Origin of the sequence: Sporosarcina sp. NCCP-2222, from assembly GCF_023168145.1 — a bacterium.
GTDB lineage: Bacteria > Bacillota > Bacilli > Bacillales_A > Planococcaceae > Sporosarcina.
Map to the genome: position 1 here is coordinate 1 of NZ_BQYK01000003.1, position 51,351 is coordinate 51,351.

At 43.9% G+C, this 51,351-nt stretch carries 51 protein-coding genes, 1 other RNA gene and 1 pseudogene; 8 read left to right on the plus strand and 45 right to left on the minus strand.

Translation table 11 applies throughout. From position 1 onward, the window contains the following. Positions 1-143 precede the first annotated feature (143 nt). The 14 genes and pseudogenes from NCCP2222_RS06760 to NCCP2222_RS06825 all read right to left on the minus strand — a co-directional run bounded on the left by NCCP2222_RS06760 (position 144) and on the right by NCCP2222_RS06825 (position 12,251). Positions 144-518 carry a hypothetical protein gene (locus NCCP2222_RS06760; RefSeq protein ID WP_248510873.1) on the minus strand — a complete coding sequence of 125 codons (375 nt, stop codon included), beginning with the start codon at positions 516-518 and terminating at the stop codon, positions 144-146. A gap of 99 nt (positions 519-617) precedes the next feature. After that, positions 618-1,349, minus strand: a complete 732-nt coding sequence (locus NCCP2222_RS06765; RefSeq protein ID WP_248510874.1) for a hypothetical protein — start codon at positions 1,347-1,349, stop codon at positions 618-620. 76 nt (positions 1,350-1,425) lie between these two features. Next, positions 1,426-1,623, minus strand: coding sequence for a hypothetical protein (locus tag NCCP2222_RS06770; protein WP_248510875.1), 198 nt, complete (start codon positions 1,621-1,623; stop codon positions 1,426-1,428). Between the two features lie 101 nt (positions 1,624-1,724). Then, positions 1,725-2,999 (minus strand): ABC transporter permease, encoded by a 1,275-nt coding sequence (locus tag NCCP2222_RS06775; RefSeq protein ID WP_248510877.1) that lies wholly within the window; start codon positions 2,997-2,999, stop codon positions 1,725-1,727. A gap of 31 nt (positions 3,000-3,030) precedes the next feature. Beyond that, the gene (locus NCCP2222_RS06780; RefSeq protein ID WP_248510879.1) at positions 3,031-4,131 is read right to left on the minus strand and encodes an ABC transporter permease subunit; all 1,101 of its coding nucleotides are present in this window, start codon (positions 4,129-4,131) and stop codon (positions 3,031-3,033) included. Beyond that, positions 4,112-5,014: an ABC transporter ATP-binding protein gene (locus NCCP2222_RS06785; RefSeq protein ID WP_248510881.1), complete on the minus strand. Its 903-nt coding sequence runs from the start codon at positions 5,012-5,014 to the stop codon at positions 4,112-4,114. The genes NCCP2222_RS06780 and NCCP2222_RS06785 overlap by 20 nt, the downstream gene beginning before the upstream one ends. Positions 5,015-5,392: 378 nt before the next feature. Continuing rightward, on the minus strand, positions 5,393-5,539 hold the full coding sequence (locus NCCP2222_RS06790; RefSeq protein ID WP_248510883.1) for a hypothetical protein: 147 nt from the start codon (positions 5,537-5,539) through the stop codon (positions 5,393-5,395). Between the two features lie 144 nt (positions 5,540-5,683). Next, complete coding sequence (locus tag NCCP2222_RS06795; RefSeq protein WP_248510886.1) at positions 5,684-6,601, minus strand: NUDIX hydrolase; 918 nt, start codon at positions 6,599-6,601, stop codon at positions 5,684-5,686. Between the two features lie 51 nt (positions 6,602-6,652). Beyond that, positions 6,653-7,114 (minus strand): annotated as a pseudogene (locus NCCP2222_RS06800) (SRPBCC family protein). Positions 7,115-7,173: 59 nt separating this feature from the next. Further along, entirely contained in the window at positions 7,174-7,659 is a 486-nt protein-coding gene (locus NCCP2222_RS06805) for a CDI toxin immunity protein (RefSeq protein WP_248510888.1), read from the minus strand. A gap of 127 nt (positions 7,660-7,786) precedes the next feature. Next, the gene (gene nadR, locus NCCP2222_RS06810; protein ID WP_248510890.1) at positions 7,787-8,845 is read right to left on the minus strand and encodes a multifunctional transcriptional regulator/nicotinamide-nucleotide adenylyltransferase/ribosylnicotinamide kinase NadR; all 1,059 of its coding nucleotides are present in this window, start codon (positions 8,843-8,845) and stop codon (positions 7,787-7,789) included. 24 nt (positions 8,846-8,869) lie between these two features. Continuing rightward, positions 8,870-9,589 (minus strand): nicotinamide riboside transporter PnuC, encoded by a 720-nt coding sequence (pnuC, locus tag NCCP2222_RS06815; protein ID WP_248510892.1) that lies wholly within the window; start codon positions 9,587-9,589, stop codon positions 8,870-8,872. A 146-nt stretch (positions 9,590-9,735) separates the two neighbouring features. After that, the gene (locus NCCP2222_RS06820) at positions 9,736-10,845 is read right to left on the minus strand and encodes a flavin monoamine oxidase family protein (protein WP_248510903.1); all 1,110 of its coding nucleotides are present in this window, start codon (positions 10,843-10,845) and stop codon (positions 9,736-9,738) included. 77 nt (positions 10,846-10,922) lie between these two features. Beyond that, positions 10,923-12,251 (minus strand): MFS transporter, encoded by a 1,329-nt coding sequence (locus NCCP2222_RS06825; protein ID WP_248510906.1) that lies wholly within the window; start codon positions 12,249-12,251, stop codon positions 10,923-10,925. A 224-nt stretch (positions 12,252-12,475) separates the two neighbouring features. On the opposite strand from NCCP2222_RS06825, the gene NCCP2222_RS06830 reads away from it, so the two are divergent. The 3 genes from NCCP2222_RS06830 (at position 12,476) to NCCP2222_RS06840 (ending at position 13,956) form a co-directional block, all read left to right on the plus strand. Beyond that, entirely contained in the window at positions 12,476-12,922 is a 447-nt protein-coding gene (locus NCCP2222_RS06830; protein ID WP_248510908.1) for a DUF4385 domain-containing protein, read from the plus strand. 85 nt (positions 12,923-13,007) lie between these two features. Continuing rightward, a complete protein-coding gene (locus NCCP2222_RS06835; RefSeq protein ID WP_248510910.1) occupies positions 13,008-13,547 on the plus strand; it encodes a transcription repressor NadR in 540 nt (179 codons plus the stop codon). 67 nt (positions 13,548-13,614) lie between these two features. Beyond that, positions 13,615-13,956 (plus strand): hypothetical protein, encoded by a 342-nt coding sequence (locus NCCP2222_RS06840; RefSeq protein WP_248510912.1) that lies wholly within the window; start codon positions 13,615-13,617, stop codon positions 13,954-13,956. Positions 13,957-13,963: 7 nt separating this feature from the next. On the opposite strand, the gene NCCP2222_RS06845 is transcribed toward NCCP2222_RS06840, so the two are convergent. From NCCP2222_RS06845 to NCCP2222_RS06870, 6 genes are all read right to left on the minus strand, one after another. Beyond that, entirely contained in the window at positions 13,964-14,173 is a 210-nt protein-coding gene (locus NCCP2222_RS06845; RefSeq protein ID WP_248510915.1) for a DUF4083 family protein, read from the minus strand. Positions 14,174-14,201: 28 nt separating this feature from the next. Beyond that, positions 14,202-14,834: an HD domain-containing protein gene (locus NCCP2222_RS06850; protein WP_248510916.1), complete on the minus strand. Its 633-nt coding sequence runs from the start codon at positions 14,832-14,834 to the stop codon at positions 14,202-14,204. Positions 14,835-14,870: 36 nt separating this feature from the next. Next, the gene (locus tag NCCP2222_RS06855; RefSeq protein WP_248510917.1) at positions 14,871-15,266 is read right to left on the minus strand and encodes a hypothetical protein; all 396 of its coding nucleotides are present in this window, start codon (positions 15,264-15,266) and stop codon (positions 14,871-14,873) included. A gap of 41 nt (positions 15,267-15,307) precedes the next feature. After that, complete coding sequence (locus tag NCCP2222_RS06860; protein WP_248510918.1) at positions 15,308-16,267, minus strand: hypothetical protein; 960 nt, start codon at positions 16,265-16,267, stop codon at positions 15,308-15,310. 88 nt (positions 16,268-16,355) lie between these two features. After that, positions 16,356-16,952, minus strand: a complete 597-nt coding sequence (locus tag NCCP2222_RS06865) for a hypothetical protein (RefSeq protein WP_248510919.1) — start codon at positions 16,950-16,952, stop codon at positions 16,356-16,358. Positions 16,953-17,323: 371 nt separating this feature from the next. Beyond that, positions 17,324-17,533, minus strand: a complete 210-nt coding sequence (locus NCCP2222_RS06870) for a hypothetical protein (RefSeq protein WP_248510920.1) — start codon at positions 17,531-17,533, stop codon at positions 17,324-17,326. A gap of 229 nt (positions 17,534-17,762) precedes the next feature. Here NCCP2222_RS06870 and NCCP2222_RS06875 point away from each other — a divergent pair, with 229 nt between their 5' ends. Continuing rightward, entirely contained in the window at positions 17,763-17,969 is a 207-nt protein-coding gene (locus tag NCCP2222_RS06875) for a cold-shock protein (RefSeq protein WP_184206376.1), read from the plus strand. A gap of 35 nt (positions 17,970-18,004) precedes the next feature. Here NCCP2222_RS06875 and NCCP2222_RS06880 read toward each other — a convergent pair whose 3' ends face one another. Beyond that, positions 18,005-18,193, minus strand: a complete 189-nt coding sequence (locus NCCP2222_RS06880; protein ID WP_207961760.1) for a zinc-finger domain-containing protein — start codon at positions 18,191-18,193, stop codon at positions 18,005-18,007. A 130-nt stretch (positions 18,194-18,323) separates the two neighbouring features. On the opposite strand from NCCP2222_RS06880, the gene NCCP2222_RS06885 reads away from it, so the two are divergent. Beyond that, the gene (locus tag NCCP2222_RS06885; protein ID WP_248510921.1) at positions 18,324-18,707 is read left to right on the plus strand and encodes a reverse transcriptase-like protein; all 384 of its coding nucleotides are present in this window, start codon (positions 18,324-18,326) and stop codon (positions 18,705-18,707) included. Positions 18,708-18,781: 74 nt separating this feature from the next. Here the strand turns inward: NCCP2222_RS06885 and NCCP2222_RS06890 are convergent, their stop codons facing one another. From NCCP2222_RS06890 to NCCP2222_RS06900, 3 genes are read right to left on the minus strand one after another with little or no spacing between them, the layout of a single operon-like run. Beyond that, on the minus strand, positions 18,782-19,366 hold the full coding sequence (locus NCCP2222_RS06890) for a metallophosphoesterase family protein (protein WP_248510924.1): 585 nt from the start codon (positions 19,364-19,366) through the stop codon (positions 18,782-18,784). 3 nt (positions 19,367-19,369) lie between these two features. After that, positions 19,370-20,191 carry a sulfurtransferase gene (locus NCCP2222_RS06895; RefSeq protein WP_248510926.1) on the minus strand — a complete coding sequence of 274 codons (822 nt, stop codon included), beginning with the start codon at positions 20,189-20,191 and terminating at the stop codon, positions 19,370-19,372. Between the two features lie 14 nt (positions 20,192-20,205). Beyond that, positions 20,206-23,787 (minus strand): dynamin family protein, encoded by a 3,582-nt coding sequence (locus NCCP2222_RS06900; protein ID WP_248510928.1) that lies wholly within the window; start codon positions 23,785-23,787, stop codon positions 20,206-20,208. A 214-nt stretch (positions 23,788-24,001) separates the two neighbouring features. Here NCCP2222_RS06900 and NCCP2222_RS06905 point away from each other — a divergent pair, with 214 nt between their 5' ends. Then, on the plus strand, positions 24,002-24,457 hold the full coding sequence (locus NCCP2222_RS06905; protein WP_248510931.1) for a chemotaxis protein CheX: 456 nt from the start codon (positions 24,002-24,004) through the stop codon (positions 24,455-24,457). Positions 24,458-24,508: 51 nt separating this feature from the next. On the opposite strand, the gene NCCP2222_RS06910 is transcribed toward NCCP2222_RS06905, so the two are convergent. The 9 genes from NCCP2222_RS06910 to NCCP2222_RS06950 all read right to left on the minus strand — a co-directional run bounded on the left by NCCP2222_RS06910 (position 24,509) and on the right by NCCP2222_RS06950 (position 34,768). Continuing rightward, positions 24,509-26,419, minus strand: coding sequence for an ATP-dependent DNA helicase (locus NCCP2222_RS06910; protein ID WP_248510940.1), 1,911 nt, complete (start codon positions 26,417-26,419; stop codon positions 24,509-24,511). A 63-nt stretch (positions 26,420-26,482) separates the two neighbouring features. After that, on the minus strand, positions 26,483-27,610 hold the full coding sequence (locus NCCP2222_RS06915; RefSeq protein WP_248510942.1) for a THUMP domain-containing class I SAM-dependent RNA methyltransferase: 1,128 nt from the start codon (positions 27,608-27,610) through the stop codon (positions 26,483-26,485). A 233-nt stretch (positions 27,611-27,843) separates the two neighbouring features. Next, an RNA gene (gene rnpB / locus NCCP2222_RS06920) (RNase P RNA component class B) lies at positions 27,844-28,225 on the minus strand. A 60-nt stretch (positions 28,226-28,285) separates the two neighbouring features. Continuing rightward, on the minus strand, positions 28,286-28,582 hold the full coding sequence (gene gpsB / locus NCCP2222_RS06925; RefSeq protein WP_248510944.1) for a cell division regulator GpsB: 297 nt from the start codon (positions 28,580-28,582) through the stop codon (positions 28,286-28,288). Positions 28,583-28,681: 99 nt separating this feature from the next. Further along, positions 28,682-29,947 carry a ribonuclease H-like domain-containing protein gene (locus NCCP2222_RS06930; RefSeq protein ID WP_248510946.1) on the minus strand — a complete coding sequence of 422 codons (1,266 nt, stop codon included), beginning with the start codon at positions 29,945-29,947 and terminating at the stop codon, positions 28,682-28,684. A gap of 409 nt (positions 29,948-30,356) precedes the next feature. Then, on the minus strand, positions 30,357-31,172 hold the full coding sequence (locus tag NCCP2222_RS06935) for a lipid II flippase Amj family protein (RefSeq protein ID WP_248510948.1): 816 nt from the start codon (positions 31,170-31,172) through the stop codon (positions 30,357-30,359). 312 nt (positions 31,173-31,484) lie between these two features. Then, positions 31,485-32,057, minus strand: a complete 573-nt coding sequence (locus tag NCCP2222_RS06940; protein WP_248510950.1) for a hypothetical protein — start codon at positions 32,055-32,057, stop codon at positions 31,485-31,487. Positions 32,058-32,096: 39 nt separating this feature from the next. Next, the gene (locus NCCP2222_RS06945; RefSeq protein WP_248510952.1) at positions 32,097-34,400 is read right to left on the minus strand and encodes a DEAD/DEAH box helicase; all 2,304 of its coding nucleotides are present in this window, start codon (positions 34,398-34,400) and stop codon (positions 32,097-32,099) included. Then, positions 34,397-34,768 (minus strand): YppE family protein, encoded by a 372-nt coding sequence (locus NCCP2222_RS06950; RefSeq protein WP_248510954.1) that lies wholly within the window; start codon positions 34,766-34,768, stop codon positions 34,397-34,399. Before NCCP2222_RS06950 ends, NCCP2222_RS06945 begins: the two co-directional genes overlap by 4 nt. Positions 34,769-34,940: 172 nt before the next feature. On the opposite strand from NCCP2222_RS06950, the gene recU reads away from it, so the two are divergent. After that, positions 34,941-35,579 (plus strand): Holliday junction resolvase RecU, encoded by a 639-nt coding sequence (gene recU, locus NCCP2222_RS06955; protein WP_248510956.1) that lies wholly within the window; start codon positions 34,941-34,943, stop codon positions 35,577-35,579. Beyond that, complete coding sequence (locus NCCP2222_RS06960; RefSeq protein ID WP_248510958.1) at positions 35,576-38,287, plus strand: penicillin-binding protein 1A; 2,712 nt, start codon at positions 35,576-35,578, stop codon at positions 38,285-38,287. The genes recU and NCCP2222_RS06960 overlap by 4 nt, the downstream gene beginning before the upstream one ends. A 585-nt stretch (positions 38,288-38,872) precedes the next feature. On the opposite strand, the gene NCCP2222_RS06965 is transcribed toward NCCP2222_RS06960, so the two are convergent. From NCCP2222_RS06965 to NCCP2222_RS07020, 12 genes are all read right to left on the minus strand, one after another. Then, positions 38,873-39,223 carry a YpoC family protein gene (locus tag NCCP2222_RS06965; protein ID WP_248510961.1) on the minus strand — a complete coding sequence of 117 codons (351 nt, stop codon included), beginning with the start codon at positions 39,221-39,223 and terminating at the stop codon, positions 38,873-38,875. Further along, positions 39,216-39,866 carry an endonuclease III gene (nth, locus tag NCCP2222_RS06970; RefSeq protein ID WP_248510962.1) on the minus strand — a complete coding sequence of 217 codons (651 nt, stop codon included), beginning with the start codon at positions 39,864-39,866 and terminating at the stop codon, positions 39,216-39,218. The genes NCCP2222_RS06965 and nth overlap by 8 nt, the downstream gene beginning before the upstream one ends. A 12-nt stretch (positions 39,867-39,878) precedes the next feature. Next, positions 39,879-40,586: a DnaD domain-containing protein gene (locus tag NCCP2222_RS06975; RefSeq protein WP_248510964.1), complete on the minus strand. Its 708-nt coding sequence runs from the start codon at positions 40,584-40,586 to the stop codon at positions 39,879-39,881. Positions 40,587-40,606: 20 nt separating this feature from the next. Next, positions 40,607-41,902 carry an asparagine--tRNA ligase gene (gene asnS / locus NCCP2222_RS06980; protein ID WP_248510971.1) on the minus strand — a complete coding sequence of 432 codons (1,296 nt, stop codon included), beginning with the start codon at positions 41,900-41,902 and terminating at the stop codon, positions 40,607-40,609. Between the two features lie 38 nt (positions 41,903-41,940). After that, positions 41,941-43,137: a pyridoxal phosphate-dependent aminotransferase gene (locus NCCP2222_RS06985; protein WP_248510974.1), complete on the minus strand. Its 1,197-nt coding sequence runs from the start codon at positions 43,135-43,137 to the stop codon at positions 41,941-41,943. A gap of 15 nt (positions 43,138-43,152) precedes the next feature. Continuing rightward, positions 43,153-43,632, minus strand: coding sequence for a cell wall elongation regulator TseB-like domain-containing protein (locus tag NCCP2222_RS06990; RefSeq protein WP_248510976.1), 480 nt, complete (start codon positions 43,630-43,632; stop codon positions 43,153-43,155). 67 nt (positions 43,633-43,699) lie between these two features. After that, positions 43,700-46,483, minus strand: coding sequence for an ATP-dependent DNA helicase DinG (dinG, locus tag NCCP2222_RS06995; protein ID WP_248510979.1), 2,784 nt, complete (start codon positions 46,481-46,483; stop codon positions 43,700-43,702). 181 nt (positions 46,484-46,664) lie between these two features. Then, positions 46,665-47,045 carry an aspartate 1-decarboxylase gene (panD, locus tag NCCP2222_RS07000; RefSeq protein WP_248510983.1) on the minus strand — a complete coding sequence of 127 codons (381 nt, stop codon included), beginning with the start codon at positions 47,043-47,045 and terminating at the stop codon, positions 46,665-46,667. Continuing rightward, the gene (gene panC / locus NCCP2222_RS07005; protein WP_248511790.1) at positions 47,033-47,896 is read right to left on the minus strand and encodes a pantoate--beta-alanine ligase; all 864 of its coding nucleotides are present in this window, start codon (positions 47,894-47,896) and stop codon (positions 47,033-47,035) included. The genes panD and panC overlap by 13 nt, the downstream gene beginning before the upstream one ends. Before the next feature lie 20 nt (positions 47,897-47,916). Further along, the gene (gene panB, locus NCCP2222_RS07010; RefSeq protein ID WP_248510986.1) at positions 47,917-48,750 is read right to left on the minus strand and encodes a 3-methyl-2-oxobutanoate hydroxymethyltransferase; all 834 of its coding nucleotides are present in this window, start codon (positions 48,748-48,750) and stop codon (positions 47,917-47,919) included. A gap of 300 nt (positions 48,751-49,050) precedes the next feature. Beyond that, the gene (locus NCCP2222_RS07015; protein ID WP_248510988.1) at positions 49,051-50,034 is read right to left on the minus strand and encodes a biotin--[acetyl-CoA-carboxylase] ligase; all 984 of its coding nucleotides are present in this window, start codon (positions 50,032-50,034) and stop codon (positions 49,051-49,053) included. Further along, the gene (locus NCCP2222_RS07020) at positions 50,012-51,205 is read right to left on the minus strand and encodes a CCA tRNA nucleotidyltransferase (protein WP_248510991.1); all 1,194 of its coding nucleotides are present in this window, start codon (positions 51,203-51,205) and stop codon (positions 50,012-50,014) included. The genes NCCP2222_RS07015 and NCCP2222_RS07020 overlap by 23 nt, the downstream gene beginning before the upstream one ends. Positions 51,206-51,351: the final 146 nt, after the last annotated feature.

Genomic DNA, 51,351 nt, shown 5'->3' on the forward strand with positions numbered 1-51,351 from the left:
GTACAATACCGAACTCATTTTACCCAAGCTGCCTGAAGCAATATCGTGTCTAACTTTTAGGGGTCACTTCACCTATTGCTTAAAAAGGATTGGGCTTTTTGAATGTAAAGAATAGATAGACTTAAGATAATCCTGGCGGTTGCTTACATAACAGATTGATCCGCCATCCCCTTTTTATAACTTTTCCTTATATCCAGAGCACTTATTAATAAAACAACCCAAAGAATAGGATTGGAGAAAGAAATGCCTGATTGAGAGTTCCCTCCAAGTAGAGTAAAGATAACAATGAGAATAAGTAAATATAACGGGAACACGGCTTGCCAAAGTACATCAAATTTTTGCTCCTTCTGAAAAGGCAGCAGAAAGATACCGGCACAATAGACAACGAGAAGGCTGCCAACTAGAATTGGTTTTGGAACTAATACGATTTCGCTGATGCCTGGAAAAAAATCGAATAGTAATAATATGGTCATGAGGCTCAGCAAAAGCAGTAAGACAACCTTATCCCGTTGAATCATTACAAGTCTCCTCTCTTATAAAAATGAAGGTCATAAACATATCGAGTCATCATAAACGTACTCCTATACAATCTTCAAAAGAAATACTGCGAATCATATTTATTCAGAAATTGCTAAAATATACTCCCGGACCAAGTTGAGCATCTTTTCTTGCATGTCACTGTCATTCTTTTCTCTATCAATCGAATAGCCAATATGATAAATGTATCCATCATAATAAGCATAAAACTCATTTGCTTGTGTACCGACAATTCTAATCTGATTCTTCGTTTCATCAAGGTCATAATATCTGTATAACAATGCACTATTCGTCGTGAGAATTTGCTGGTACACCGGCACACCCGTCAAGAGTTCCATTTTTTTAAGCTCGTTTCCTACAGTATCAAGGTTGTCGTCTATCGTTTTTCCTTCCAAAGGATTCCGATCACTTTCGGTTGCAGAGATGATAAAAAAATCTCCTGGTCTTGCATCATCCTGATTAAAAAAACCAATTTGAACTTGGCTTAACCGCTCTCCTTTTTTAGCAGACGAGGTAACAAGATACGCCGTTTCCCTGGCGGTTTCAAAAGGCAGTCGATCCGTACCTATTTGATTGATGGCCCTCTTCATTTGCTCATATAAAGGAGATGTTACCTCATCGCTTGCAGCAAGGTCATAGTAGCGAACGTGTTCTCTTTCATTGAGAACATCGTACGTATGAAAATACTCGCTAAAAGTGAGCCCGTCGCCCTTAATCGTCTGTGCCTTTGTCTTAATGAAAAACACTCCTGCCAACAGGCAACAAATAAGAAAAACTGGAAGTATCCTCTTTATTATCTTTGCAGGATTCACTTTTCTATCACCTCCAGAATTTCGTCACAGGTTGTGTAACCCTTTTTTGGTGCGGACCTACAGATCGTCAATTTTGTTATAAATCCCAAACCATACTGCACGAGATATTTAGTTTGTGCCAAATCCACATCTCCAAAAGACGCTGCAGCTCCGCCTCTATTTCTTTTTTATCCAAATTCAAGTCAATTCCTAACTGATCTAACGTAAAGGTTTCCGTCTCTGCTTCACCTATATAATTGGGACTATTGAATGAAAAAGTTACTGTTTTAACCAAATCACTATCCCCCGTAGAATTTTCCATTTTTCACCAGCGAGACCTTCTTTTTATTCGCATGCCAACCGCAAGATGAATTCCTTCGAATCCGTCTCCACAGCTTACTCCACAACATAACGTCTGAATTGTACATAACTTAAAACAGTCAATACAAGTCCAAAAGCCCCTACTAACAGCAGCCCATTCGTCACATTGATCATCTCATTAAATTGGGCGACGGCAAATTCACCGGTAATGACTCGATGTAAGTCTACATAGGTAAACGGATTGAACGGTGATTTTGGCAACACAGTTATGCCAAAAAAAGTGGCAATGAGCAGCAGTGCAGCGTTCACACTCGGGTTTTTGAAAAAGAGCGACAGCAGAAAATAGACGGAATACATCAGGAATACCAGAGCCGCTGTCAACAGGAGAACAATTCCCAAGTAGTTCCCGAGCGTAGTAAAATGAAATTCATCGGTCCATTCGTTCAATATATTTGCCTTTTTTAATCCTAGCAGGCTTTCGCCCGGACCATCGTACATCAAAACAGGAAACTGCAAGCTGCCTACACCAACTGTGAAAAGGCTTGAAAGGAGTGGCACGCATAAAATCAAGAAAACGAATAGAAGAGTAAATAACAATCCGCTGCCAAACTTAGCAAAAAACAATTTGGGTCGATTAACTGGCAGGACGGCATACATGTTCAGCCCTTTTTTCTTTTTCGTTGCTTCAGAAGAAACAGTGTTTCCGAAAACAAAGCAGCCGATCAAAATGATATATGGAATTACAAATGCAGGAATAATCTGATACAAGAAATAAAAACCAGGCATTCCATAGCGTTTCGTTGAACTTTCCCAAATTTCCAACGTCTTCCCTATAAATCGATCATAAAATGTTGGATGGAAAGATGTTATTGTATTTATTTGTACAAGTGGTTCCACTCCTGTTTCGGCCAACATCCGCTTTTCCTCAGCAGAGGCCCTCACAGTGAACATGGAAACTTGCTGTTCCATCATAGAATGCACTGGATAGTTCTGACTCTTTGAAATGGCAACATCGCGATTCAGTTCTTCGTACTGCTTTTGGGCAACGGCTGCCCAATTACCCGCTTCAATATGATTCAAATCAAACTTTTTGTCTGCAAGCATATTTTCATAGCTATTAATACTTATCTCTAAATCAAGAGCCTTCGCGCTATCTCCGGCCTTTTTTGCGGCTTCCAACTCAAGACGGTCTTGCGCAATCTTTTTAGGAAATTCGATTTGGCTATTCTTTAAGTCAAACATGCGATTCGTGTTCAGGCGTTCCGCAACGGAATAATTAAAGAAGTAGTAGCCGGACATCGCCACAACCGAAAGAATCAAGGCAATCCAAATAGATCTCTTTTTGATCATTTTTCTACATTCAAAGAGAAAGTGCTTCATCTCACATTCCTCGCTTTCGGTTGAGCATCAATGTAGCTGCCAGCATAAGTGTTAGTGCCACGCACAGCACAGCAACGCCGCCAGGGAAAAACTGGGGTGTCCTTAAAATAGCCTGGTCCACCATTTGATATGTGAATGGATTAAAGAGATTTTGAAACCCATAGCTATCAATGAGCCAGCCCCCCGCAATGATAAAAAGCAGTGCAGAGAACGTAACGATTGTATTTTGAAATAGATACGCTAGCAACAGAAACATGCCAACTGAAAATACCATAAAACTGAAGCTATACAAGGCTGCTTCTACTAAATACTCGCCTGAACTAATAAAGGTATCTTGGCTCGTAAAAATAGGATATTGAAAGATATTTCCTTTAGCCCGGCCAAGCAGTTCACCTAACCCATAGGAAGTGGCAAAAATGATAGCAAGCCAAAGAATTCCGCCACTAACAATGGTTATAAATTTGATGAACATATATTGGATTCTTGTCATGGGCAAGGTTAATACTTGACGTATGCTATTATCATCAAATTCTCTCGTTACAATGAGACCCAACACAAACAGCAGCATGACGAAACCGACAGGATTCATTACTAACGAAATGACTTTTTTCATAAAGATCGAAGTTTGAATCGAAAAATTAAAGTCTTCCTTCGGCAGGTTCCTCTTCAGGAGCTCCTCATTCAATTTCATCGTATTCTCCATATCGATCACGCTGACTCCAAAATACGAGCCATCAAACTTAGTATATTCCATAGCCGATTCATAAACTAAAATCTCTTTCTCTAATTCGCTTTTCCAATCTTGGCTAATTATTGCACTAATTAATTCTTGCAGTTTCGTAGAAAGATCCGTCCCAAAATGCAATTGTGCTTTAAGACTCTTTGACTTGCCCTTCTTCATCTCTTGCTCTATGTTAAGAAGTTGCTGGTTCACATCGTTTTGCAGCTCTGTAAAATACTCGATCTTCTTAATTTCAATTTGCCCCTGCGACATATGGTTATAAAAAAACAATCCAAAAACAAAGACGAAAGTCAGCTGTAAAAATACAGGAAACACCTCGAGCCGAGAGATTTTTTTCCATTCAAACAAGATTTTTTTCATACGGTGCTCCTGAAAAAATCTCTTTGTATAATTTCTCTGATCCTGTTTTTTCTTTTTGGATGTCAAGAATTTGCAGCCCTTCCGACTTGATTAAATCAATCACATTATCAAGCTGTTCACTACTCGAATGAAGGCGGATGCCACCCGATTCGTTTGCTACATTAACTTGATATCCATTATCCAGTAGCACCCTCTTGGCACGCTCCTGATCCGAAACCAAAATGTCATAGTATGTATCCTCAAATTGATGCATATCGACTTGTGTCAGTTTTCCATCCTTCAGAAATAGTATTTGCTTAGTAACACGATCGATTTCAGCTAAATTGTGAGAAGACAAAAGAATGGTAGTGCCACTGCCGGCAAGCTCCAAGAGGATTTTCCTCATTAATATGGCACTAGTCGGGTCCAAGCCATTCAGCGGCTCATCCAGAAGCAGGAGCTTTGGTTGGTTGATAAGCGACATTGCCAACAGCAAATGCTGTTTCATCCCAAGTGAATAATTGCCGACGGTCTTCTTCAAATAGCCTTCCATGCCCACATATTCCGCCACTTCTTTCACTCGGTCTTTAGGCATTTTTTGTACATCACTAATATATTTCAAGTGGTCATACCCTGTTAAGTAATCGAACAATACCGTATTATCCTGAAGAAAAGCAACTTCCTTAAAGACCGCTGAGTCTTTATTGCTCTTTCCCATCAGTTCAACCGTTCCAGAATTCGCTGGAAGAATATTTGTGACAACGTTTAAAAAAGTCGTCTTTCCCACTCCGTTTGGCCCGACAAGAGCCCAGATGCCAGGCGCATCAATGGTCAAGTCAATGTTATCGAGCACTTTGTGACCCTTATAAACTTTCGTCACACCCTTTACTGAAAGTATCCCCATTTGTCTATCCCCTCTTTCTGTAAAAAATGTATATCTATTAAACTATCGTACCATAGATTCTGAGGATTTTTTCAAATATTTTATTTTTACTGTCAAAGGAATGTTGTCTCCGTCGAAGCTCGTATCTGCTGGCTGACCGCTCGTATATCTCTACAACCTCTCGTATGTGCTGGCTGACCGCTCGTATCTTTTTCTAACCTCTCATATCTCCCGGCTTACCACTCGAATATTTTTCCAACCTCTCGTATCCGCTGGCTTACCGCTCGTATCTTTTTCTAACCTCTCGTATCCGCTGGCTGACCGCTCGTTTATTTCTGCGACCTCTTGTATCTCCCGGCTTACCGCTCGTATATTTTTCCAACCTCTCGTATCTCCCGGCTAACCGCTCGTATCTTTTTCCAACCTCTCGTATGTGCTGGCTAACCGCTCGTATCTTTTTCTAACCTCTCGTATCTGCTGGCTTACCGCTCGTATATCTCTCGAACCTCTCGTATCTCCAGGCTGACCGCTCGTATCTTTCTCCAACCTCTCGTATCTCCCGGCTTACCGCTCGAATATTTCCATTTACCACCCCATGAATCCCAAAAAAAAAGCGCAGCAAGTTAATTAACTCGCCACGCCTTTTCTATTACTTCTATCTGATCCATGCAAATCCGAAATCTTTTCCCTCTATTTCCACTGATCATACACCCAGCCAACATTGTACCGATACAGCTTGGATGGACGGTAGGCACCTGTCTTGATTTCCTTGCCTGTATCCACGACCATATCTTCCACATGCCGGCGGAATTGCACTTTGTTTAGCTCCCTGCCTAAGATTACCTCATACACTTGCTGCAAATCCGGCAGTGTAAATTCATCCCCCACCAAATTGAATGCGATATTTGTATAATTCACTTTGCCGCGCAGCCTCTCGAGTGAGTAGAGGATAATTTCTGCATGGTCAAAGGCAATGCCGTGCCGTTCGATAATGGTAGTAGTCGTTTTCGTGTTCGCTTGATCCGTCTCTGTAACTTTCTCCACTATTGCCGAAACAGTAACAGTACCAGAAAGCAACTCCAGTTTTATCGTTTCGGTCCGCCTCATGACCTCCCCATCCAGCTCGTCGTGGCTATCAACTATTTGATCCCTGACGGTAAACCATCGTACATCCTCCGCATCATCGCCAGCCTGCAGAGGTGGCAGCTTTTCCTGATCGACAAGTGCCAAATAACTAACGCTGACAATGCGCATTCTCGGATCCCGATCTACTGCACTCCAGGTGTAAAGTTGTTCCGCATAGACACCGTCTACGCCCGTTTCCTCCTTCAGTTCCCGCTGCACCGCTGTATCCAGATCTTCGTCGATCCCCATGAAGCCACCTGCCAACGCCCAGTCTCCCTTATATGGATGCCCTCCCCGCCGGATGAGCAGCAACTGCAATTCTTTCTCCGCCTTTTTCCTTTTATCTGATGCCTTTTCCGTTGCTATCGTGAATATGGCCATATCCGTTGTAACGGATGGTTTCTCATACTTGTCCTTCTCCGTCTTTCGATACTGCTCGATAAAGTCCCGTTCACTTAAATTCTGTAAGTCCCGCTCTTTCATTGACGTCTACCCCTTCCCGAAACATAACTTAGTTGCATCTTAATACTATCTTTATTTAATTTCAACTTTTTCAGCTATTCGTTTTAATTCTTTCGCGCGATTTTCAATAAAGTTCCTCATATATTTTTCCAAAAACAATTTATCAGCCAAGACACCAAGAATACCAAGAGGAGATTTGTAAGAGAAGGTATCTCTCATAATAGTTCCTGCCCCTCTTTCGATAAATTCATGTGTATGTGTAAATGAATGAAAGGCTCACTTCACCATCACATCCGTAAATTGATATGGTTTGTTCATCTCGATAATTTTAGCAGTTAATTGTTGTCTTACTCCTAGGTGGGTGGCTTCCCAAGTAACGGTATCTCCTTGTTCCATCAATCCAGATGTCACACCAGCAATTGCTCTTTCCTTTGTTTTACTTGTTGTTTCCATGTGGATCTCCACGTTTCTTGAAAGATCAAAACAGACATGGATAGGTGCATTAACAAAAATATCGTATTTAATGATCGGCATAGTTTATGTACCTTTCTTACAAATAATTTTTCAACCAATATAACATGTAACAAAGAAAGTTATAGCCATCCCATAGTAATCACATCATCGTGGAAGAACTCAATCACATAATTTGATAAGGGGCAGTAAATATACTGGTCTGGCCCCATATACATAATCTCTTCAATACTTTCCATTGTTGTCGTTAATGAAGTTTTCACTAGAGGGTATCCGTGTAATCCGACAATAACATAGACTGGTAACGTATGATCCAAACCTTTCCACGAGAGAATATCCGTAATATGTTGCAGTTCTTCATAAGCTAAGACACTTTTATTACTCATTTTGTCCCAATCAATTCTTCCATACCAAGCAATCGGAAATTTGTCGGTCATCTCAATTTCAACCTGTTCACTTTCATAAGCATTTAAAATTTCCACTGCTCTTCCAGTCGAAAACAGTTCTCGCATTTCCGCTATACGCCGTTCGTTTTCCAATTTGTCTTCGTTCATTTTTCTAGCACGTACCAATTCTTCTAAACGTTTTTTTCTTTCTTCTCTATTCATTAGCTATTTCCTCCCTAACCAATACAACACATTTATTTCCTATAAATAAAAAAGGCTATTTTAATTATACTTATCTTTTAAGACAATATTTATATTAAATAAAGAAGGGTCCCAGAGAACCCTTCTCCTACTTCTTCGTTATAAGTTTAGTTATATGCTCAATCGCCCGATCAAGCCGTTCCTCATAATTCCCACTAACCGTCACGTACTTAATTCCTCGGGCATCAAACATTTGCTTCAGCACCTCATTCGTCTTTCTTCTTACTTCAGGATCGCAGAATGTCCGGTATCCATCTGCTACCCACTTCACGTCAGGCTCCAGGAATAAATACAAATCATAATCCTGCGACTGGATGACCCCTTCGATGAACTCCAGTTCCTCTCCCAAGTACATCTTCGCGTAGTATTGGGAAACAACTGCCTCGCTATCGATAAACAATAGTTTATTTGCCTTCTTGATTTTCTGGTATTCCATATGTTTATGGCCAAAGACGATTTCCTTGTAATGTTCTTCCGTGAGCAATGAACTGCCGTCACCAATCTCCTCACTCACTGTACGGCCATATTCCTCTACATATTCAGTGCCGAACAGCTGCGCCAAATTCCGTGTTAATGTGGATTTCCCGCATGATTCTACTCCGACTATGGCAACCTTCTTCGTATAATAGGGCTTCGCCGCCTCCGGAATCATATCCCAGTTAGCAAAGACTCCCTCATTCCGGATCTTTGTTGCGCTTATCGGAAAAATCTCCCGCGCCTCATCAATGACCACATGATGAATATCCTCCCCATAGATTTGCCTGAACCAGTAATCATACTCGCTTTCCGAACTGAAAATATGGGTGATCTTCTCAGGAATCATTTCAATCATTCGCCGTCCACCCTCAAGCCACATGTATTCCATGTCCTCTGTATAAGGATCTTCTACTGCCAAAACGGTTACATTCGGCATATTTTTCACAGATGTCATAATCCATTGCTGCCGCCTGCGAAAATCAATATAGTCGAGTCCCGCATCCTCGCATAATTTTCTGTCCCTTTCTTCGTGATAACTGACGAGCACATAAAGGTGATCTACTTGTGCAGCTGCTTTTGTGATGGCATATAAATGTCCTTTATGAAATGGAATGAATTTCCCACCATAATGTCCTATTTTTCGATCTTCTGTTTTATTTACATTTGTCATCGTCTTCTTCTCCCTTTGCCATAATTATTTGTCTACCACAACTTGCATCTTCGCTAATTTCAGCCAGTTCATATAGCCATAGACGGAGTTGACTAGAAATGCCGTCCACATAATGACCATGTTCCAATCGTTGCCTCCCGTCTGGACCATCGTGATCACCCACAACGAGATGGTGAGGAGATTCACTAAAATCCAGATCACCCATTGTTCCGCATATCGCTGAACCATTAGTATTTGAGCGATGACTGAAAGGACGACTGCCATGCTGTCAATCCGGACTTGCTGTGCCACGAGCAACGTTAACACTTCAGCGTAGACAAATGCTCCGATTGCGAAAGCTCCGATAACAATCATCCAACCTTTTAGGTTCAATCTCTTCACATATACGTTCTCACCTTGCTCGGACTCTTCTTTTTTCTTATAATGCTTCATCCAAAGCCAGATCCCGATAAATTGCATCGGAAAGTAAAACAGCCAATTTAACATCGATTCACCGTATAATCCATATCCATAAGCGATATAGCCGTATGTTACCGTCTGGATGATTCCAAAAACATAGTTTGATACCTTCCCTTTTGCCACTAGTACGACGCACAACATACCAGCTATCGAACTGATCAATCCAAGTAATGTATCCTCAAAAGCAAAATATAAATAGATTGTAATGCCTGTAAAAATGACTATCCATGCTTTTTCGAAGATAGACCATTCCGCCAAATACCCCTTCATTCTCTCTGCCATCATTCTCCCTCTCCTTTACTTAGTTTTATTTTGTTACTATCTATACTTAGTATATTATTGTATCTATGTATTGTCAACTGGTTTTTAAAAATAAAAAAACTCTCATCGTTGCAGCTGGAAACTGCTTGATGAGAGCTTGGTCAAATGGATTACTTCAGTTGATCAGTTAAATTCATTATTGTAGCGACTGCCTTCTCAGCTGCCTGCAATGCCCCTTCTAAATGTCCACCAAACTGTTGATCCGTTTCGGTTCCTGCAAAAATAAGGTTCTTTCCCCAAATCCCTGTATCGGGCGGATACCCATATTGAGGGAAATCATGGAGACGATCCAAGTCTTCCTCAACCGCTGTGTTGGCGTCTGTTGACCAATCTTTATAGAGCATGGCTTTCATATTGTGAGCTTCTGGTCCAAAAAGTCTTTCTAGCTGACTGGTTACCACTTTGAGAAGTTCCTCCTGACCGAGCTCTCGGCGTTGTTTTGACGGCCAGCCAAAGAAGCCAAATAATGCACCTGAACCTGTTTCAGGAGACGCATCATGTATTTCCTGTAATGGACCAACCCAGCTGGTAGCATTTCCAGAGAGGCCGACTTCTCTCCAAAAAGGACGTTCATACACGGCAACTACTTTCGCATGGCTAGCCATCCATGTCGGTTTGCTTGCAAGGTCTGAAAGCAGGTTCGGTGGAAGAGGTGGTAAAAATTCAATATGACGAGCAACCATTCGAGGTGGCAACGCCAGGATGGTAGCACTCGCCATAAATTCTTTACTTGTTCCATTACTAAGGACAGTCTGAATTGAGAATTCGCTCGCTGATTCTTGCCGGATTGCCGACACTGTTGTACTAAGCTCAATAATTTCCGGAGGGATTGTGTCCGATATGGCTTCAATGAGAGTCTGCACGCCACCTCGAATACGGATTGACCTTGCATTCGTGTTTTCTGGTAATGTATAGCGTTTTGGGACTTCATTCAGAGACTGTTCAACCAATAAAGCACCTTTCGTATATTGATCGAACGTTGCAACATTCAATTCCTTCACGAGGCTACTGATCTTCTGCTCGTATTGCGGCCAAAACCAAGTGGGGCCGAGATCGAATCTGCCAAGGTCTGGTCTGTCCGCATCTGAAATACTTAGCACCCTGCCGCCGATCCGGTCTCTCGCTTCCAGCAGCCTGCATGCAATGCCTTGTTTGGTCAGCAACGCGGCCGTCCAAAGTCCGCTTACACCTGCTCCAATTATAATAATCGGATGTTTCATATACCTTCCTCTTTCTAACTTTAGATGACCGAACTTGAATACCTATACCATCTCTGTAGCTTAACCAACTCTGCGGATTAAATGGTTTTTTTGGACGTGTCCAATTGACTGGATGTCTTTTTTCTATCGATGCTTGCCCTAATTACAATAGGAATTAGCAATAAAGCTAATAACCCGCCAAAAATTGAAAGTGCAGCATAGCTTGATTGGGCTACAATGACTCCAGACAATCCTCCACCAAGCGCACCAGATAATGCAATTCCTACATCTACTGAGCCCTGCGTCTTTGCCCGATTGGACGGTGAAGTAGCATCCACAATCATGGCTGTACCACTTATTAAACCGAAATTCCATCCAAGACCCAGCAAAATGAGTGAGATTACAAGCATTGCCATTGATTCGCCTGAGCCGCTTGCAGCTAAAATACCTGTAACAAGTAACGTTACAGCAGATCCGATGGCCATTTTTACGCGCCCAATTTTATCAACAAGATAGCCGGTGACTAATGAAGGTAAAAACATGGCTCCTATATGAAATCCAATCACGAGTCCGACTGCTTGCAAACTATGTCCATGATGCCCCATATGGATGGGAGTCATCGTCATAATCGCTGTCATAACAAATTGAGTCAATATCATAACGGCGGCTCCGGCAAAAACACCCCTTTTGTTTAGCGTTAAACGAGTGGATTGTCTCTCTTTGTTGGATTGGCTGGCAGCTTTTTGCTCATTGATCGCTTTCGCAATTAGCAAAGGATCCGGCCGAAGGAAAGCCAATAATATCAAGCCAGCAAGTATGTAAGCCGCAGCAGCCAGCAAAAAGGGGCCAGCTAGAGAAGGTATGCCGATCGATTCAGCTACCCCACCCATGACTCCCACCAGATTAGGTCCAGCAACTGCACCCAATGTGGTCGACACCATGGCCACGCTAATCGCCTTGGCCCTTTGTTTGTTAGTCGCCAAGTCTGCCCCGGCATAGCGTGCCTGTAAATTTGTCGCTGAACCAGCTCCATAAATTAAGAGGGAGACAAATAATAAGTAGATATTATTCGTTAATGCCGAGAGAACGACTCCAATTGCACCGGCGCCTCCAATCAAAAAGCCGGCTGCCAGTCCTGACCGGCGTCCATAATGCTGTGAAAGTCGCCCGACAAGCAGTGCTGCGCCTGCAGATCCTAATGTAAATAATGCGGTCGGAAGGCCCGTCACACTATCTGTACCTAGCATGTTCTGGGCTATAAGTGCTCCTACTGTGATGCCGGCAGCAAGGCCAGCACCTCCAAAGATTTGGGAAAGAACTACAACTATTAAAGTACGCTTATATAACTGCTGTTGTTTTTCTAACGAACTTACGTAGCTTTGTACCAATGCAGAATGTGTATCCGCTCTTTTTGTACGATTTTTCACTATATGCCACTCCCCTTTCTTACCTAAATAAATTTTTGTTTACGTTACAACTTGAAGAAACTCTTATCAACAATAAATATGCCGGTCAATCTATTCATAAGAAAACACTTTCGAGGGCTCTGTACTTTACTATGTCATGCTTCTCTTAGATTGACAATATTACATCGCGTTTTAACTAGTAGCAAAGGGGTAAATTCCTTTTACAAAGAGGAGGTGGCCCTGTAATGCCGTTTGATTATAATCTTGACTACGACAATCTCGATTTACGAAAGCATCCTGAGTTGTACCGGGTAGGAAAAGGCGAACAAGGGGTTTTATTAGTAGAACCATATAAAAGTGAAATATTGCCCTATTGGCGCTTTAAAACACCTGCAATTGCCAAAGAATCGGCTGAGAAGATTATGGATCTGTTTGAAGTATACCGTCAAGATGACGATTTTGTCGGTATGGATATGGCGCGGAAATTCATTCAAATGGGCTATACACGGGCACGGCGGTATACAAATTATAAAGGGGGGCGCAAATATAATGAGGATGGTTCAATAAAAGAGCGACAGATCGATCCGGAAAAAGCAAAATCGGCTGAAATATTCAAAGTCTACTGGGATAAAATCCGGGAAGACGAAGACTATTTAAAGAGAAAGAAAGCCCATCAACAGGAGTATGGATAAAGCATGCCAAAACATCCATATAAGGAGGTTCCCAGTGATGAATTCATCCCTTTTGTGCTACACTATGGGGCAAGGAGGGAAATCAATGAATCAAAATGATAAAATGACCGGGGATGAAAGGCGGCAATTTCTACTTGAGACTCTGCAAAACTCTAAAAAGCCATTGACGGGCAAAGAGCTCGGCGAATTGACAAATGTCAGCCGCCAAGTCATCGTAGGCGACATGACATTGCTGAAAGCAAAAAACGAGCCTATTGTAGCAACGAGCCAAGGATACATATACATGCAGGAATCGCCTGAAGGACAAAGAATCGAGCAAGTGCTCGTATGCCGACATACACCTGAACAAACAGAAGAAGAATTATACATCCTTGTTGACCACGGCATTACAGTGAAAGATGTAAAAGTGGAACACCCTGTCTACGGTGACTTGAGTGCATCCATCATGGTAAGCAACCGGCGGGACGTAAAGGAATTTCTTCTGCGGATTGAAGAATCAAATGCCTCTTACTTATCCAATCTTTCGGAGGACGGCATCCATCTGCATACTGTCATAGCAGACCGAAAAGAACAAATTACGGATGCTTTGGCGGAGTTGAAAAAAGCGGGAATCCTGGTGGAATGAAGGATTCCCGCTTTTTTACGTTGAATATATCTACAAAGACTTTTCATTACAAAGGAGGAGAAATGGGTTGTTCCGCCTAAAAAACCTCGTACTATTAATTTTCCTAGTAAGCGTTTTAACCGGTTGCCAATTGGCAGAAGTTAAAAATGAGGTTCCAATTGAAATGGTGGCCTTTGGTAGCCTAACAGATGAAGAACAAAAGCTGTTCCCTGCCAGCCCGAAGGATTCGACCATCCGAAAAGTTTCGGTAACAGAAGAAATTGAGCCATTTCTTGAAAAAGACTATGAGCAGGATGAAGTTTATATGGTAACATTTCACAATACAGAAACGGATTTAGGTGAACTCTCCGTATTTGTTGGCGCAGATAAAAAGACGGTGATTGGAAAAGGATTCATTTCCAAACCATAATACATTACTATTTTAGCTTCTCATTTTGTTCCAGCAAATCGATGATTCGATCCAATTTTTGTTCAATCAATTCGGTCTGCACAATTTGCTTTTTTTGATTTCTGGATCGTGTCCTGATGAAGAGTACCAGCGATACAAAAAACAGAAGAACTAACAATAGTATGAGTACTGTAAAAAAGATATCTCCAAAATGAACAACGGTATTTGTTGAAGTCACTTTATCCTCTCCTTACTGCAAGTCAAAATTACCGTAGTCCCACTTCTCGATCAAGTTGGGCTAAAAACTCTACCATAAAGGCATGTCTCTCTTCTGCCAGCCGCTTTCCTTCTTCTGTCACCATCAGATCTTTCAACAAGAGTAACTTTTCATAGAAGTGTGTGACGGATGAGGTGCTTTTTGTTCTGTACTCCTCTTCCGTCATGGAAAGGCGTGCTGATTCTGCTTTGTCATACAGCTTGCGCCCCTTCGCTCCACCGTAGGCAAATGTCCGGGCAATGCCGACGGCTCCAATCGCATCAAGGCGGTCAGCATCGCGGACGATGGCCCCCTCAATTGACTTTAAATCTTTTGACTGGCCTCCGCTGAAGGACACACTTTCAATCGTTTCGACGACTCGGTGTATGCTATCTGGACTTGCGCCGATGCTTGTCAAAACATCCTTTGGCGTGCGAGATTCAGCAGTCCGATATTTCGGGTCATCAATATCGTGCAAAAGGACGGCGAGCTGAACAATCATCGTGTCCGCCTCAGGGATCGTTATACAGATCGCTTCCGCATTTCTCCTCACTCGTTCGATATGATCAAAATCGTGGCTTGCATCAAATTCCTCGTAGATTGATCGTACTTGCTGTTCACATTGTAGTAGTAACTGTTCCATGGATTATCACCTTTCATTTCTAAGATGCAGGTTTTATTATTCCTTAGCATTATCTTTGAATATGTCGATAGTTGAGTCAAGATGAATTTCTTTCATTACCTCTAACGAAAGTTCGATTGCTTTTATTCTTCGTTCTAACAGAGTTTTTTGGGGACTGCCCGTTTTTGACTTCGTATACATGCTTTGAAGTGATGGCATTAAACCATTCAACACTTGCCGGGCTGCCAGTATTTCTTCTCGCGCACAATTATAAGGTTTGGAGCTCCACTTGTACTCAAGCAAGGCGAGACCGATTTCGACCGCTTGAAGTCTTTTTGAAACCAACGTAGTGCTGGCTCCTTTTTGCATCATTTGCTTCTTCGAATTTTCTAGTTTACGAAGTGTAGATTGCATCGATTCTACAGACTGCATCATTTCATGGACGGCTACCATCCTCGTGCTCTCCTCTCTTTCAGCTGAATTTTCATGACAGACTACGAAAGAGAAACGACGCTGCTTAAATCAGGGGCGTATTGAAATAGATCATCAAATGCTGTACCGTCTGATGAATAGGTATGAAATAAGTCAATCACCTCTCGACTTGTTCCTCCAGCTTTCCAGATGGATGAGAGGAATAATGCCAAACCGTAGTTTGTAACTGAAGAGTTGTGATCGAAGGCAGTCCGAAACATTTCAATACTTTCTTCATACTTGCAAATTGTATGGTACGTGCATCCCAAATTGTACAGAAGGACAGTCATAGAGTCTTTCGCCTGCCTGGAGGTATTCAAATCCCCCCAACTTCCTAAAGCAAAGTAGCTTTGGTTATCCATTGTACTTGAACTTAGAATCGCTTTCACTTCTTTTTCTAGCAACTCTCTTATCTTTATTGACACATCATATAGCAGGTCGTCTTCATTTGCCAAAAAAGCTTTCTCTAACAATAGTGTGTAATAACTGAATGTAGCAAAGGTTTGATTCTCCCAGTCGTGATCCTCTTGTAACAATTGGTCCATATGGCTGAAAGGAATTTCAATGGGAGAGAGCTTTTTCAGTTTTAAAAGAGATCCGATGGCAGCCCGATGACTTTCAAACCGAACTTCCCTGTTTTCTGCCGTTCGAGTAGCATGCTGACAGGCATATAAATACCAATTAAACCATTCCTCGAAATAGTCTCCTAAGGAAAGAGTCAAAGCTTGCGTTGTATCTGAAACGAACCAATGGAGCCGATCAGGAAATAGCTCCTCTTTCCCCCATTTGACGAATTGAATATGATTGTCATAAACCATCTGTGGTTTTCTCTGAACAGCATAGGCATCAGAAATATTCCAATACACCCATCCCATTTCATCTTTCGTTAACCTTCTGGAATTCTTAAAATCATAAAGTAATGCAACTATCTCTTCTAATTTATCATCTTGCAGCAAGCGGTTAAATTGCTTGTATATAACCAATCCAACTGATTCCCCTTTTTGAATGAACGTGACATTTAATAAGAAGCTGTATATCCATTAACTTAACAGATCAATATACCTTAGTTATTCATTCCTTTTCATCATTCGTCCATACCATTTTATACAAAAAGGCGAGTTCTTTATCTTCCATCCCCTTAGGAAAACTGCCATTCCAGCTGCCGATTACCTCAAATTCATTTTTTGTCGTTCCAGCCCACGCAGACAAATAAATAGGCTTACCTAATTCCAATTGCACTTTTTCCTTAATGAGGCTAGTGGAAGTGGTGGCTGTCATCGTATTATCGTAATTCGTTGTAACTTTGCCCGAAGGAATGCCAGCAATGAGCTTTAGGACACGCTGTTCTTCTTCTTCAAGTCTTTCAATGGCAAATGAAATGAGCGTATCGTCAAATTCAGTTTTGATTTCACTGTGAGTACGTAACAATTCACCTGCCAGTTCCCCATTTTTATATACCTCTACTGAAAATTGAATATCCTGATCCTTCCCCAAACTGCCATTCAAATGAAAGAAATCAATTTTCTCCACATCTGTTTTACTCATGAGTTCAAGTTCTTTTTCACTCATGGTATAAGGTGTAATCGTTAATTTCGCTTTGTTCTCCGCACAGCCTGTCAGCAGCAAGGCTATAATTAGTAACAAGCCACCGTTTAATAATTTTCGCAACGTTTTCCTCCTGAGTCGAATATTTTTCACATAATCACCATAAATATCTTCCTTTACAATCTTTATAAGTTGAACTTATTATTTTACCAATTCATTTTAGTTGATTGGAGTATAGAGCGGCGACTCTAGCGAACGTCGTTACGAAGAACGGCGTTTGCGAGTAAAAGCGTAGCGTTACGAGCAGGAAGTGAAGGCTGCCTTAATTTCTGAAAAACCCAGAAATACGGCAAATCGAACCCTTCGTTGTTCGATTGGCTGAAGCCGTGCACGCGGAAAGCGTCCGCTCGAAAATCAATGGTTGATGTTATGTATTTCAACTTATAAAGTAATGTTTTCTTAGTTATTATTGGCTTTTATTCACCCAATCTGTATTAGTGTTCGTCTTTAGTAGAATCCACTAATTCAGACTCAATCTCTTCGTCCGAAAGAAATTCATGTTTCTGTTCTTTTCGCTCTCCGCCGAACACTACTAATAATAAGCCGATTAGGAAAACAATGAGCAGTAACCAATCCAGTCCGAACATAATGGCAGCCGTCAGCAGTGTTAAACAAATTAATAATATCCCCATTAACCGATCCATTCAAATCCCCTTTTCGAATGATTTTTACAAGCCGACATAATTTCTGGGCAATTTGTTCTTTCCAATGAATGCCAACCTGCTTTTAATCATAACATGGGAAAGGGTTGGACAGCCAAAGAGTTTTCAATGGTGTCAGACAATTCATTGACGTTGTCTGTCGAATCATGTATAGTTAGGTCATCCATGTATATAATGGTAAAGACATCGAAACGCCTAGGGAGGAAAAATCATGTACCAAGGTAAAGTAAAATGGTTCAGCAATGAAAAAGGGTATGGTTTTATCGAAACGGATTCTGGAGAAGACGTGTTTGTCCACTATACAGGTATAGTTGCGGAAGGTTTTAAAACCTTGGACGAAGGACAATCTGTTTCTTTCGAGATCATTGAAGGAAACCGAGGGCCTCAAGCGGCGAATGTCTTAAAAATCGAAGAATAAAAACAATCATCCCGCTGAGGTGCTTTCAGCGGGATTTATTCTGTGTATTTATTCATTTCGTTTCCTAGAAACCTCAGTTGTTCACCAATTGTGCAGGTTTGGATGCAAAATTGATGGGCACCTGTCTTGCCGCAATCTTTGGCGAGCTGTTTCTTGATGAAGCAGCCTTCGCAATACGTATCCAGCATTTCATTTATTTCAGTCATGACTGTTAATTTATTCATAAAGAACCTCCAGCTTTATTGCGACAAATAGCCAGTCGCCTGCCCATACGATATTCATCTAAAACAGAATGGGTTCCTATATTTTAGTACGCTTCAAAAGCAATTGCAACTATTGTAAAGAGGTGATCCGATGATTGAATTATACGTGGATGGAGCGAGTGCCGGGAATCCCGGTAAGAGTGGAATTGGAATTTATATTAAAGGGGAAGGTCACGCTCTCAAGATTTCTGAGCCAATCGACCCGACAAATAATCATACAGCTGAATTTTTGGCGCTTCTCCGTGGTATGGAGGAAGCAGCTAAGCTGACAACAGGTATCGTCTCAGCCCGTTCCGACTCGAAAATTGTCGTGACTGCAGTTGAAAATCAATTCGTGAAAAACGAACTCCATAAAGGCTACTTAGCACAAGTATTGAAAATCGCAGAGACGTTTGATTACTTTTTCATCAAGTGGATACCAGATAGTGAAAATCGCGCGGCAGATGAACTGGCCCGGCAGGCTATCCAACGGTAGTATGCCACCCTTCAATTTTTTGATGTGACGAAAAAAGAGCTGTCCGATAGGTTGTTAGCCATCCGGACAGCCTTTTATGCTTTCATGAAACGTATAACCCCATTATCCTCGTCGTATAGAACCCATTCCCTGTTTTCTATAACCGATCCAACATTGACGATAACGCGCTCTTTTCCTACTTCATACTCCTCACCAAACCGAATGCATTCCGGCTGTCCGTTTCGGAAGATTTCAGAACGGTGGGTATGGCCGAAAAAGACGAGCTTCCAATCTGGCGAAAGCTTCTGCCATGGATTGTCCCCGTAGTGCCATTGGTGCCCATGAATGACAAACGCCTCCCCGATTTGCATCGTTTCCGGCAGCCTCTCCAGCTCCGTGCGCAGCGGGTCTTTCGTTTTTGTAATAAACACAATCCGTTCTTCCTGGTTACCACGGATAGACGGGAATGTTAACATTTCACGGAATCCTTCGGGCAACAGCATGACGTCTTCCAAATTTTCATATTTAAAATCGGTTATATTTTTCTTGCTGATTGTACATTCGAATAAATCACCCGTACCGACCAATTTGGCGTCAGGGGCAATTTCCTCCACTTGTTTCAGCACAGCTGCTAAGTCGTTTGTGGAGGAATGGATATCACCAATGATTGCAAAACGCAAAACTTACTTCACCTCTTTGTCTACCACTTCTGTCGTAATCCAGTCGCTATAGCTGCCGACATAAAGCCGGGCATTTGCATAGCCGTTATGTTTCAGCATAGCGAACAGCGGGGCTGCCGTTACGCCGCTTCCGCAATAGGCAATGACAGGCTGGCCAGCTTCAGCTACAACATTAAGCTGATCTTTCACGTCTGCTTGCATATTGAATATGCCGTTCTGCTTTAATTTCTCCCAATCAAAATTCAAAGCGCCTGGGATATGTCCCGCAACGGGATCAATCGGTTCCATTTCTCCCCTATATCGTTCAGCAGAACGGGCATCCAGCAATGTATAGCCTGTACTTCCATCGACTGTCTTTTTCACAAAATCCTTGGATGCATATAAATGCTCTTGCCAAGTCGGCTCCACGTCTGTCCGATCTGGTTCGGGAACTACCAGATCGACCGGGAATCCATCTTCCTTCAATTTGTTGAATCCATCCAAACAGATCGAGGCATTCGTAAAGCCTGCATATTGAAGAATCCACCAAGCACGCGCAGCAAACGGGCTGCCGCCATCATCATAAATGATAATGTGATCGTCCAGCGCAAGACCTGACCTGCGGAACAACTCCGTCAGGTTAAGTTGATCCGGCAATGGATGTCTTCCTGATGGCTTGGACATGTCGGAGAGATCCTTCTCCAAATCCCAATAGATGGCTCCGCAAATATGTTCTGCTTCGTAATCCCCGCGTCCTTTGTTAGGATCTTGCAAGGAAGATCGTGTATCAATCCACTTGACAGATTGGCCTTTCAAGCTTTCGCCTGTCACAAAAACAGCTGTCATTACTCCGTCACCCCTTATTCGATTTCCGCGTAGATGGCACGCCATTCATCCAATTGTTCCGTGTCATCCAGCAAGGAACGTTCTGAACGGATTTGTTCCAAGCTTCCGGATAATAGATGCTGACGCAATCCTTCCGCCTCCGATTCGATCCACCGTTCTGCCCATTGATCCAGCCTTTCCTTTTCATTCCCCAAGTAATCGGATGCATCGGCTTTGAGCAGTTCTTCCAGAGCCGCCCGCAATTTATCGCGATCTCCTTTTTCAAAGAAGGCTTTTTGATTTTTAAAGTATTTGTTTACCGCTTTATATTTCTCAGACGTTTCAAATGGAGCTGTGAAAGTAAGCATGTCCGCTTCACTCGACTCATAAGGAGACAAGCTGAGTGCAGCGTCTTTTTCCGTCAGCTTCCGTTTCTCAACCCGTTCCCGATCCATCAATTGCTTTTTCAAGAAGTTTAGCATTCTTAAGTTGGTTACCTTCAGCTCTTGCGTAATATCAAAGCCGAGCATTTGAACCGTTTCATCCAGAGCGAGCTTCAAAGCTCGATCGGTTGGATGTTTGGCGAAGGTCGATGGGCTGTACCCTTCTTTAAAGAAATCACCAAATCGCAAAAATACACGTTGCAATAAATAATAGATCAATTCATTTAATTCATTGCGGGATGCACGCTCGATCACTTCAGTAAAGCCATCCGCAAATTGAATCCGTACTTCCTGCTCCAGCTTATCCAATTCCTGCATCCGTTCCGCTTTTCGTGTACGGTTCGACTCGACGCGTTCAATCAGGCTGGCAACGCGCTGAACTGTTTTGGAAGTTTCTTCCTGCAACGCTTGGATGGCGATGCCTCGCAAATCATGCTGAAGGAAATGATGGAAATTGGACTCGAATTCAGCCATCTCTTCATCCGCCTGTCCAGCTAGTTTAGATTCTAGCGCACGCAAGCTTGAAATGCCATGCACCCTCGGATGACGGATGCCGAACGTCGTAAGCTGCTCGGCAACGTATGTTTTGACAGCCTCGGCTTCTTCCACATTCGCCGCCAAATCGATTGCGTTGACAACAAAGAACATTTTATCGAGCTCAAACGCATCTTTGACACGTCCAAGCTGAATAAGAAACTCTCGGTCCGCACGAGCGAACGCGTGATTGTAGTACGTAATGAACAGAATGGCGTCCGCATTTCGAATATATTCAAATGCCACATCGGTATGGCGGGCATTGATGGAATCCGCTCCAGGCGTGTCAACGAGCGTGATCCCCTCCCTCGTGAGCGGGCAATCATAATAAAAATCGATAGATTGGACGAAACAGCTGCGTTCCTCCTCCGCCACATAGCGGGTGAATTCCACTTCTTCTACAGTTATCGTTGTACCAAGTGAATTCCGAAACGTCTCATAACCTTTTGCAAATGCTTTGATGAATGTCTTATGGATATGCAGACTTTCCTCTTGCAATTCCTTCGCTAAGATGTCAGCCGTTTTTGCATACGCATCATCCAAATCCTTCACAGGCATATCTAACGCCTGGAAAGAAAATGAAATGTCTTCAAACATCTCCTGGACCGATTTCAAATGGACATCAGCCGTCCGGTTTTTCCTAGTTTCCGACACTGGGCGGATTCGATTGATGGCCGCAGTTGTCGGATTAGGCGACACCGGTAAAATGGAATCCCCCATCAGTGCATTTGAAAACGATGATTTCCCAGCACTGAACGCCCCGAATAATGCCACAGTGAATTCCTGTCCATCCAGGCGATCTGCTTTATGTCGCAAATAAGAAACTGTTTCAGAAAACCCGGGAATGGATTCCACAGCATTTGCGACTTCAAGGGCACGGCTGATCACTTGCGCGCCATCTGCTGTCACTTGTTCTTCAACAGGTACGTCTGTTGCCTGCTGTTCAGTGACTGCCAATGTTTCTACTTTTCCCTCTTCCGTAAAGTCGATTGTACGAAGCTCTTCCGGTTGATTCCATTGACTCAGCAGAGCTTCTGCCGCCTTCACCATCTCAGCCGAAGGGGAAGCAAGTTCCTCATTCAAGCTGTCTAACGCATTCTGCAATTTTTGTACGTGCTGGATGGCTGCCACTTTCTCATCTAAGATGCGAATTGAATGCATCATCGATTCGGCCTTTTCATTTCCTCTTGAGGAAGCAAGTGCTGCCATCTCGTTTTTCCAGCCCTCAGTCATCTTCCGGAAAGCCGAGTAGATCGCTGTTTTCAAATGTTCTGTCACATTGAGGACTGTTTCCCCAGTTACCACATCCGTTGCAATCAGCTGTGCATCAATCTCATCAATTGGAAGCTGGAAATCCATTGTATCGATTTCGATCGAACGCTCATCATTGAGCAACCCAGTCTCTTTCAGCGATTTTTTCATCAATGCTTTCAAATGGACCCCAATTTGCGGCTGCACAAGGGTATCCAGATTTTCAAAAAACGCTTGCTTCCGCCGCGCCTTCTCTTCTGCAGTCTTTTTTGCGCCGAATAAGAGCCCGACTTTAAAACGGGAGGATTTCGATTCCAAGTAGGATTTCAACAGTTCCCGCGTTTCAAATGGTGTGATGGCCGCACTTTCCAGCAGTTTCTTGCGTTCCTGTTCAAAATTGGCGGCAAACTCATCACCTGACAAGAGATGCAATTCCTTCTCTTGTTCCCGCACTTCCTTTTCAAGATCGTCCAGTCGGTTCCACTCGTCATCTAGGACGACATCACGAAACGTTTCCTTCCGCTCTTCCATTTCCTCTTTGAGAAACAGGAAATGCTCATCCATTAATTTGCGAAGTGCATGAGACGCATTCTCCGCCATGCGATCCTGGCGATTCTCAATGGATCCTTTTACAATCTCCTGTACCTTTGAAAAATCATTATCCGGTAAATCTTGAGCACGCAGGGATGTGTAGAAAATCCCTTTCGGCTTTACACCCCATAGGGCAAAGGAATCCTCAACAGACTTCTTGAAAGCCGCGAAAGGTAGCTCCGAATCGCGATGCTTATCAATTTGATTAATGATCAAGTACATATTTTCATTGTATTTCAACAGTTCTTTTGTAAAGGTGAAATTCAGTTCAGATTGCACATGGTTATAATCCATCGTATAGAAGACAAGGTCTGCAAGATGCAAAGCGGAATCGGTCGAAAGCTTATGGGCATCATCCGTTGAATCGACTCCCGGTGTATCCATGACGGTTATCCCTTCCGGCAGCTTAGAGCCGGTATACCCAATTTCAACCTGTGCGACAGACCTGCCGTCTTTGCTGAATGATTTGATTGCTTCTGCAAAGTGTTGTCCCTCGTATAAATATGCCGTCCCGTCGTTCTGATGGATAATGGCATGGTCAGTGTCCGCTTTGCTGACTTTTACGATATTCGCACTTGTCGGTATGGGGCCGGATGGCAATAAATCGCTGCCGACCAACGCATTGATCATCGAGGACTTGCCAGCCGAGAAGTGGCCGGCAAAGCCTATGGTGAATTCGCCCTTGTCCAACTTATGTGCTAAGAGCTTCGCTTTCTTATATCGCTCCTCATCTTCATCTCTTTTAAAAATTTCCCCGTATAACGCGGTTTGTTGTATGTATTTATTCATCTGTGACATTTCGTTTTCGATCCTTCCTTAAAGTCTCTCTCTATCATACCATTTTTCCGTCCAATGACGATTTTTCAGAAGACTTTGGCGAAACGTTAATACTGCAGTACCGTTTTCTAGTATAAATTAATTATCTGTAATATTTTAAAATACACTATAACATCTCAATTTGTTATGGTATTATTGCACTATACATACACCGTAGTGAGAGGTAGGAATTTATATGGATACAGCAAGTGATATACAGAAAATCCTAAATGGAACCATTTCATCTTTAACCACCGTTTTACCGATGAAATTCGATGTCCTGGCTCCAGCGATGACCGTTCAGCCCTATGAACAGAAAGAACTAAGCGTCTTAATTGGCTTAATCGGGGCAGTCAAAGGCAGGTTGATTATAGACACAACATCAGAAGTAATCGGTTCAATCGGCCAATCAATGTTCGGAATGATGATCGAGGGGGAAATGATCGAATCCTTCACGGGAGAACTCGGCAACATGATTGCCGGCAACTTGTGCACAGCATTAGAAAAAGAAGATTATATTATCGATATTTCCACACCGACTGTAATGCGTGGTGAAACGAAATTCTATGGGTTCAAACATGCCTTCAAGCTGCCCGTCCGATTTGAAGACGAAACTATGCTCAATGTAATTTTAACAGTAGATAGTGAATGAAAAATGCTGCCCTGCTATCGATAAATATTGATAGTCAGGACAGCATTATTTTTATCTAACAGCCAATTCAACTTGAACTGGCAAAACTTTACTGATTTCCTCCAGCAGCAGCTTTTCTTCTTTCTCCATAAAGACATGAACGGTACCATAGTCTTCTGAAGTTCGAATTAAACGGCCGGCACCTTGCCGCAAGCGCAGCAGCATGAAAGGCAGGTCGACCTCTTTGAAAGGATCTTCCGCATGCTGCCTTCTCGCATCAAACAACGGATCAGATGGAGGGAAAGGCAAATCATAAATAATGACACGTGTTAACGCATCGCCAGGTATATCAAGACCTTCCCAAAGATGATAAGAACAGAGGACACGGGCCCGTTTTTGCTGGAAGTCCTGGACCATAGCCGACAGTTCCCGATCTCCTTCAAACGCAATCGATTCCCTAAAGGATGCTGTAAGCTGATCCCTAAACTGCATCATGGATTGTTCAGACTTGAATAATATGAGGGTTTGCTCCTCATCATCGAGTAGCTTCATGGCTGTTTCCGCTTTGTCCTCGGCAGACAATTCCGTGGCCACAATTTTCATTGATTCCTCATAATCAAATGGAGATTCTACAGAGAATGATAGAAAATCCTCGATCCCTAAGCTATCCAATAAATACGTAAAGTCCTGGCCGACCGATAAGGTTGCCGAGGAGAAGACCATTGGCATCGGTGAGCTGAATAGATTCTCTCTCAAGATATCAGTAACAAGCCGCGGCATGATGACAAGCGTGGGTTCGCCATTTCGTTCTTCCATCCAATCTACCGCGTCGCTTTCTTCAAGGAAAATGCCCATTGAGTACATGTATTGCTCCAAATACTCTTCTACCATTTTAAGGTCATACTCTGGGATGATATACAATTCCCCTTCAAAAACGAATTCCTCCAGCAAGCTGTTGGAAATGGCAATCGCCTCTTTGCCGGATTGCAGCAAACGATTCGATTTGGTAATCTTCTTTCGCTCGCTTTCAGAAGATGCGTGCTGTTCCAAAAGGTGAAAGAACTCTTCATGGGTGGAAAAGAGCCTCTCCATTAACTGAAGCGTCTCCTCTCGGATGCCATCGACCATTATCCTCTCCAGCAAGGAAAGCAGCGTACTTTTTTGTACTTCGTATGTGAGTGCCCGCTGTGCAGAATATTCCAATAGATGGCCCTCATCAAACACAACCATAGAGAATTCAGGGAGCAATGGCAGCTGGCCTTGGCGCTTTCGGGACTCTTTCGTCCAAATATGCTCCATGAAAAAGTCATGCGAACAAATGATTAAATCTGTTGCTTCCCGGTAATGATTCCGATGGATGATCTGTCCGCAGCGATTCCGCATATCACACGCTTCGCATTGCTGGGTCGGATGGAAATTAATCGTGCTCCATTGCGCATCATCCAGTTCCGGGAATGAAGAACGTTCACCATACGGATGAACCGATTGCAAGGAGGCATTGCCTCTGACAAATGCAGGCAAGCTCTCATCCACTTCGTCCGGATAATCTTCGAGGGATGTATTCACAGTTTCATCCAATCGTTTCAAACATAAATATTGATCACGGGCTTTGGCGAGCCTTACGTCAATTTCCACCTGAAGGGCATCGCTGATTTTGCGTATATCCCCTTCTTCTTTGACGAGCTGGTCGATCAATGTTTCATCTGCACAGGAAATAAGTGCCGGCTTTCCTGTATATCGTGCGTAGGCAAGAGCCGGCAGCAAATAGGCGATTGTCTTTCCTGTTCCGACGCCCGCTTCAGCAAGAAGCACTTTTTTCGCTTTTAATGCCTGCTCGATTTGAAAAGCCATGAAAATTTGCTCGTCCCGGCATTCAAACCCTTTTTCCGTCAATTCATCATACAGGACGTCACCCATCCAGTCATTCAGTGATTCATAAAAAGATTTATCTTTTGTTAATGAAAACGGTATTTTCCGGTTCATTCGATTTCCCCTTTCCGTGTACAAGGAAAAGGAAGAGGCACGGCCCCTTCCAGACATGTTTCATTATTTGCGCTGACCCCAAAATTGATAGAAATCAGTACGGATGAATCCGTTAAACAGTTTCCGTTTTTTCGTCGCCTTTTTGCCATACATCTCCTCGAAGTTTTCAAGTGAAGATAGCATATAGACCGACCAGGACGGATACCGTTCCATTATATGACCGACAACGCGAGCCAATTCTTCCGCTTCCTCAATTTCGCCAAGACGTTCTCCATATGGAGGGTTCCCCACAAGAACACCATTCAGTCCTTCAACTTCCAAGTCTTTCACGTCACGGTGTTTCCATTCAATAATGTCCATAAATCCGGCTTCCATAGCATTTTGTTTTGCGATTTTCACCATTTTCGGATCGATGTCCGAACCAGTAATTGATAAAGGCTGGTCATACTTGGCCAAGTCTTCGGCTTCTTCCCGAATGCGGTCCCAAATGGCTGAATCAATCCATGGCCATAGCTCACTGCTGAATTCCCGGTTATATCCTGGAGCGATCTGCTGTCCAATCATCGCAGCTTCAATAGCAATCGTTCCAGAACCACAAAACGGATCAACAAACGGACGATCTGGATTCCAGCGTGTCAGTTTAACGAGCGCAGCGGCCATCGTTTCCTTCAGTGGAGCTTCCCCTTGACCTACACGATAGCCCCTTTTATGAAGACCGGTTCCACTCGAGTCGATAGTGATCGTCACCTTATCTTTTAAAATGGAAACTTCCAATTTGAAAAGCGGTCCGGATTCATCAAGAAAACCGATTCGCTTGTAAGCCGTTTTCAACCGTTCCACCACTGCTTTTTTCACAATAGCTTGACAGTCAGGCACACTATACAGCGTCGATTTTACTGATTTCCCGGCAACCGGAAACGCAGCATCCACCGGTAGGAACTGTTCCCACGCAATTGACTTCGTCTTCTCAAAAAGCTCGTCAAATGTAGTAGCTGTAAACTCTCCGGCAATGACACGGACGCGGTCCGCGACACGAAGCCACATATTGGTCTTGGCGATCGCTGTCGCGTCACCCGTAAAATAAACTTTTCCATTTTCAGTTTTCGTATCATATCCCAATGCCTTCACTTCATCCGCAACAATCGATTCAAGTCCCATTGCAGAAGTGGCGACAAGATTATATAGGCTCATTCATGTTCAGCTCCATTCCCGACGCAAGAGCGTCTTCGTCATTATTATACACGTTACGGCAAATATCTATTATAGCATGTCCGTGAATATGTATTGCCAACGATTTCATCCACCTGAATAAAAAACCTATTCTTTACAAATGAACGGTGGCGCATGATTGAAACAGTTCATGAAAAATGAAAATGCCCTCCAATACAGGAGGGCATTGAGTATACAACTAATCCCATAGAATATCCGATAAGCCATGTTTTGTTCCCGTGTACTCAAACGGCTCTCGCCTCGTACTTAGGGTGGTAATCATCTATCTACAGACCTGGTCTGTCCCTTCGTCCGTTCATTTCCTTCCGAAGAGCGCCCCTACCATAATTTGGGTTTCTCACTCGCGGGGTTTACCTCGTTCCACCCGGCATGTTTCCAAGCCGGCTACGTCACTGTGGCACTTTTCAGGGAATGTCATCCATATTCCCAAAGGGAACGTAGGATTTCTTCCCGCCGTCAGCGTAAAAACGCTGCCCCGGCTTATTTTTTCGCCGAGCACGAACACTACGGTCATCTCAGAACCGTGCGAGCATGGACTTTCCTCTACAACAGAAGTTGCAGCGATTACCTGAATTCTTCATATGGTATCGTTAGTATACTTCATTTTTCATTATTTTTCAATGTCATTGTCTGGCATTACTCATGATCGTATAATTTGCTGCCAAAAACATGCTTTTCCAAATTGGAAATCCGCTTGAGGATATCGAAATTTGTCGTACCTGTGTTTTGTGTGGCAGGCCGTTTTTGCTGCGATGCCAGTTCCTCTTTTAATCTTTCATTCTCCACACGCAATTCGGAAATCGTTTTCTTGAATGCTTCATAGTCTTGTATGACTTGATCCAGGAACAGATCGACCTCTTCCTGATTATAACCACGTATTCCTGTTTTGAATTCTTTTTCAAGAATCTTTTTGGAATCCAATTTTATTTCCATGCGACGACGCCCTTCCATTCATGATTACGTACGGACATTATAGCATAATTTGTACATCCATGTCCTAAGAAGAAGTAATGGTTGTCCGTATATTGTCGGTTACTGCGCTTGCCCGGGAAATATTTTCCCGAGCAATCTTATTTCCCTTTTCCCAAAGTCCTCTTTCATGCGTTCACGAAAGCGCCTGCTGAGCTCTGGATCCTTATTTAACAATAGCTGAGCCCGTTCTGTACTGGCCAGTGCTCTCTCAAAATCTCGCATTCGATGTTCAAATAATTTCGCCATTTCGCCGAGTGCAATAATTCGCTCCCGTCCCCGCAAATGTTCCGCAGCGACTTCAAATGCTTTCGCTGCATCTTCAAAATGGCCATCCCTTTTGAGTGCAAAGCCGAAGTGGTAGTGGGCTAGCGGATGGAGCAGTCCATGCTCTGCGACTACCCTCTCAAGAAAATCCCGGCTTCTGCCGAACGACTTCAAGTCTGCATACCATTTCCCAATATTTGTTGCGGAAATAGCGCTCTCGGAAAGTGTCTCTTGAAGCAACAGATCGGTCGAGCGGATATACAGCGTGACGAGCGAGAGAATATCCCATTCATTATGGGCAAGTATTTTCATTAACAACTCGGCATTGCCGCTTTTCACTGCATCCTGATAAATGATCGGCGCCATATGTCCCGGAATGTCCCCTTTCCGGTAAAAACCGAGCTGCGACTGCTCAATCGCTGTCAGCTTAAAGGAATCCAGCTCATCTTTCCAAATTCGTCTTGAGCCGTGTAAAAGATCGATGGCATCATGCTTAACAAGTGGTGGAAGATGCGAGCGGTTCATCGTCCATCTCGTCTCGACTTGAGGCATATCAAAGCTCTTCCCGTTATACATAACGAGTGAAAGCTTTCTGTCCCACAGACCGGAAGCGTAAAGGAAGGCCGCTTCATGATCCGGTCCGGGCAGCACGTACTGCGTTAAGCGGAACCCGTCCCCCGCCTCCTCCATGAAGCCGAGAAGGAAAATGAGCGTTCCGGCTCCTTTCAACCCGGTCGTTTCCGTATCAAAAAAGACTATCGGTTTCGAAGGGTCAGGACAAAGCGGATGATTTGCGGTTTCTGTACCCCATTGCGCCATCGTCTGCCTCAAATCAGACAGCTTGTAACTGCCATGCAAATGATGCGCTCCATATGTGACGACACGTTTATAGACGATTCCAAAGTCATTTTGTTCTTTTTCAAGTCCTGCTGACAGCCATTGATTTTCATATGCAGGGGCTGGAGGCACGATCCGCTTTGACTGAACGGGTGCTTCCTCCTTAACCACGCCATTCTTTTTCAACAGCTTCTTCATCTGCATCAACTTTTGTTCGTATGACATGGAATCTCCCCCCTAACTGCGCCCTCCATCTGAAGATCGGAATCATATGGAACTCTATATCGTATGAAAGATTGTAGAATTTTAATAGTACCACCTCAATGAAATGCCCAAATTGCATCGAACATTATTATTCATTATAGAGTAGAGGGATGAAGGAAACAAATCTATTGAAATGGCAGGTTGATTGTATGGATTCGAAACTGAACTCAGAGGAACAGATTGACTCGTATTAAGTCGGCACTTTCGTGAAGATCGTTATGGTGAGAGACTGTTTGGGCTTGATAAGCACTGACGGCTTGGTTAACCAAATGATGTATCTACTTCTTTATTAATGAGTGTGTTTTACTGTGAAGATCCAATTAATTTCGTAGTGTATGGTTCTGCTCAATAACTCCCTACCTTATTCAAACTATATTAGAAACTGCGTAAACCAGGCAATATACTTTGCACCCGGTATGAATAAGACTTGCGCTAAAAGTGTTCCTGCCAATCTTGAAGTCACCATCATGACGGAGACACTTTTCAAAGTAACATAATCCCCTTTTTTGTTGATGACATCATCCGCCAGGATAGAGATCTTTGGGTCAATAAACACGATAAGCAGAATGGTAGCAATCCCATTAATTAAACCCGACGCCATCACAGCAGTTGTTGCCCGTTCAGGTGCAAGCAATGCTGCATAGAGGGCGGACAATACACCAATTGTATAAATAGCAGTGATCAAGATATTAATGCAAAATAATTGAATAGGTATATCTCGCCAACTCATATCTTTTAAATACGCTAACCTAGGGAAATGAAAATGCTTTTTTGCACGTTTGATATACGAAAGTGTAAATCCCTTTTTGAACAATGCAGGAATTGAACCTCGTTCTTCAGCTAAATGAATAATGGCTCTCGAAAAAACAGCAATAAATGTCGGCAATAAAAATATACCAATGATCGTACCAACGGTGGCAGAACCAATTAGCAGCCGATATTGGCTTTCAACAAATGCCAGGGCATTTTCCTTTGGTGCATTGTCAATCAAGCTGCCTGTAAAGGGTTGCTGCATCATATTTGCCAACCTTGAAACCATAATCATCACATTGAATAAGGAAAGTGCAGATGCCAACAGCTTTACCCTTGCTCCCGATAAACGGACGGAATACGCTAAGGTTTCAATCGAATGAATGAGTAAGATAAATATTGCAATAACAAGTAACTGTGATGTTATAAATTCCAAGGACCTGACCTGCTTTCCTATTATTTCTTTAGATTTACCATTATTGTGTAGAACGATTTTGTTTGGAAATTGTTTCTAAAATCATCTAAAGTCAATTGTCCTTTTATATAAAAAAGGTTTTGAGAGAGAAACTCCTCTACATCATTCACAAAGAGCTTTTTATGATGTAGTACTGCTATTCCCCCTTACATTGCCTAGCGCTACCTACCATACTAATTCGAACGGGTTTAAATTTGCTAATTGAATACAAAAAAAGAGGAAATCATGTTCGTTTGGTGAACATAATTTCCTCCTATTAATCTCTCCTGAGATCTAATTATTTTTACTCAATAAATGAGCATCCAATATCCCTGATAACTTATCTTTTACTGCTTCCGAAGTAACAATACAATTGACTGAAGTAAACTTTGTTTTGATCTCCAGCTCATATCCACCATTCACTTCAGGTACATATCCATAATAACTGTGATCGTTGTCTATCGGCTCGAATTCATAGAATTGAATCCTCTCCCATGGAATAAACCTTCCCCCACATAACACCCCATTATCCATAATGGCAAACACATTCCAAGTCTGACTATAGTTAATTAGCATAGGAAATAATATGCTGAAATATGTCCATTCGGAAAAATACCCCAAAATTTTAGCAGTCAAAAGAAATAACAAAATCAGTATAACAATACCATTTAAATAAAATCCTCTTTTTTGATGAGAGATGCTAGGCAACGCGATGGGTGCCTTCGGCTGTCTTCGAATGGCCGTAACGTCTTCTTTTGTGACAGGAAAAGTGGCTGTTTGGTTCATCTTTATAATTTGCCGAAGATAAAGGTAAACATACGGAACGAAGAACACCAAAAATAGTACAGTGATTATCCATTGCCTCAACTAAAAATCCCCCATTCCCTTGTGAGGCTATTCAGTTGCTCAAGGCTGATGTATTTCCCTCTTCCCTTTCTCTTTACGGGCCAGCTCCTCGAGCAATCCGATGACACGCCTCTTCCCCGACTTCACACCCGATTCTTGTGCCCCAATACAAATCGGGCACCCTGCATCACATCGGCAAGACGAGACATGATTTGCCGCTAAATCCAGCAACTCATCCCATCGATCGTACAGCTTTTCACTCAGTCCGATGCCACCAGGATAACTATCGTAAATGAAAAACGTCGGTTTTCCTGTATGCGTCGCTTTCACTTGCGGGACGACATGAATGTCCGTTCGGTCGCATCTGACGAAAATCGGGATAAAAGAGTGGATCGCTTGGGCAGCGCCAGTCATCGCATCTGTCAAATCGGATTCTTTCCATCCTTCTGGCGCGTCGAATGAGAGCCAGGTCGATGAAGTATGAAGTTCCTCTGCCGGCAATGAGATAGGACCAGAACCGATGTTATCGTGGGTGTCAAAACGAATCTTCTTGAAAATAGTCGGTATCGCAAGTACGGCGATATCCCCGTAAGAAGTCACCAATTCATCAGCCGCTTCGATTTTATCCTCATTCATGACTTTCAATTCAACCGCCAAATTCGCATCCGTGAAATAATCAACATCTACTTCAGTCACATAAGCCTTTTTTTCCTCCCAATCCAGTTTCTCTACTTGATACTGGGTCCCCTGGTGAATATAAATGGCTTCTTCGTGAAGCAATGTCATGGCGCTATAGCGATCCATCTCACCAATCACTTTCGTCCCTTTTGGCACTGTCTTATCTATGATAACGACATTTTCCTGAGAAGCAGACCGGAGACTGATTTCACTTGCAGGAAAACGGTCGGTCATCCAATGCCACTTGTCAGACGTCCGGACAAGGATTCCTTCACTTTCCAAAAACTCGAGCAAGTCCTGCACTTCGAATTCCCCATACGTTTCCGTTAAAGAGAACGGAAGCTCAAATGAGGCGCATTTCAAGTGATCAATTAAAATCAACATATTGTCGGGATGGATGAGTGCCTCCTCCGGCGTCTGGCCGAGAAGATAGTCCGGGTGATCAATGATGTACTGATCGAGTGCTATGGATTGGGCAACATAAATGATCAATGCATCGTCCTGCCTTCTTCCCGCCCGTCCTGCTTGCTGGAAAGCGCTCGCGATATTTCCCGGATACCCGGTCATGATACAAGCCTGCAATTGACCGATATCGATACCGAGCTCCAGCGCATTCGTGCTGACGACGGTCCGGATGTCCCCGTTTCGCAGCCCTTTCTCAATTTTCCGTCTTTCGGACGGCAAGTAACCGCCCCGGTAGCCCATCACTGTTTCGTCATACAGCTTTTTCTTCGTCAATTCCTTCATATAGGTGACAAGCATTTCAACCCGCACCCTGCTTTTAGCGAATATGATCGTTTGGATCCCTTCTCTGTACAAAAAGGCACCCAAATCCCTTACCTCCAAAACAGCGCTTCTTCGAATCCCGAATGTCGGATGGATGACAGGCGGATTATAAAAAACAAAATGCTTCGTTCCGGAAGGGGCCCCATTGTTCGCGATCAGTTTCATTTCGGTATTAGTTAACGTTTCTGCCAATTCCTTCGGGTTGGCGATTGTCGCCGAAGTGCAAATGAAAACAGGGTCAGCTCCATAATAGTTGCAAATCCGTTTTAACCGGCGGAGTACATGCGCCACATGGCTCCCGAACACTCCTTTATATGTGTGCAATTCATCGATGATAATATACTTCAAGTTTTCAAAGAGAGAGACCCACTTCGTATGATGAGGCAGAATGCCTGAATGCAGCATGTCCGGATTGGTCAAAACGATATGGCCTGACTTGCGTACCTTGGTCCGTAGACCGGGCGCTGTGTCTCCGTCAAAGGTGTAACTTAAAATCGATTCGCCGCTCGCTTCAATTAAGGAATGCAGTTCTGCTAACTGGTCTTGTGCCAACGCTTTTGTTGGGAAAAGATAAAGCGCCCTTGATGCTTCATCTTCCAAAATGCTTTGGAGCACCGGCAAATGATAGCATAATGATTTGCCGGAAGCGGTCGGCGTGACGGCAGTGATCGAGCGCCCGCCAGCAGCAAGGTCGAACGCCTCCCTCTGGTGGCTGTACAATTTACGAATGCCTCTTGTGTCGAGTGCCTTCACTATAGAAGGATGCAGATTCGCCGGAAATTCTGCATACGTGGCATCTCTCCCTTCAATCTTCCGGTAATGAATGATGTTCTCACCGAATGAAGGATCTTTCCGCAAATCTTCTATTACAGCTGCAATTGTCTTGTTCTCCGTCTTCATGATGGGTCTTCCTCTCGCACTTCTAGTGCATTCATTACGGTCTGTAATGTGTAACGAGCCGATTGAATGGATTGGACGAAACGCTTTTTCCCTGTCTTCTGATAAAACGATTGGACAATAAATTGCCTCATCATATCATCAAGCGCAAGGATTTGCTGCAGATGAATATACTTCGGTCGATCTCGCCGTATCCACGTTAGAATCTCATCCTTCCATATATCAAGCAAGTCGAACTGTTCGTCCGCATAAGGTTTGACTTCATTAAAAAAATCCGGCTCCAGGTCCTGCCTTCTCATTTCGGCATGCCGCTCCAAACATTCTTCACAGACGACGAGGAGTTGTGCAGTCATTGATTTGATACTTGTCATTTGCTTTCATCCTATCTGAGCCTTTTCTTCCAGTCTATCAAAAACATGTTCGATTCACCACTCCTAACGAACACATATTCTTTTTACCACGACAGTTAGAACTTAACAGCAACTTTTCAAGAACAAAACCGTCCAATCATTGTGGTATGATAGGTAATGCGAGGTGGTAGGTTTGACAATACGCTATCCGAATGGAAGGAAATATACACCTTCCAGCCAATCAAATGGACCACGGAAAGTGAATCATTCTTTCGGGAACCGCGGTAAAACGCTGGAGGATGAATTGAATGAGACCAATGAATATTATGTAAGCCACGGCATTGCTGTCATCCATAAAAAACCGGTGCCCATCCAAGTTGTCAACGTGAACTATCCTGCGAGAAGCGCAGCAGTTATTACGGAAGCCTATTTCCGTACTCCATCCACTACCGATTACAATGGTGTTTGGAACGGGAAACATATTGATTTTGAAGCAAAGGAAACAAAGAGTTTGACTTCCTTTCCACTGCAAAATATTCATGAACATCAAGTTGAGCATATGAAAAGAGTCCATGAACAGGGCGGAATTGCCTTTTTCCTCATTCATTTCAGTTCACTTGATCGATATTTTGTCGTTCCCTATGAGTATTTCGTAGAAAAATGGGAAAGGAAGATAGCAGGCGGAAGAAAATCTATAACGCTTGGAGAAATGGAAGAAATATCCATAGAAATTCAAGCAGGATTTAATCCGAGACTTGATTATCTACAAGCTGTCCGTCTCTGGTTAGATCGACTTCAAAAGGAAGCAACTGAAAGGCAGGAAATAGAATGAGTGAGAATGTGAATTCGAGATCTGCTCGAAGACAGCAGCAAACTGCTGAAAAAAGAAAAGGCAGAAAAAAAGGTCCCTCTAAAGGACCAAAACATATTATTAAAAAGATTTTTCTGGCAGTAATAGCAGTGGGGCTTGCCTTGTTTCTTGGTGGTGTCGGGCTGTTCGCGTACTATGCAAGCACTGCCCCGGAACTCGATGAGTCCCTGTTAAAGGATCCATTGACGTCTGAACTGCTCGATATGGACGGAAACGTCTTTCTGAAGTTTGGAGCGGAAAAGCGTGAATTTGTTCCTTACGACGAAATTCCGGCTGAACTGCGGGATGCGATTCTCGCAACCGAAGACGTTCGTTTCTTTAAACATCACGGAATGGACTTTTACCGGCTAGGCGGAGCGGTTCTGGCTAACTTCAGAGGCGGGTTTGGATCCCAAGGGGCCTCCACATTAACCCAGCAAGTCATTAAAAACTCTTTCCTTTCAGATGAAAAGACATTAAAACGGAAAGCACAAGAAGCATGGCTTGCATTTAAATTGGAACGTGAATATTCCAAGGAAGAAATCTTTGAAATGTATTTCAATAAAATCCTAATGTCCGGCCGAATTTATGGTATCGGTACAGCAGCCGAATATTTCTACGGCAAAGAGCTTAATGAACTAGAGCTCTCGGATATGGCCTTGCTAGCCGGCATGCCGCAATCTCCGAATGGGTACAACCCGCTCAAAAATCCAGAGCGTGCGGAAAAACGGCGCAATACGGTGCTTCATCTTATGTATAAACATAAGAAGATTACAAAAGAAGAAATGGAAGCGGCAAAAGCGGTTCCTGTCACGGCTAACCTTCTACCGGATGAACAGCGCCAGGATTATGCCGAATCGAAGTATCCGGCATATGTCGATTTAGTCTTGGATGAATTGGAAGCAGCCGGCATGATGAGCTTGCTCTCAGAAGGCGTCAAAATCCAGACTGCTCTCGATCCAAAAGCACAAGAAACGGTAGAAAATGCTATCAATAATAACAGCATTTATGAGTCGGAAGAGATGCAAGCCGCCATGACAGTATTGGATACGAAAACAGGTGCAATAGTAGCTGTGGGCGGTGGTCGTAATTATTCTGGGCGAAATATGAACTTTGCTACTTCAGATAATCCTCGACAACCCGGATCGGTAATCAAACCGATTTTATCCTATGGCCCGGCTATCGAAAACTTCAGCTGGTCTACAGGTTCAATCGTTGTCGACGAACCGTACACATACAAAGGAACAAACAAACAGATTCGAAATGTTGACGGAAAATATGCAGGTCCAATTACCATCCGAGAAGCGCTCTATCGCTCTCGTAACATACCGGCCGTTAAAATCTTTGAAGAAGTCGGGACACAAAAGAGTGGGGACTTTGCCCGCAAACTGGGTCTCCCTTACGAAAAATTGAATTCTGCCCATTCAATCGGCGGCGGAGAATATGATTTTTCAACAGTTCAAATCGCGGGTGCTTATTCAGCGTTCGGCAATGGCGGTATTTATACAAAACCGCATGCCGTGAAGAAAATCATTATGCGTGATGGCAAAACAGAACGTAACATGACTCCGGATCCAGTGAATGCAATGAAAGATTCGACCGCTTACATGGTGACGGATATGTTGCGGGATGTTCTTACCCTAGGAACAGGTAAAACTGCAAATGTCAGCGGGCTTGATATCGCGGGTAAATCCGGGACAACTAACTATTCGTCTGATACGAAAAATAAATATAACCTGAAAAACACAGATGTTCCCGATTCTTGGTTTGCTGGTTACACGACAAACTATACAATCGCCGTTTGGGGCGGTTATAAAAATTACAATACACCGATTAAAACGTACGATAAAGGACGATATGTCCCACAAAATCTTTTCCGTACAGTCATGGGTGAATTGTCATCCGGCAAGGAGACTGCTCGTTTTAAACAACCGAATTCAGTCGAAGAAGCAACCATTGTCAAGGGCTCCAATCCGATTATGCTCGCAGCCGCTTCTACGCCAAGCAGCATGACGAGCCGGGAACTGTTCGTAAAAGGCACGAAACCGACTGAGGTCGTAGAAGAACAAGTGACTGAACTCGAAGCACCAAACGGGTTGACGGCTGATTATGATGCGAATTCCAATTCCATCGCCCTTAGCTGGTCTCACAATCCGCCAGACCCAGAATTGCTTGATGTGCCTGTTCAATTTAAAGTTTCTGTCTCCGTGGACGGAAGCAAAGCGGAAGAATTAACAACGACATCTGACCACTCTGTTACTCTAACTGGTGTAGAAGCTGGAAGGACATATGAGTTTTCAGTAGTAGCAATCGCGGGTGAACTAGTAAGTGATCCAGCTTCCACTTCCCTCTTTATTCAAGAGGAAGTAGAAGAAAATACCGAGGATCCCGATAATAACTACGATGAAAATGAAGATGACTTCGACAACCAAGAAAACGGTGAAGGAGATAACAATGGTAGCGGCAACAACTGGAACAATGGAAATAATGGGAATAACAACAACAACGGAAACTCAGGAAATAACGGTGGCACTAATGGCAATAACGGTGGCAGCGGAAATTCCGGTTCCAACAGCGGCGGTAATGTAAACCCTGGAGGCAACCCAGGCGGCAGCGATCCGAATACGGGAGGAACTGACGAAACTGAAGGAAATCCAGGTACCGAGGATGGATCGGATAGTGGCGAATGATTTGTTAACTGGTTCTCACTAGTCAGATCATCTGCTAGTTAATCAACTAAGCCAATTGACTTCAGGTGGAGAAAACATTTCGTTTTTCTCCACCTGATTTTTTTGTATTTCTGTTTGTTTAAACTGATGGAGTACTGCTCATGTATATCTACAATCTTGTAAAATCAATAGTAACTCTAATCGATTATGTCTGTGTCCGTCGTTGGCTCGGTTTTTTACAACCGCTCGTTTATCACGGCGTACCGCTCGTATAATTTTTCAACCTCTCGTATCCGCTGGCGTACCGCTCGTTTATCCTGCCAACCGCTCGTATCTTCCTGTAACCTCTCGTATCTTCCGGCGTACCGCTCGTATTTGCTTATTAACCGCTCGTTTATTATTCAACTCTCCTATCGACTTACGAGCGCCTTCCTCCTTCCCTGCCAGCAATTAAAAAACTGTACAGCCGATCTAAAATATATAGTTGCCAAGACTTGCCCTTCTTTAAATTGCATTTCAAATACTTTTTCCATCCAACCGAGTTACAAAATAAAAAAAAGACCATACAGCAAACATGGGATTTTGCCATGTTTGCTGATGGCCTTCTTATTTTTTACTTGATTCACTTCTTATGCTCCGTGCATGTAGACTGGCAGCTTTTTTGGCAGCTTCATTAAAAAGCGCCTGTAATTGCTGGAATGCTTGAGGACTGCGCAGTTTTAATTTGACGAAATCAATCCGCTCTTTGCCGTTCATCGGTTCAATGGCACTTCTTTCATCCTCTGAATCATGATAAGCGGCGAGCATTTCATCATATAATTGAATGGCTTGTCTCATCCATTGTTCGACGGATGGATTCTTCTCCGCTCGCCCTTGTTGGATGGCTTCGTGCCACGACGACCATTGTGTCATCGCGTTTGCTACCTTACTTTTTGCAGCCTCAGCTTGTTCATTCATTTTCTTTCATCCGTTTCTTTCCTTCCCTGCACATCGAAAGAAGTGGACATTCGGGACAATTCGGCTTTTGAGCCTTGCAATGATAGCGCCCGAAGAAGATGAGTTGGTGATGGACATCACACCATCTTTCTCTCGGCGTCCAGCGCATGAGCTTTTCCTCCACTTGAAGAGGCGTGTCTTTCCAGCGATTCATGGCGAGCCTTTTTGCTACACGCTCCACATGCGTATCGACGGCTAACGCTGGAATGCCGAATGCATTGGAAACAACAACATTGGCGGTCTTTCTTCCCACACCTGGAAAGGTCGTTAGCAAGTCGCGATCTCCCGGTACAATACCGCCGTATTCATCTACCAGCATCTTAGACAGCGCCTGAATATTTTTCGCTTTATTTCGAAAGAGACCGATGGACCGGATATCATTTTGTAGTTCTTCCAGCGACACCGCCAAATAGTCTTCTGGCTTTTTATATTTCTGAAAAAGATCCGCTGTTACCCTATTGACGAGCACGTCCGTGCATTGAGCGGATAGAAGCGTTGCAATGACCAGCTCAAAAGGGTTTTTATGAACTAGCTCACAATGGGCATCCGGGAACATTTTGGCGATTTCGTCCAGGCATACGTCCCATTGTTTTTTTGTTAACATGTCAGCATCACCCTATTCCCGTTCTTCCAACCAATTATAAAAGTGAATTTTACCCGAAGTGGCCTCGCGCTTTGGCATCGGCCGCCCGATCGACGCACGGAACGGCTTCACATTGCGCTCGATATCCTCCAGTGATTTCACATTCTTTTTCTTCCATTCGAACAAAATACGGTCGATGTAGCGCAAACTCAATTTCTGCGCAAGCACCGCTTCTTTTAGTGCCGCTCGAATAACTTCCACCCGGTGGCCATCTTGATCAAGCCACATGGAAATTGTTTCACATTCCATCGGCGAGAGGAGCCTGCCGAATTCCTGTTCAAACAGTGTAAAGATTTCTCCTTCTTCATTGCAATTGTTTTGCTCTTCTGCCTGTCCCTGTTCCAAAGCGATTTGTTCCATGATGCGGCTCCATAGTGGAAGCAGGGAGAACTTCTCATGAAGGACCCCTTTTTCATCCTCACTTTGCTCAATCGCTAAGAAACCACGGCGCATGAGATGCTGAAGAATATCCGTCACTTCTTTTTCAGTTAACTGCATCCGCTCTGCAAATGCTGGCGGGATTGGAAACATGACACCTGCCGATTGAAATGAAAGCATATGGAGGATCAGCATTGCATCCACATCTTTTATGCCGAGTGATTTATAGCGCTGAAAAAAAAGCTGGGAAATGGTTACATTTCCCTGCTCAATCCAAGTACGGAGCCGTTCTTCCTGTTGCATTGTCAGAACACCTCTCTTTATTATGGGTAAAGACGATTCAATAGACGTGGGAACGGAATAGTTTCTCTAACGTGCTCTGCACCAGAAATCCATGCGACCGTCCGCTCTAATCCAAGTCCAAAGCCGGAATGCGGAACCGCTCCATATTTGCTAATATCCAAATACCATTCGTAGGCAGCTTCATCTAGATTATGCTCTTTGATCCGTTGCTTCATCAATTCATAGTCATGAATCCGCTCAGATCCACCAATGATTTCGCCATAGCCTTCTGGCGCGATCAAATCGGCACATAGGACAACGTCATCACGGTCTGGATGCGGCTGCATATAGAATGGTTTAATGCCAATCGGGTAATGCATGATGAACACCGGCTTGTCATAGTGTTCCGCGATTGCTGTTTCATGCGGCGCACCGAAATCATCGCCCCACTGGATGTCGTCAAATCCTTTTTCGTGAAGGAATTTAATAGCATCATCGTATGTAATGCGTGGGAACGGAGCTTGCACCTTTTCAAGTTTGGAAATATCGCGGCCAAGGCGCTCCAATTCAAGCGGGCAGTTTTGAAGGACAGATTGGACAATATGCGTAACAAATTGTTCTTGAACCTCAAGGCTTTCTGCATGCTCAACAAACGCCATTTCCGGCTCAATCATCCAAAACTCGATCAAGTGGCGGCGAGTCTTTGATTTCTCGGCACGGAACGTCGGACCGAATGAGAATACTTTTCCTAACGCCATGGCAGCAGCTTCCATATATAGCTGGCCGGACTGGGATAGATACGCATCTTCATCGAAATATTTAGTATGGAATAATTCAGATGTACCTTCTGGTGATGAACCCGTCAAAATTGGTGGATCGATCTTGACAAAACCATTCATATTGAAAAACTCATATGTGGCACGGATAATTTCATCACGGATTTTCATGATGGCATGTTGTTTTCTGGAACGAAGCCAAACATGGCGGTGATCCATTAGGAACTCAGTACCATGTTCCTTTGGTGTAATCGGATAATCCACTGCTTCATGAATCACTTCAATTTCCTTTACTTGCAGTTCATAACCGAATGAAGAACGTTCATCCGTTGTTATTTCTCCGATAATATATAGGGAGCTTTCTTGCGTCAAAGACTTCGCTTTTGCGAACATGTCTTCTCCCACTTCTTCCTTCACTACAACACCTTGGACAAACCCGGAGCCGTCACGCAGCTGCAAGAATGCAATTTTACCACTGGAACGTTTGTTGGCAAGCCATGCTCCCATTTTTACTGTTTCGCCTACATGATCAGGCATCTCGTGTATCATAATTGTTTTCATAAGGACCTCCAAATACTATTGCATTTTAGTTTGCTTTATTATTTCCAGTTCTTTTCAACAAATTCACGCATCCGTTTAATTGCTTCCTCAAGTAAATCGATCGATGTCGCATATGAAAGGCGGATTGTATCCGGAGAACCAAAACCGGAACCTGGAATAACTGCGACTTTTGCTTCTGTTAATAAAGCGGAAGCAAACTCATCGACATTTGAAAAGCCTGTTTTCTCAACCGCTTCCGATACTTCAGGCAGCAAGTAAAATGCCCCTTGAGGCTTTACAACTTTAAAACCTGGAATAGCGGCAAGTTGCGGATATACCTTTTCCAAACGTGATTGGAAATCTTGTCTCATTTCCTCTACAGCATCTTGCGGCCCATTATACGCTTCGATAGTAGCATATTGGGATGTGGTCGTCGGATTTGATGTAGAGTGGCTTGCCAAGTTCGTCATCGCTGAAACGACTTCTTTATCACCGGCAATATAACCAATTCTCCACCCTGTCATGGAGTGAGATTTGGAAACACCATTAATAATAAAAGTCCGCTGTTTTGCATCTTCTGATAGCTGGGCAATCGATGTATGCTTCGCATCTCCGTAAATCAGCTTCTCATAAATTTCATCCGAAATGATCCAAATATCCTTCTCTTTGCAGACTTCAGCTATTTGTTTCAGTTCCTCATCCGAATAGATCATACCGGTAGGATTTCCCGGCGAATTCACGATAACCGCCTTTGTTTTTTCCGTGATGGCTGCACGAATTTGTTCAGCCGTCACTTTAAAGTGCGCATCCGCTCCCGCTTCTACGAAGACAGGTTCTCCGCCAGCCAGTTTGACCTGCTCCGGGTAGCTGACCCAGTATGGTACAGGGATGATGACTTCGTCTCCAGGATTAATGATGACCTGAAATAGTGTATAGAGGACATGCTTGGCACCGACGCCTACCATGATCTCATTGCGGGCGTATGCAAGCCCTTGATCTCGCTTCAGCTTTTCAATGATGGCATCCTTAAGAGCGGGAAGGCCTCCGGAAGGCGTATACTTCGTCTTTCCATCTTTCATCGACTCATACGCCGCTTCTAGGATGTTTGCCGGTGTATTATAATCCGGTTCGCCCGCTCCAAGGCCAATCACGTCAATGCCGGCATCCTTCATTTCCTTTGCCTTCGCTGTAATGGCCAATGTTGTTGAAGGGGTTAATGTACTAACTCTCGATGCCAATTCCTTTGTCAATTTCATCCGCTCCCTTATGCCTTAAAGATTCAAGATACGTTTCCACCACTGTCCATTTTCAAAAAACACATAGACATAATTCAACTTGCCGTTTTCACTGCGGAATGCCACTTCCCAGATCGGGTGGTCTTCCTCCAAGCCTAACGTTACGTGGAGAATTTTCTCCACTTTCAATTCTTTTTTAACTGCCTCAATAGCTTTATCGGGTGAGATGCCATCTGCAAGTGCGACTTCGCCAACCACTTCCCCCTTATCGGTGCTGATGAAGACGGCCTTTTCTTTGCCAGCCTCATCTTTACCATACACGGTAACGAGAGAAGTTGTTCCATTATACGCTTCGGACCGCTCAGCAGTGGCCAATTTCCCTGAGGATACAGCGACCTCAGAGCTTTTCTCGCCGACTGTAGCATACGGTTTGTTCGCATTATAGAAGACAAGGATAAAGATGGCGATTCCGAGTGCAAGCAAAAAAGCGGTTATAAATTTTATCCAATTCAGCAAAAACTTCCACATCCTGTCTCGGAAACATCTCGCAATTAATTAATCAATCCGTGAGTTCTTTGGATTCTTATTCATTATAACAATCTTCGAGCTCGTTCACCATACGTTCAAGCGACACTTTTTTCACGGGAACGCGAGGCAAGGAATCAAGAAAACGTCTGCCATACGACTTTGTTTCAATCCTACGATCCAAAATGATGAAGAAGCCTCTTTCCCCAGAAGACCGTACTAAACGGCCAAACCCCTGCCTCAATCGCATGATCGCCTCTGGCAATGCGTAGCCGGTAAATGGATTAATACCCAAATCCGTTAATTTGTCCGCTCTCGCTTTAAATACTGGATCATCAGGCGAAGTGAATGGAAGCCGAACGATGATGATCGCTGATAACGCATCGCCAGGAACGTCCACCCCTTCCCAAAAACTGTTCGTCCCGAATAGGACAGACTGTTCGAACTGCCGGAATGATTTAAGCAGCTTCATACGGCTGCCCGAGCTCACACCTTGAGCAATTAACGCATATTCAGAAAGCAGTTCACTCTCCAAAATTAATTCATACGTCTGCCTCAGCATATCGAGAGATGTGAATAACGCGAACAACCTGCCTCCTGTCGCCATAACCGTCTGGACGATGGCATCTGCAACGGCTTCCACATATTCGCTCTGTGCCACCTGCTGGATATCGGGCATATCTTTCACAATGAAGATATTCGCTCCATCATAAAAATGAGGCGGCGCCTCAAACGTCATGAACGGAACGGTCTCTCCTATGCCGAGCTGGCGCAATACAAATCGTTTGTCCTCTTGAACAGACATTGTGCCGGAAGTCCATACAAGCCCGACGTGCTCCTTCTTTAGTTCCGAGATGAATTGACTTATATGAGATGAACCGTCAATTGGGCTTTTTACTACAGTCAAGCTGCCTGGGATGCTGCGTCGATCTTTTTCCAGCCAGATGGCAAAGTCCTCCCTTTTTTCATCAAGAAAAATTTCAACCCAATTTCCTGCTTTGATGGCTAATTCCCGAACCCAGTAGGCCCATTCGGAAAGATAAGCCCTTTCCTTGTCTGTCATTTGGTCCTGAACAGCAGACAAGGCACTCGGGTAGGACGCTGCAAATTTATAGTATTGATACATCGATTCTGCGACACGCGCCAGCGGTTGGCTAGCAAGATGCAATGTAGCCAGCGGCACCACAATGCGATTGCTCCTGGCGCTGTTAGGCTGCTCATTCGGTGATTCCGTCAACAGGCGGATCGCATCATCGAACGCATGCATGAACGTATCATGCAATTCGAATAGTTGATCCTTAGTATATTGGCTGAATGTCCCAAAACGTTTGTGCAGACGGTCGACTTCAAAAAGCAGCTGTCCCTCCGCGTCTGAGCTGATTTGTCCGATGACATATTTCCAATTCGTATAGGAAAGGACCGTTTCATTCGAATGATTGGCAATTTGTATCATCTGATGGGCTTCATCGACGATTAGCCCTCCAATTGATTGGAATGCTTTTTTATCGCGATAGCTATCGGATAACAGAGTCGAGTGATTGGTGATGATCAGATCCGCATGTGGACACGAAGCTAACATCCGATTGTGGAAATCGGCAGTTTGTTCATCTTGCGGGAGAACAGAAGATTGCTTTCGGATCCTGTCCAGGAACAATTGACCGCCTCCGGACACATTTAGTTCTGTTAAGTCACCCGTAGCGGTTTCGGTGAGCCAGACGAGAATTTGCATGATTGCAAACGTCTCATCGTATGATTCATCAATGATCCGCATTAGTTCCTCAAGCTTCCCTAAAGAAATATAATGTTCCCTGCCTTTTAGGACAGCAATGCGAAGATCGACTTCCATCATCCGGCTGATCTTGTCATAATCTTCTACAGCCATTTTGTCAATCAGATGGTTCGTTCCCGTACTAATGACGACGGGTTTGCCCTTTTTCGCAGCATACATGGCAGCCGGAAATAAATAGCCTATCGTCTTTCCGATGCCCGTCGGTACCTCCGTTGCAATTTCCTGTTTACTCTCCAAGGCATCCCAAACAGCATCCATAAATTGAAATTGCGCTTCCCGTTTATCCACTGGATGGAACACTTTTCCTAGAAGCTCCATCTTCGCTTTGTCGTCCTTGTAAGGAAAAGGCTTAGCTGCAGCTTTGCTAAACACCGAATGGGTTTCTTCTCGTCTGTAAGGAATTCCCCGAAAAACAGCAAGCTGAGTTGGAAATTGTTGATCCCTGCTTTCATTCAAGGCCTGGTACATCAACATGGAAATATCGGATCGAAGTGAAAAGGATCTGCGGTGGAGCAGTTTCAGCGTCATTTCAGGCAGCTTCCTCAATTTGTTAAGACAAGCTAAAAACAAATGGGCTGTCGCTTCCGCATCATCATCCGCACGATGAGCTGCAGGCAAAGATATGCCCAGTTCTTCCGCAATATCTTGGAGCCGGTAACTCGGAGAAGTCGGAAATAGGATTTTTGCCAATTCAACCGTGTCAATTTTTTTACCAGACCATTTGTTTACCCTGCATCGTGTAAACTCACTTTGTAAAAAGGACAGGTCAAAGTCCGTATTATGAGCAATAAAAACTTTGCCCTCGAGCAAAGCTGACACTTCCGATGCAATGTCGTCAAACAACGGTGCATCCTTTACATCATCCTCTGTAATTGAGGTCAATTGTTGGATAAAGATCGGAATGGCCCTGCCTGGGTTAACAAATCGGGTATACTTGCTAGTTATTTTTCCATCCTCGATCAAAACAATCGCAATCTGGATAATTCGATCGCCTCTTGAAGGTGAATGGCCGGTCGTTTCCAAATCGACGACCGCATATGTATGTGTTGTCATTCCATCATCATCTTCCTGTTTGGATACTACACGGATTGTACCATACAAACGGTTCTGAATAGAGGATTTTGCTGTTTTAAAACTAAAAAAGAGGACGGGCCTTGTGGAATCCGCCTCCAATTGCCAGGTAAATCCGTCAATTGGAGGCGTACACGCAGCCTGACATCCTCAGAGCATCCGATTATACCGTCATGCTTGGTTTTTCCACAATCCGTTCTTTAATTCTATTATTTTCGTCCATAATGAGGACGGTAGGCGCATGATGTTTTGCTTCTTCATCCGAAACATAGATATACGAAATGACAATAATGATATCTCCCGGCTGAACGAGACGTGCTGCTGCACCATTTACACACATGACCCGGCTGCCGCGCTCACCGGCAATGATATACGTCTCAAATCGCGCGCCATTATTATTGTTGACGATATGCACTTTCTCATTATGAAGCAATCCGGCTGCATCTAGTAGATCCTGATCAATCGTAATGCTTCCCACGTAATTCAAATTTGCTTCTGTCACAACTGCGCGATGCAGTTTGCTATTCATCATCATTCTGAACATGAAGTATCATCCTTTGTTGACATAATAATATTATCTATCAATCTAGTTTTGGAGAATTTCACAGCACAAGCCAAGATAATTTCAGAGTCCTCATCAATTGCTTCGCTAAGATTTGGATACGACAGCACGTTGGCGTAATCGACTTTACCAGATGTCTCCTGCGTAATAAATTCGACCATCGCCTTTTCGATCTCATGTGGTGCAGCAATGCCGACCATTCGTTGGCCGTGCTGCAACGCTTTGTAGATTCCCGGCGCTTCGCTCCTTTCTATTGCACTCAAATTGACATTTCTTGAGCTTTTAGCAAGACCATCCGACTCCCGTACCGTCGGAACACGCACGATTTCTGTCCGAAGATTAAAATCACGGACAAATGTTTCGATAATGGCAAGCTGTTGTGCGTCTTTCATTCCGAAATAGGACCGGTCAGGATCTACCATATTGAAAAGTTTCAATAGGACTTTCAAAACACCATCAAAATGGCCTGGCCTCGATGCGCCGCACAAAACTTCCGCCTGCCGGCCGGGCAGAATACGGATTCCTCCGTCGGTCGGATACATTTCCATAGCGGACGGTGTGAATAAAAAATCTACCCCCGCCTCTTTGGCAAGCGCCATATCACGCTCCAAATCCCTTGGATATGCTTCGTAGTCCTCTCCTGGCCCGAATTGCGCCGGATTGACAAAAATACTCATGACCACGATGTCATTATCTTCTTTCGCCTTAGAAACTAGCGATAAATGTCCTTCATGCAAGAAACCCATCGTTGGCACAAAGCCGATCGATCTTCCGTTCCGATTGTTACGATCCAGATGTGTTATTAGTTCGTTTCTAGTAGTAATTACTTCCATCATCTATGTCCTCTTCTCTTTCAATTTCCTCCGTACAAGGCAGCCAGCTCTTCTTCTTTCATTGTGAAACTATGCTTGGCTGTTGGAAATTCTCCTTGTTTGACAGCGCGTTTGTACGCCATAAGGCCGTGCGTAATCTCGGAACCAATATTGGCATATGCTTCAACGAATTTTGGCACATGGTGTTTTCCGTATTGGACTGTGTCATGGAAAACAAGCACCTGGCCGTCCACCGCACTTCCTGCACCAATGCCAATGACTGGTACAGACACGGCTTTTGCCAGTTCGTCTGCAAGCTGGTGAGGAATGCATTCTACGACAATCATGCATGCGCCGGCGTTCTCGCAAGCCTTCGCATCACGAATAAGCTGCTGCGCCGCTTCAGCCGTCTTCCCCTGAACCTTGTAACCGCCAATGACAGCGGCCGATTGTGGAAGTAGGCCAAGATGCGCTACAACTGGAATACCTGTTGAAGTGAGCAGCCGAATGCCATCAATCACTTTGCCGGCCCCTTCCAACTTAAGTGCATTTGCACCCGTCTCCTGAAACAGACGCATTGCGTTCTGTAGCGTGCGGTCTTCCGAGCCATGGTACGTCCCGAATGGCATATCGACGACAATGAATGTGTCCCGTGCTCCTCTACGCACCGCTTTGCCGTGGTGTACCATGTCTTCCACCGTTACAGAAACAGTAGAATCGTATCCGAGGACGACCATGCCTAGAGAGTCTCCAACGAGAAGAACATCCATTTCTGCCTCCTCTGCCAATTGGGCAGAAGGATAATCATAAGCGGTCAGCATCACGATCTTTTCTCCATTTTGCTTCATTTTCAAAAAATCTGCCGTGCTCTTCATTTACAACCATCTCCCTCTCGATTAAGTTCAACACTGAAGGCCATGCGTTCGAACTGTCTCTTAGAGAAAACCGAAGTTGAATGTCTACGCTGTAATCTGCAAAAACAAATAAAAACCCTTCCAATCCAAAAAAGGACAGAAGGGTTGTGTTGTAAGCAGTAATGGTTTCCTCCGTCCCTGTCTTTTTCAAGATCAAGGCAGAACTTATAAAATTTCAAGACATGCCGATAACAGGTGCAGTTCGGTGATGATACTGCCCTTCAGCCTTACTATAACAAAACGCATAATCGTTGTATACCGTTATTTTGCCATTTGGATATCCGCTGAATAAATTCCCCGGATTGATCCATCATCAAGTCTTAGTTCCAACAGTCCTTCATCGGAAATGCCAATTGCTGTTCCTTCAATCGTCTCGTTTAACATGACGGCACGGACTCGTTTGCCAACTGTATTGGAATAACTCTCCCAGAGTAATTTAATCGGCGCGAATCCATTCTTCTCATACATTTTTGTATATAACTCCAAATAATAAAGAATGGCTGCAACCAAACGGGACCGATCGACCTTTTCGCCGGTTACCAAATGTAGAGACGTGGCAATTTCTCTTAATTCATCGGAAAAGTCGGTTTCTTCCTGATTCGCGTTGATACCCATTCCAAGAATGATCGCTTTGACCCGATCCATATCCGCTTGTAATTCTGTAAGGATGCCGGTCATTTTCTTGCCGTTTATCAGTATATCATTCGGCCATTTGATTGTTGGCTGCACATCAGCCACTTCTTCCATGGCCCGGACAATGGCAACCGCCGCCACTAGTGTCATTTGCGGTGCTTGCTGGGGCATGAGAGATGGCCGAATGATCAAGCTCATCCAAATCCCTTTTCGAGCCGATGAAGACCACGGGCGCGACATTCTGCCTTTTCCGGCTGTCTGCTCCTCTGCAATGATCAACGTCCCGTCTGAAGCCCCATTTTGAGCTTCTTCATGGGCAATGGATTGTGTAGTAGGACAGCTTTCATAATACTGGATGTGCCTGCCGTAATTGTTTGTCTTCAAATGGCGCTGAATCGCCGCTGCATTCACAATATCCGGTGTATCTAACAAATAATATCCTTTTTTCCTTACAGAGCCGATTTGATAGCCGTCGGACTCCAATTCCTTTATATACTTCCAGACTGCGGTACGGGAAACACCCATTCGGTCTGCCATGTCCTGGCCAGAAACCGGTGTCCCGCCACTCATCATCAACTGTTTTAAAATTTCATCTTTGCCTCGTAAACTCATGGAGAAACCATCCCTTTATCTCTTCACTGTCGTTCCTGCAGTCACCAAGAATGACTGCCCGTTCGATTGTATCCAACCACTCGCCTACCCAGCGGCCTCCTTTTGCTTTGGACCAAGCAAGAAGGTCCGTTCCTGTCACGGCAAGCTCTTGTTTTGAGCGGATCGGCAATGCAGCGATCTTTTCTCGAATTTCATTCGGGCCGAGGAACGGCTTATCCGGATGCAGGCATTGATAAATTGCTTCCGCTGCAAGGAGTACCTGCTCCCCCCATCGATAATAATCGAGATTAGAATAAAATTGTGCTTCCCTTGTTTGGAGTACCTCCTGTATGGACCGCAAAAAAGTTTTTTCCGTATTGGACATTTTATAGGCACGTGTCAGCTGCAAAGGTTCCAAATCACCCGTCATCATCAAAGTCGCCCAGCCTTCTAGCGAGGTTTGAAAAGGACCATGAAGACAGGAGGCTGCCCTGAACGTTTCAGGATATGCCGGCAAATGCGCACCAATTCCCGTGTCATGAATGTACTCGAATGCCCTCGTCGGTTCCTTGCCGAGGAATAGCTTGTCCCACTCAGCCTTTAGCCGCTCCGCTGCGATATGTTCGATCTCCTTAGCCAAAAGTTCAATTGCATCGCAGGTCGAATCTTCAATGGCAAAGCCAAGAACGGAGGAAAAACGTATTGCTCGGAACATGCGGAGGGCATCTTCCTTGAAACGTTCCTCTGCAGCTCCAACTGCCCGGATCAAACGTTTGTCGATGTCTTGTTTTCCTCCGAAAGGATCAATCAGTCTCCCATCAAGTGACAAGGCCATCGCATTCATTGTAAAATCACGCCGTTTTAAATCTTCCTCGAGTGATCTGACAAATGTCACTTCGTCTGGTCTTCGATGATCCGAATAGGTGCCTTCCGTTCGATAGGTTGTCACCTCTATCGGTTCACCCTCAAACAGAACAAGAACGGTGCCATGTTGAATCCCGACGTCTACAGTATTCGGAAAAACCTCCTTCACTTCTTTAGGAGTGGCAGACGTTGCTATGTCGATATCGGATGCCTCTTTTCCTAACAAAAGATCTCGCACTGCTCCCCCCACAAAAACCGCTTCGTATCCCGCAGACAGGAGCTTTGATACGACTCCTCTGCTGGCACTTGTCCCAAATGAATAGCTCATTTCCTACCCGCCATTTCATAATAAAGGTTTTCATAACGTTCGACGATGGATGCCGAGTCAAATCGGTTTGGAACAGTTTGCAGTGCGTTTTGCTTGAACAACTCGAGCAATGAGGCGTCCTGCAGCAGGCTAAGTGCCTTTTCAGC

Coding starts and splice junctions, on each gene's coding strand:
- NCCP2222_RS06760 (WP_248510873.1), bottom strand. CDS start 518: ATGATTCAACGGGATAAGGTTGTCTTACTGCTTTTGCTGAGCCTCATG.
- NCCP2222_RS06775 (WP_248510877.1), bottom strand. CDS start 2,999: ATGATCAAAAAGAGATCTATTTGGATTGCCTTGATTCTTTCGGTTGTG.
- NCCP2222_RS06780 (WP_248510879.1), bottom strand. CDS start 4,131: ATGAAAAAAATCTTGTTTGAATGGAAAAAAATCTCTCGGCTCGAGGTG.
- NCCP2222_RS06785 (WP_248510881.1), bottom strand. CDS start 5,014: ATGGGGATACTTTCAGTAAAGGGTGTGACGAAAGTTTATAAGGGTCAC.
- NCCP2222_RS06795 (WP_248510886.1), bottom strand. CDS start 6,601: ATGAAAGAGCGGGACTTACAGAATTTAAGTGAACGGGACTTTATCGAG.
- NCCP2222_RS06805 (WP_248510888.1), bottom strand. CDS start 7,659: ATGAATAGAGAAGAAAGAAAAAAACGTTTAGAAGAATTGGTACGTGCT.
- nadR (WP_248510890.1), bottom strand. CDS start 8,845: ATGACAAATGTAAATAAAACAGAAGATCGAAAAATAGGACATTATGGT.
- pnuC (WP_248510892.1), bottom strand. CDS start 9,589: ATGATGGCAGAGAGAATGAAGGGGTATTTGGCGGAATGGTCTATCTTC.
- NCCP2222_RS06820 (WP_248510903.1), bottom strand. CDS start 10,845: ATGAAACATCCGATTATTATAATTGGAGCAGGTGTAAGCGGACTTTGG.
- NCCP2222_RS06830 (WP_248510908.1), top strand. CDS start 12,476: ATGCCGTTTGATTATAATCTTGACTACGACAATCTCGATTTACGAAAG.
- NCCP2222_RS06835 (WP_248510910.1), top strand. CDS start 13,008: ATGAATCAAAATGATAAAATGACCGGGGATGAAAGGCGGCAATTTCTA.
- NCCP2222_RS06850 (WP_248510916.1), bottom strand. CDS start 14,834: ATGGAACAGTTACTACTACAATGTGAACAGCAAGTACGATCAATCTAC.
- NCCP2222_RS06855 (WP_248510917.1), bottom strand. CDS start 15,266: ATGGTAGCCGTCCATGAAATGATGCAGTCTGTAGAATCGATGCAATCT.
- NCCP2222_RS06870 (WP_248510920.1), bottom strand. CDS start 17,533: ATGGATCGGTTAATGGGGATATTATTAATTTGTTTAACACTGCTGACG.
- NCCP2222_RS06875 (WP_184206376.1), top strand. CDS start 17,763: ATGTACCAAGGTAAAGTAAAATGGTTCAGCAATGAAAAAGGGTATGGT.
- NCCP2222_RS06880 (WP_207961760.1), bottom strand. CDS start 18,193: ATGAATAAATTAACAGTCATGACTGAAATAAATGAAATGCTGGATACG.
- NCCP2222_RS06885 (WP_248510921.1), top strand. CDS start 18,324: ATGATTGAATTATACGTGGATGGAGCGAGTGCCGGGAATCCCGGTAAG.
- NCCP2222_RS06895 (WP_248510926.1), bottom strand. CDS start 20,191: ATGACAGCTGTTTTTGTGACAGGCGAAAGCTTGAAAGGCCAATCTGTC.
- NCCP2222_RS06900 (WP_248510928.1), bottom strand. CDS start 23,787: ATGTCACAGATGAATAAATACATACAACAAACCGCGTTATACGGGGAA.
- NCCP2222_RS06905 (WP_248510931.1), top strand. CDS start 24,002: ATGGATACAGCAAGTGATATACAGAAAATCCTAAATGGAACCATTTCA.
- NCCP2222_RS06910 (WP_248510940.1), bottom strand. CDS start 26,419: ATGAACCGGAAAATACCGTTTTCATTAACAAAAGATAAATCTTTTTAT.
- NCCP2222_RS06915 (WP_248510942.1), bottom strand. CDS start 27,610: ATGAGCCTATATAATCTTGTCGCCACTTCTGCAATGGGACTTGAATCG.
- gpsB (WP_248510944.1), bottom strand. CDS start 28,582: ATGGAAATAAAATTGGATTCCAAAAAGATTCTTGAAAAAGAATTCAAA.
- NCCP2222_RS06930 (WP_248510946.1), bottom strand. CDS start 29,947: ATGTCATACGAACAAAAGTTGATGCAGATGAAGAAGCTGTTGAAAAAG.
- NCCP2222_RS06945 (WP_248510952.1), bottom strand. CDS start 34,400: ATGAAGACGGAGAACAAGACAATTGCAGCTGTAATAGAAGATTTGCGG.
- NCCP2222_RS06950 (WP_248510954.1), bottom strand. CDS start 34,768: ATGACAAGTATCAAATCAATGACTGCACAACTCCTCGTCGTCTGTGAA.
- NCCP2222_RS06960 (WP_248510958.1), top strand. CDS start 35,576: ATGAGTGAGAATGTGAATTCGAGATCTGCTCGAAGACAGCAGCAAACT.
- NCCP2222_RS06965 (WP_248510961.1), bottom strand. CDS start 39,223: ATGAATGAACAAGCTGAGGCTGCAAAAAGTAAGGTAGCAAACGCGATG.
- nth (WP_248510962.1), bottom strand. CDS start 39,866: ATGTTAACAAAAAAACAATGGGACGTATGCCTGGACGAAATCGCCAAA.
- NCCP2222_RS06975 (WP_248510964.1), bottom strand. CDS start 40,586: ATGCAACAGGAAGAACGGCTCCGTACTTGGATTGAGCAGGGAAATGTA.
- asnS (WP_248510971.1), bottom strand. CDS start 41,902: ATGAAAACAATTATGATACACGAGATGCCTGATCATGTAGGCGAAACA.
- NCCP2222_RS06985 (WP_248510974.1), bottom strand. CDS start 43,137: ATGAAATTGACAAAGGAATTGGCATCGAGAGTTAGTACATTAACCCCT.
- dinG (WP_248510979.1), bottom strand. CDS start 46,483: ATGACAACACATACATATGCGGTCGTCGATTTGGAAACGACCGGCCAT.
- panD (WP_248510983.1), bottom strand. CDS start 47,045: ATGTTCAGAATGATGATGAATAGCAAACTGCATCGCGCAGTTGTGACA.
- panC (WP_248511790.1), bottom strand. CDS start 47,896: ATGGAAGTAATTACTACTAGAAACGAACTAATAACACATCTGGATCGT.
- panB (WP_248510986.1), bottom strand. CDS start 48,750: ATGAAGAGCACGGCAGATTTTTTGAAAATGAAGCAAAATGGAGAAAAG.
- NCCP2222_RS07015 (WP_248510988.1), bottom strand. CDS start 50,034: ATGAGTTTACGAGGCAAAGATGAAATTTTAAAACAGTTGATGATGAGT.
- NCCP2222_RS07020 (WP_248510991.1), bottom strand. CDS start 51,205: ATGAGCTATTCATTTGGGACAAGTGCCAGCAGAGGAGTCGTATCAAAG.